Source organism: Novosphingobium resinovorum, assembly GCF_036352595.1.
Classification (GTDB): Bacteria; Pseudomonadota; Alphaproteobacteria; order Sphingomonadales; family Sphingomonadaceae; genus Novosphingobium; species Novosphingobium resinovorum_B.
Genome location: NZ_JAZFAX010000027.1, coordinates 1 through 53,967, shown reverse-complemented (window position 1 = coordinate 53,967; position 53,967 = coordinate 1). Strand labels below are relative to the sequence as shown.

At 66.3% G+C, this 53,967-nt stretch carries 60 protein-coding genes and 1 tRNA gene (1 of these 61 only partly in view); 38 read left to right on the top strand and 23 right to left on the bottom strand.

Annotated features, from left to right (window positions below; genetic code table 11):
• Together V2S85_RS20705 and V2S85_RS20700 are read left to right on the top strand one after the other, a co-directional pair.
• Nucleotides 1-401, top strand: the 3' portion of a protein-coding gene (locus tag V2S85_RS20705; protein ID WP_330704710.1) for a CDP-alcohol phosphatidyltransferase family protein. It extends 277 nt beyond the left edge of the window; only the last 401 of its 678 coding nucleotides appear in the window; its start codon lies off the left edge, out of view; the stop codon is at nt 399-401.
• 164 nt (nt 402-565) lie between these two features.
• Nucleotides 566-787 (top strand): hypothetical protein, encoded by a 222-nt coding sequence (locus V2S85_RS20700; protein ID WP_330704709.1) that lies wholly within the window; start codon nt 566-568, stop codon nt 785-787.
• A 431-nt stretch (nt 788-1,218) separates the two neighbouring features.
• Here V2S85_RS20700 and V2S85_RS20695 read toward each other — a convergent pair whose 3' ends face one another.
• From V2S85_RS20695 to V2S85_RS20680, 4 genes are all read right to left on the bottom strand, one after another.
• Nucleotides 1,219-1,755, bottom strand: coding sequence for a CHAP domain-containing protein (locus V2S85_RS20695; RefSeq protein ID WP_330704708.1), 537 nt, complete (start codon nt 1,753-1,755; stop codon nt 1,219-1,221).
• A 407-nt stretch (nt 1,756-2,162) separates the two neighbouring features.
• Nucleotides 2,163-3,491: a UDP-N-acetyl-D-mannosamine dehydrogenase gene (gene wecC, locus V2S85_RS20690; RefSeq protein WP_330704707.1), complete on the bottom strand. Its 1,329-nt coding sequence runs from the start codon at nt 3,489-3,491 to the stop codon at nt 2,163-2,165.
• Nucleotides 3,481-4,608: a non-hydrolyzing UDP-N-acetylglucosamine 2-epimerase gene (gene wecB / locus V2S85_RS20685; protein ID WP_330704706.1), complete on the bottom strand. Its 1,128-nt coding sequence runs from the start codon at nt 4,606-4,608 to the stop codon at nt 3,481-3,483. The genes wecC and wecB overlap by 11 nt, the downstream gene beginning before the upstream one ends.
• A 46-nt stretch (nt 4,609-4,654) precedes the next feature.
• Entirely contained in the window at nt 4,655-5,368 is a 714-nt protein-coding gene (locus V2S85_RS20680) for a tetratricopeptide repeat protein (protein WP_330704705.1), read from the bottom strand.
• A 163-nt stretch (nt 5,369-5,531) separates the two neighbouring features.
• On the opposite strand from V2S85_RS20680, the gene dcd reads away from it, so the two are divergent.
• The 3 genes from dcd (at nt 5,532) to V2S85_RS20665 (ending at nt 6,912) form a co-directional block, all read left to right on the top strand.
• Nucleotides 5,532-6,086, top strand: a complete 555-nt coding sequence (gene dcd / locus V2S85_RS20675; protein WP_008831254.1) for a dCTP deaminase — start codon at nt 5,532-5,534, stop codon at nt 6,084-6,086.
• A gap of 74 nt (nt 6,087-6,160) precedes the next feature.
• Complete coding sequence (locus V2S85_RS20670; RefSeq protein ID WP_330704704.1) at nt 6,161-6,769, top strand: DoxX family protein; 609 nt, start codon at nt 6,161-6,163, stop codon at nt 6,767-6,769.
• Nucleotides 6,770-6,836: 67 nt separating this feature from the next.
• Nucleotides 6,837-6,912 (top strand) — tRNA-Val (locus V2S85_RS20665).
• Between the two features lie 10 nt (nt 6,913-6,922).
• Here V2S85_RS20665 and V2S85_RS20660 read toward each other — a convergent pair.
• The 6 genes from V2S85_RS20660 to V2S85_RS20635 all read right to left on the bottom strand — a co-directional run bounded on the left by V2S85_RS20660 (nt 6,923) and on the right by V2S85_RS20635 (nt 15,948).
• Nucleotides 6,923-8,302: a PepSY domain-containing protein gene (locus V2S85_RS20660; protein WP_330704703.1), complete on the bottom strand. Its 1,380-nt coding sequence runs from the start codon at nt 8,300-8,302 to the stop codon at nt 6,923-6,925.
• A complete protein-coding gene (locus V2S85_RS20655) occupies nt 8,299-10,581 on the bottom strand; it encodes a TonB-dependent receptor (RefSeq protein ID WP_330704702.1) in 2,283 nt (760 codons plus the stop codon). The genes V2S85_RS20660 and V2S85_RS20655 overlap by 4 nt, the downstream gene beginning before the upstream one ends.
• A gap of 77 nt (nt 10,582-10,658) precedes the next feature.
• On the bottom strand, nt 10,659-11,048 hold the full coding sequence (locus V2S85_RS20650; protein ID WP_330704701.1) for a hypothetical protein: 390 nt from the start codon (nt 11,046-11,048) through the stop codon (nt 10,659-10,661).
• A 225-nt stretch (nt 11,049-11,273) separates the two neighbouring features.
• Complete coding sequence (locus V2S85_RS20645; RefSeq protein ID WP_330704700.1) at nt 11,274-12,695, bottom strand: aldehyde dehydrogenase family protein; 1,422 nt, start codon at nt 12,693-12,695, stop codon at nt 11,274-11,276.
• Nucleotides 12,696-12,853: 158 nt separating this feature from the next.
• Nucleotides 12,854-14,650: a thiamine pyrophosphate-binding protein gene (locus tag V2S85_RS20640; RefSeq protein WP_330704699.1), complete on the bottom strand. Its 1,797-nt coding sequence runs from the start codon at nt 14,648-14,650 to the stop codon at nt 12,854-12,856.
• 104 nt (nt 14,651-14,754) lie between these two features.
• The gene (locus V2S85_RS20635; RefSeq protein ID WP_330704698.1) at nt 14,755-15,948 is read right to left on the bottom strand and encodes a CoA transferase; all 1,194 of its coding nucleotides are present in this window, start codon (nt 15,946-15,948) and stop codon (nt 14,755-14,757) included.
• Nucleotides 15,949-16,100: 152 nt separating this feature from the next.
• On the opposite strand from V2S85_RS20635, the gene V2S85_RS20630 reads away from it, so the two are divergent.
• The 4 genes from V2S85_RS20630 (at nt 16,101) to V2S85_RS20615 (ending at nt 20,523) form a co-directional block, all read left to right on the top strand.
• Entirely contained in the window at nt 16,101-17,267 is a 1,167-nt protein-coding gene (locus V2S85_RS20630; protein WP_330704697.1) for an acyl-CoA dehydrogenase family protein, read from the top strand.
• Between the two features lie 166 nt (nt 17,268-17,433).
• Nucleotides 17,434-18,324, top strand: coding sequence for a CoA ester lyase (locus V2S85_RS20625; RefSeq protein ID WP_330704696.1), 891 nt, complete (start codon nt 17,434-17,436; stop codon nt 18,322-18,324).
• Nucleotides 18,325-18,505: 181 nt separating this feature from the next.
• A complete protein-coding gene (locus V2S85_RS20620) occupies nt 18,506-19,753 on the top strand; it encodes an acetyl-CoA hydrolase/transferase family protein (RefSeq protein WP_330704695.1) in 1,248 nt (415 codons plus the stop codon).
• A 2-nt stretch (nt 19,754-19,755) separates the two neighbouring features.
• Nucleotides 19,756-20,523: an enoyl-CoA hydratase/isomerase family protein gene (locus V2S85_RS20615; RefSeq protein ID WP_330704694.1), complete on the top strand. Its 768-nt coding sequence runs from the start codon at nt 19,756-19,758 to the stop codon at nt 20,521-20,523.
• Nucleotides 20,524-20,651: 128 nt separating this feature from the next.
• Here the strand turns inward: V2S85_RS20615 and V2S85_RS20610 are convergent, their stop codons facing one another.
• Both V2S85_RS20610 and V2S85_RS20605 read right to left on the bottom strand, forming a co-directional pair.
• Nucleotides 20,652-22,496 carry an NAD(P)/FAD-dependent oxidoreductase gene (locus tag V2S85_RS20610; protein WP_330704693.1) on the bottom strand — a complete coding sequence of 615 codons (1,845 nt, stop codon included), beginning with the start codon at nt 22,494-22,496 and terminating at the stop codon, nt 20,652-20,654.
• 81 nt (nt 22,497-22,577) lie between these two features.
• Nucleotides 22,578-23,504 carry an SDR family NAD(P)-dependent oxidoreductase gene (locus V2S85_RS20605; RefSeq protein WP_330704692.1) on the bottom strand — a complete coding sequence of 309 codons (927 nt, stop codon included), beginning with the start codon at nt 23,502-23,504 and terminating at the stop codon, nt 22,578-22,580.
• A 260-nt stretch (nt 23,505-23,764) separates the two neighbouring features.
• Between V2S85_RS20605 and V2S85_RS20600 the strand changes: the two genes are divergently transcribed.
• From V2S85_RS20600 to V2S85_RS20575, 6 genes are all read left to right on the top strand, one after another.
• Nucleotides 23,765-25,369, top strand: a complete 1,605-nt coding sequence (locus V2S85_RS20600; protein ID WP_330704691.1) for a gluconolaconase — start codon at nt 23,765-23,767, stop codon at nt 25,367-25,369.
• 12 nt (nt 25,370-25,381) lie between these two features.
• Entirely contained in the window at nt 25,382-25,795 is a 414-nt protein-coding gene (locus tag V2S85_RS20595) for an EthD domain-containing protein (RefSeq protein WP_330704690.1), read from the top strand.
• Nucleotides 25,796-25,930: 135 nt separating this feature from the next.
• Nucleotides 25,931-27,178 carry an MFS transporter gene (locus V2S85_RS20590; RefSeq protein WP_330704726.1) on the top strand — a complete coding sequence of 416 codons (1,248 nt, stop codon included), beginning with the start codon at nt 25,931-25,933 and terminating at the stop codon, nt 27,176-27,178.
• A gap of 82 nt (nt 27,179-27,260) precedes the next feature.
• Nucleotides 27,261-28,619, top strand: coding sequence for an aromatic ring-hydroxylating dioxygenase subunit alpha (locus tag V2S85_RS20585; RefSeq protein ID WP_330704689.1), 1,359 nt, complete (start codon nt 27,261-27,263; stop codon nt 28,617-28,619).
• 123 nt (nt 28,620-28,742) lie between these two features.
• Nucleotides 28,743-29,657, top strand: coding sequence for a VOC family protein (locus V2S85_RS20580; RefSeq protein ID WP_330704688.1), 915 nt, complete (start codon nt 28,743-28,745; stop codon nt 29,655-29,657).
• Nucleotides 29,658-29,714: 57 nt separating this feature from the next.
• Entirely contained in the window at nt 29,715-30,140 is a 426-nt protein-coding gene (locus V2S85_RS20575; RefSeq protein WP_330704687.1) for a Rap1a/Tai family immunity protein, read from the top strand.
• A 27-nt stretch (nt 30,141-30,167) separates the two neighbouring features.
• Here V2S85_RS20575 and V2S85_RS20570 read toward each other — a convergent pair whose 3' ends face one another.
• Nucleotides 30,168-30,770: a TlpA family protein disulfide reductase gene (locus V2S85_RS20570; protein WP_285016754.1), complete on the bottom strand. Its 603-nt coding sequence runs from the start codon at nt 30,768-30,770 to the stop codon at nt 30,168-30,170.
• A gap of 19 nt (nt 30,771-30,789) precedes the next feature.
• Here V2S85_RS20570 and argH point away from each other — a divergent pair, with 19 nt between their 5' ends.
• From argH to V2S85_RS20550, 4 genes are read left to right on the top strand one after another with little or no spacing between them, the layout of a single operon-like run.
• Nucleotides 30,790-32,163 carry an argininosuccinate lyase gene (argH, locus tag V2S85_RS20565; protein ID WP_330704725.1) on the top strand — a complete coding sequence of 458 codons (1,374 nt, stop codon included), beginning with the start codon at nt 30,790-30,792 and terminating at the stop codon, nt 32,161-32,163.
• Between the two features lie 4 nt (nt 32,164-32,167).
• Nucleotides 32,168-32,446 carry a hypothetical protein gene (locus V2S85_RS20560; protein WP_330704686.1) on the top strand — a complete coding sequence of 93 codons (279 nt, stop codon included), beginning with the start codon at nt 32,168-32,170 and terminating at the stop codon, nt 32,444-32,446.
• 16 nt (nt 32,447-32,462) lie between these two features.
• Nucleotides 32,463-33,722 carry a diaminopimelate decarboxylase gene (gene lysA / locus V2S85_RS20555; protein ID WP_330704685.1) on the top strand — a complete coding sequence of 420 codons (1,260 nt, stop codon included), beginning with the start codon at nt 32,463-32,465 and terminating at the stop codon, nt 33,720-33,722.
• 10 nt (nt 33,723-33,732) lie between these two features.
• Entirely contained in the window at nt 33,733-34,509 is a 777-nt protein-coding gene (locus V2S85_RS20550) for a siroheme synthase (protein ID WP_330704684.1), read from the top strand.
• Between the two features lie 201 nt (nt 34,510-34,710).
• Here V2S85_RS20550 and ruvX read toward each other — a convergent pair whose 3' ends face one another.
• From ruvX to pyrE, 6 genes are all read right to left on the bottom strand, one after another.
• Entirely contained in the window at nt 34,711-35,202 is a 492-nt protein-coding gene (gene ruvX, locus V2S85_RS20545; protein ID WP_330704683.1) for a Holliday junction resolvase RuvX, read from the bottom strand.
• Nucleotides 35,178-36,299, bottom strand: coding sequence for a DUF3089 domain-containing protein (locus V2S85_RS20540; protein ID WP_330704682.1), 1,122 nt, complete (start codon nt 36,297-36,299; stop codon nt 35,178-35,180). Before V2S85_RS20540 ends, ruvX begins: the two co-directional genes overlap by 25 nt.
• A gap of 7 nt (nt 36,300-36,306) precedes the next feature.
• Nucleotides 36,307-37,257: a signal peptidase I gene (lepB, locus tag V2S85_RS20535; RefSeq protein ID WP_330704681.1), complete on the bottom strand. Its 951-nt coding sequence runs from the start codon at nt 37,255-37,257 to the stop codon at nt 36,307-36,309.
• Between the two features lie 33 nt (nt 37,258-37,290).
• Nucleotides 37,291-37,692: a holo-ACP synthase gene (gene acpS / locus V2S85_RS20530; RefSeq protein ID WP_330704680.1), complete on the bottom strand. Its 402-nt coding sequence runs from the start codon at nt 37,690-37,692 to the stop codon at nt 37,291-37,293.
• Nucleotides 37,693-37,717: 25 nt separating this feature from the next.
• Entirely contained in the window at nt 37,718-38,458 is a 741-nt protein-coding gene (locus V2S85_RS20525) for a pyridoxine 5'-phosphate synthase (RefSeq protein WP_008831549.1), read from the bottom strand.
• A gap of 69 nt (nt 38,459-38,527) precedes the next feature.
• Nucleotides 38,528-39,109, bottom strand: a complete 582-nt coding sequence (gene pyrE / locus V2S85_RS20520) for an orotate phosphoribosyltransferase (RefSeq protein ID WP_330704679.1) — start codon at nt 39,107-39,109, stop codon at nt 38,528-38,530.
• Nucleotides 39,110-39,319: 210 nt separating this feature from the next.
• On the opposite strand from pyrE, the gene coxB reads away from it, so the two are divergent.
• The 11 genes from coxB to V2S85_RS20465 all read left to right on the top strand — a co-directional run bounded on the left by coxB (nt 39,320) and on the right by V2S85_RS20465 (nt 47,402).
• Nucleotides 39,320-40,420, top strand: a complete 1,101-nt coding sequence (coxB, locus tag V2S85_RS20515; protein ID WP_330704678.1) for a cytochrome c oxidase subunit II — start codon at nt 39,320-39,322, stop codon at nt 40,418-40,420.
• A gap of 29 nt (nt 40,421-40,449) precedes the next feature.
• Entirely contained in the window at nt 40,450-42,135 is a 1,686-nt protein-coding gene (gene ctaD / locus V2S85_RS20510) for a cytochrome c oxidase subunit I (RefSeq protein ID WP_330704677.1), read from the top strand.
• 91 nt (nt 42,136-42,226) lie between these two features.
• Nucleotides 42,227-43,153, top strand: a complete 927-nt coding sequence (locus V2S85_RS20505; protein WP_330704676.1) for a heme o synthase — start codon at nt 42,227-42,229, stop codon at nt 43,151-43,153.
• A gap of 10 nt (nt 43,154-43,163) precedes the next feature.
• Complete coding sequence (locus tag V2S85_RS20500; protein ID WP_330704675.1) at nt 43,164-43,289, top strand: hypothetical protein; 126 nt, start codon at nt 43,164-43,166, stop codon at nt 43,287-43,289.
• Nucleotides 43,289-43,870, top strand: coding sequence for a cytochrome c oxidase assembly protein (locus V2S85_RS20495; protein ID WP_330704674.1), 582 nt, complete (start codon nt 43,289-43,291; stop codon nt 43,868-43,870). Before V2S85_RS20500 ends, V2S85_RS20495 begins: the two co-directional genes overlap by 1 nt.
• Before the next feature lie 83 nt (nt 43,871-43,953).
• Nucleotides 43,954-44,775, top strand: coding sequence for a cytochrome c oxidase subunit 3 (locus tag V2S85_RS20490; RefSeq protein WP_330704724.1), 822 nt, complete (start codon nt 43,954-43,956; stop codon nt 44,773-44,775).
• Between the two features lie 88 nt (nt 44,776-44,863).
• On the top strand, nt 44,864-45,418 hold the full coding sequence (locus V2S85_RS20485; RefSeq protein WP_330704673.1) for an SURF1 family cytochrome oxidase biogenesis protein: 555 nt from the start codon (nt 44,864-44,866) through the stop codon (nt 45,416-45,418).
• Nucleotides 45,419-45,457: 39 nt separating this feature from the next.
• Nucleotides 45,458-46,063: a hypothetical protein gene (locus V2S85_RS20480; protein ID WP_330704672.1), complete on the top strand. Its 606-nt coding sequence runs from the start codon at nt 45,458-45,460 to the stop codon at nt 46,061-46,063.
• Nucleotides 46,064-46,258: 195 nt separating this feature from the next.
• A complete protein-coding gene (locus V2S85_RS20475; RefSeq protein ID WP_330704671.1) occupies nt 46,259-46,561 on the top strand; it encodes a YciI-like protein in 303 nt (100 codons plus the stop codon).
• Nucleotides 46,558-46,950, top strand: a complete 393-nt coding sequence (locus V2S85_RS20470; RefSeq protein WP_330704670.1) for a nuclear transport factor 2 family protein — start codon at nt 46,558-46,560, stop codon at nt 46,948-46,950. The genes V2S85_RS20475 and V2S85_RS20470 overlap by 4 nt, the downstream gene beginning before the upstream one ends.
• A gap of 161 nt (nt 46,951-47,111) precedes the next feature.
• Nucleotides 47,112-47,402: a hypothetical protein gene (locus V2S85_RS20465; RefSeq protein WP_330704669.1), complete on the top strand. Its 291-nt coding sequence runs from the start codon at nt 47,112-47,114 to the stop codon at nt 47,400-47,402.
• An 11-nt stretch (nt 47,403-47,413) separates the two neighbouring features.
• Here the strand turns inward: V2S85_RS20465 and V2S85_RS20460 are convergent, their stop codons facing one another.
• Both V2S85_RS20460 and V2S85_RS20455 read right to left on the bottom strand, forming a co-directional pair.
• Nucleotides 47,414-47,881: a hypothetical protein gene (locus tag V2S85_RS20460; RefSeq protein WP_330704668.1), complete on the bottom strand. Its 468-nt coding sequence runs from the start codon at nt 47,879-47,881 to the stop codon at nt 47,414-47,416.
• A 203-nt stretch (nt 47,882-48,084) separates the two neighbouring features.
• Complete coding sequence (locus tag V2S85_RS20455; RefSeq protein WP_330704667.1) at nt 48,085-48,357, bottom strand: hypothetical protein; 273 nt, start codon at nt 48,355-48,357, stop codon at nt 48,085-48,087.
• Between the two features lie 392 nt (nt 48,358-48,749).
• Here V2S85_RS20455 and V2S85_RS20450 point away from each other — a divergent pair, with 392 nt between their 5' ends.
• Nucleotides 48,750-49,115, top strand: a complete 366-nt coding sequence (locus tag V2S85_RS20450) for a hypothetical protein (RefSeq protein ID WP_330704666.1) — start codon at nt 48,750-48,752, stop codon at nt 49,113-49,115.
• A 499-nt stretch (nt 49,116-49,614) separates the two neighbouring features.
• Nucleotides 49,615-50,286: a spermidine synthase gene (locus V2S85_RS20445; RefSeq protein WP_330704665.1), complete on the top strand. Its 672-nt coding sequence runs from the start codon at nt 49,615-49,617 to the stop codon at nt 50,284-50,286.
• 226 nt (nt 50,287-50,512) lie between these two features.
• On the opposite strand, the gene infA is transcribed toward V2S85_RS20445, so the two are convergent.
• Nucleotides 50,513-50,782, bottom strand: a complete 270-nt coding sequence (gene infA / locus V2S85_RS20440) for a translation initiation factor IF-1 (protein ID WP_330704664.1) — start codon at nt 50,780-50,782, stop codon at nt 50,513-50,515.
• 311 nt (nt 50,783-51,093) lie between these two features.
• On the opposite strand from infA, the gene V2S85_RS20435 reads away from it, so the two are divergent.
• The 4 genes from V2S85_RS20435 (at nt 51,094) to V2S85_RS20420 (ending at nt 52,667) form a co-directional block, all read left to right on the top strand.
• The gene (locus V2S85_RS20435; protein WP_330704663.1) at nt 51,094-51,267 is read left to right on the top strand and encodes a hypothetical protein; all 174 of its coding nucleotides are present in this window, start codon (nt 51,094-51,096) and stop codon (nt 51,265-51,267) included.
• Nucleotides 51,268-51,353: 86 nt separating this feature from the next.
• Nucleotides 51,354-51,572 (top strand): hypothetical protein, encoded by a 219-nt coding sequence (locus tag V2S85_RS20430; protein WP_330704662.1) that lies wholly within the window; start codon nt 51,354-51,356, stop codon nt 51,570-51,572.
• 10 nt (nt 51,573-51,582) lie between these two features.
• A complete protein-coding gene (locus V2S85_RS20425; RefSeq protein WP_330704661.1) occupies nt 51,583-51,849 on the top strand; it encodes a hypothetical protein in 267 nt (88 codons plus the stop codon).
• The gene (locus V2S85_RS20420) at nt 51,843-52,667 is read left to right on the top strand and encodes a transglutaminase family protein (protein ID WP_330704660.1); all 825 of its coding nucleotides are present in this window, start codon (nt 51,843-51,845) and stop codon (nt 52,665-52,667) included. The genes V2S85_RS20425 and V2S85_RS20420 overlap by 7 nt, the downstream gene beginning before the upstream one ends.
• On the opposite strand, the gene V2S85_RS20415 is transcribed toward V2S85_RS20420, so the two are convergent.
• Nucleotides 52,659-53,090: a thioesterase family protein gene (locus V2S85_RS20415; protein WP_330704659.1), complete on the bottom strand. Its 432-nt coding sequence runs from the start codon at nt 53,088-53,090 to the stop codon at nt 52,659-52,661. The two genes, V2S85_RS20420 and V2S85_RS20415, sit on opposite strands and share 9 nt — an antisense overlap.
• A gap of 228 nt (nt 53,091-53,318) precedes the next feature.
• On the opposite strand from V2S85_RS20415, the gene V2S85_RS20410 reads away from it, so the two are divergent.
• Together V2S85_RS20410 and V2S85_RS20405 are read left to right on the top strand one after the other, a co-directional pair.
• On the top strand, nt 53,319-53,525 hold the full coding sequence (locus V2S85_RS20410; protein ID WP_036526131.1) for a cold-shock protein: 207 nt from the start codon (nt 53,319-53,321) through the stop codon (nt 53,523-53,525).
• Nucleotides 53,526-53,593: 68 nt separating this feature from the next.
• Nucleotides 53,594-53,878: a hypothetical protein gene (locus V2S85_RS20405; protein ID WP_330704658.1), complete on the top strand. Its 285-nt coding sequence runs from the start codon at nt 53,594-53,596 to the stop codon at nt 53,876-53,878.
• Nucleotides 53,879-53,967 lie beyond the last annotated feature (89 nt).

Here is a 53,967-nt window from a genome sequence, read left to right as displayed (position 1 = left end):
AGCGGCCCCGCTACGGCTATTTCCTCGATCATAGCTGCGATGGCATCGCCACGTTCCTGATCCTGCTGGGCATCGGGGTGAGCCCCTATGTCCGGCTCGAAGTGGCGCTGATCGCCATGGTCGGTTACCTGCTGCTGTGCATCCACGCCTTCCTGGCGGTGCGCGTGCTGGGCGAGATGCGCTTGTCCTACCTCAACGCCGGTCCCACCGAACTACGGCTGATCCTGATCTCGCTGACGTTCGCGATGCTGGTGCTGGGCGACAAGCAGCGCGACATGGAGGCGATGACCGGGTTCGACTGGTTCGTCGGCAGTGTCGGCGTGGTGCTGATCGGCCTGTTCCTGATGCAGACCGCCCGTTCGGTGCGCAAGCTGGCGCGGATCGAGCCGGCGGTGCAGTGAATCCGGGCCAGTGAAGCCGCCTTCGCGGCCTATGTAATACTTTGTAAACTCCCGAGGTTTCGGCGCACGTTCACCCCATCTTCAGGCGCGCAGGTGTCTTTGCGGTGGCAAGGCGGGTGCGACGCCTGCGGTCCTTGCGGCCGCTTTGGAAACAGGGATTACTCGTGAACAAGACTAGCATTACCATCCTCGCCGCCCTTGCCCTGGGCGCTTTCGCCCCGTCGATGGCGAGCGCGCAGCAGGCGGCACATCCCACCGCTCAGAAGACGACCGTGAAGAAGGCCGCCGTGGTGAAGAAGACCACCGTGGTGAAGAAGACCCCGGCCAAGAAGGTCACCTGCCGCTACCAGGTCCAGCATGGCAAGAAGGTGAAGGTCTGCAAGTAATCGAAAGCGGGAAGCGGCTGGCCACCGAGTAACTCCTGCAATCGGCAGGAGGGCGTCCGCTTCCCGCGCTTCGTACCGTCCCGGATTCGACCGGGGATCGGGAGCGCGCATGCGCGAACGGTCCCGGGTCAGATCCGGGACGGTAATTCCGTCGATGCGGTGCTAGGGCGTAAACTCATAGATGGCACCATCGAGGCGCCCGAATGGCGAACAACTCGGGCCGAAGTGGCCGCCGGACGGGCTGGTTGCCCGTCCAAGGTCGCTTCGGTGCGAGATGGAAGCCATTCGGGCGTCCGGAGGATTTGACCAAAATGGCCCAGCGCTACGTCGGCAGGCCTTGAGATATCGACATATCCCTTCGCCCTGCCTCCTTGCGTTGAGCCATTTTGGCTCAAACCTCGATGGTGCCATTTATGAGTTTACGCCCTAGATCAGTGCGAGGGCAGCTGCGCGAAGGCGGCCTGGAAGGCATCGCTCGGCACGGCGGGCTTCTGTTCGGCCACGGCGGTTTCGCTGCCCGGGGCGTAGATGAAGCCGAAGGCGGGGCTGGCGCGCAGGCCCAGCGACTGGGTCGGCGCGTACCACACGCGCACGCTGCTCCAGTCGCCGTTGGCGGAGACGTCTTCGGCCATGGCCGAAGTCTCGATCATGCCGGGGCGCGACCAGTTGGCGTGGTTGAGGACGACGTGACGGTCATCCACGATCTTCTTGACCACCGCGACATGGCCCACCGGCATCGCGCCGGTCGCCTTGAACACCAGCACCGAGCCGGCGAGCGGGGTCTTGCCGCGCGCATAGGAGCCTTCGGCCTGGCCCCACCAGGTGGCGGCGTTGCCATGCAGGTCGATGGCCGAGTGTTCCCGCGCATAAGGTGCGCACTGGAGCGGACGGGCCATGGCCGCCTGAGTGATCACCGGCTGGGTGAACAGAGCAACAGCGGCCAGAGCGAGTGCGGGAACGAATTTCATGGACAGGAGTTATAACGCGCAACTCTTGCTGCGATAGCGAAGGGGCTGGGCGGTCACCGTCCCTCTCGCACGGTTCGTCGCACTGTCCACAAGCGACGGAATGCGATGAAGTGTTTGGTCGCAAGATTCTGGAACCGCTGGGCAAATCTTGCCGGGTTGGGACCGAATCGTCCCCCTGCACCGTCATTCCCGCGAAGGCGGGAACCCATCTCCTGAAGTGGCCGACCGCACCGTCATCAGCTGGATCCCCGCCTTCGCGGGGATGACCGTCAGTTTTTTTGATCAAGCTAAGGTGACGGGGCAAATGGCCCCCACTCCGTCATTGCGAGCGCAGCGAAGCAATCCAGGGCGGCCTCATACTGCCCTGGATTGCTTCGCTGCGCTCGCAATGACGAACGAGGTGAGGCTCAGCTCGCCAGAGCCAGCTTCGCCGCTTCTTCGCGCACGACGCGGGGCTGGTCGGCCCAGATGCCGCGCGTGTCGTAGACCAGCTTGGTTGCGCGTTCTGCCAGCGGCACGACGCGGAACACGTCGTGGTCCACCAGCACGATCAGTATCTCGCAAGTCTCCAGCGCTTCGTCGATGTCGATCTGGGTGACGCCGGTGTCGGTGAACTCGATCGGCAGTTCGGTGGCATAGGGCTCGACGATCGAGACGCGCTCCCCGAACTTGCGCGCGATGCGGCTGGCGACGAAGCGGGCCGGACTCTCGCGGAAGTCGTCGATGTTGGCCTTGAAGGCGAGGCCGAGGCAGGCGATGCGCGCGTCCGGATGGGCTTCGATCAGCGCTTCGGCCTTGGCGATGACGTGATGCATCTTGCCGTCGTTGACGCCGCGCGCGGTGCGGATCAGCGGGGTTTCCTCGGGCGCGCCGTGGACGATGAACCAGGGGTCCACCGCGATGCAGTGGCCGCCGACGCCTGGGCCGGGCGAGAGAATGTTGACGCGCGGGTGGCGGTTGGCGAGGCGGATCACCTCCCACACGTCCAGCCCCATGCGGTCCGAGACGATCGACAGTTCGTTGGCGAAGGCGATGTTGACGTCGCGGTAGGCGTTCTCGACCAGCTTGGTCATCTCGGCCGCGCGGGCGTCGGTGGTGACGCATTCGCCACGCACGAAGCGCTTGTAGAACGCCAGCGCCTTGCGCGCGCAGCGCGGGGTGATGCCGCCGATCGACCGGTCGTTGTTGGTCAGTTCCTCGAGGATGCGGCCGGGCAGGACGCGCTCGGGGCAGTAGGCGATCGAGATGTCCGGGGTCTCGCGCGTCAGGCCCCCCTGATCCGCATAGGGTATCTTCAGGTCCGGGCGCATCTGCGCGATCATGTCGCGCATCTTCTCGGTGGTGCCGACCGGCGAGGTCGATTCGAGGATCACCACGTCGCCCGCCTTGAGCACCGGCGCGATCTTGCGGCCTGCCGCGAGGACATACGAGATGTCAGGGGCGTGGTCGCCCTTCTCGTCCTTCTCGAAGGGCGTGGGCACCGCGATCACGAAGACGTCGGCGGGCGCCACCTCCAGCGAGGCCGAGAGCAGCCCGCGCGAAACGACGCCCTGCACGAGACCGTCGAGATCGACTTCCTCGATGTGGATCTCGCCGCGATTGATGGTGTCCACCACCTTCTGCGACACGTCGAGGCCCAGCACCTTGCTGCCCGAACGGGCGATCACGGCGGCGGTGGGAAGTCCGATGTAGCCGAGGCCGACGACGCAGACGGCGGGCTTGTTGTCAGATTTCATTCGCAAGCAGCTCCAGGATGCGGCGCGAGGTCTGCCCGTCTCCGAATGGATTGTGGGCGCGCGCCATGGCCTCGTAGGCGGTCTTATCGTCGAGCAGGGTTGATAATTCGGTAACGATCCGGCGCGCATCGGTGCCGACGAGTTTCGCGGTGCCCGCCTCGACGCCTTCGGGCCGCTCGGTGGTCTCGCGCATCACCAGCACCGGCTTGCCGAGGGCCGGGGCTTCCTCCTGCACGCCGCCCGAATCGGTGAGCATGATCTCGCTGATCGCCAGCAACCGGGCGAAGTGCGGGTAGTCGAGCGGCTCGATCAGCGCGACATTGTCGAGGCCGGAAAGACGCTCGTTCATCACCTTGCGCACGTTGGGGTTGAGGTGGACGGGGAAGATCACCGCCGTATCGGGGCGCGATGCGACTTCGCGGATGGCCTGTGCGATCTGCTCCATGCCCTCGCCGAAGTTCTCGCGGCGGTGGCTGGTGACGCCGATGATGCGCTTGCCTGCGAAGCGGGTTTCTAGGTCGGCGAGGCCCGATGCGAGAGCGGGATTGCGCTCAATCTCGGCGGTGACCCAGTGCAGCGCGTCGATCACGGTATTGCCGGTGACGTGGACGCGGTCCGCCGCCACGTTCTCGCGCAGCAGCGCGGCTTCGCTGGTGGTCGTCGGCGCGAAGTGCAGGCTGGCGATGGCGCCGATGATCTTGCGGTTCACCTCCTCGGGCCAGGGATGGTAGATGTTGTAGCTGCGCAGCCCTGCCTCGACGTGATCGACCGGCAGCTTGCGGTAATAGGCTGCGAGAGCGCCCGACATGGCGGTGGCGGTGTCGCCCTGCACGATCACGCGATCAGGCTTCACTGCGTCCATCACCTTGCCCAGGCCGGTCAGCAGGTTCGCCGTCAGTGCATCGAGCGTCTGGTCGGGCTGCATCACGTCGAGGTCGTGGTCAGGCACGATCCCGGCGATCTCCAGCACCTGATCGAGCATCTGGCGATGCTGCGCCGAGACGCAGACCACGCACTCGAACCGGGGATCGGCCTTGAGCGCGTGGACGACGGGGAACAGCTTGATGGCCTCGGGCCGGGTGCCGAAGACGACGAGGATGCGGGCGGGCTTGGTCATGCGCGGGGCCTACCGGAGATTCCTTAAACTTCGCATAAGCCCCGCTTCATTTCGCCGTCTTGCGCTGCTGGGCGATGAAGTCGAGTTCGTTGCGGGCGACGGGACTGTCCGGGTCGTCCTTGAGCGACTGCCTGTACGCCTTTTCGGCGCCGTTCAGATCGCCCTTCTCGATCAGCATGTAGCCGATGCCGCGCCGCGCGGCGGCGCGGGTGTGCTTCTTGGTCTTGTCGTCTTCCGCGAAGTCCGCGTGTTCGAGCGCGGAGCGATAGGCTTCCTCCGCCTTGTCGTTCTGGCCGTTGATCCGGTAGGCGTAGCCCAGTTCGATGAAGTATTGCCCGTGCATCGGCGCCAGCGCGGTCAGTCTCTGCAGTGCCGCCAGCGCTTCCGGCCTGCGGCCGAGTTCGATGAGCGCGTAGGACTTGGCATAGAGCGCATCGCAGACCTGCGGCCCCAGCACCACGCCGTTCTTCTTCTGCGTGCCGGGCAGCGTCGCGTAGATGATCGCCTCCATCATGTTGGGGCCGCAGAACACCATGCCCTGCGTCTCTGCCTGCACGATCTGCGCGTCGAACCGCGTCAGCAGCGGGGCCACCAGATCGAGCGCCTGCGCCGCCTGCTTCTGGCCGATCAGCCCGAACGCCCGGGTGATCGTGGCCTGGTCCGCCTCGTCGCCGCCGGTGTCGATGGTGGCCTCGGTGGCCCCGGCGGTTCCCGCGATCATCGCCGCACAGCCCAGCGCGGCCAGTAGATGCCTCTTCATGCCCTCAACCCCCGTTTGCTTCGCATCGATGCGTAACCGCAACCGGGGCACGGGGAAATCCCCCAAGTTCCCGCCGCCGCGCCGCGCCGGAAGATCGGGCCGGCGGTGGACAAGACGGGCGCCGCCCTTGTCGCTCCCGGCGGGTTTGGGCAACACCCGCGCCATGTCTATTCTCAGCGACAAGTGGATTCGCCAGCAGGCTCAGGAACACGGCATGATCGAGCCGTTCGTGGAGGCGCAGCGCCGCGACGGCTGCATTTCCTACGGCCTCTCGTCCTATGGCTACGACGCCCGCGTCGCGCCCGAGTTCAAGATCTTCACCAACGTCGATTCGGCGGTGGTCGATCCCAAGGACTTCGCGGCCAATTCCTTCGTCGATCGCACCACCGACGTCTGCGTGATCCCGCCCAATTCCTTCGCGCTGGCGCGCACGGTCGAATACTTCCGCGTGCCCCGCGATGTCCTGGTGATCTGCCTGGGCAAGAGCACTTATGCCCGCTGCGGCATCATCGTGAACGTGACGCCGCTGGAGCCGGGCTGGGAAGGGCACGTCACGCTGGAATTCTCCAACACCACGCCGCTGCCCGCGAAGATCTACGCCAACGAGGGCGCCTGCCAGTTCCTGTTCCTCAAGGGCAACGAACCGTGCGAGACCAGCTATGCCGACCGCGCGGGCAAGTACATGGGCCAGCGCGGGGTGACGCTGCCCCGCCTCTGACCCGCCTCTGATCGGGAACAAAGCCCGCGCATGTCCGCTTCTCCCGGCACCATAACAAGGCCGGGAGACATGCCGTGTCGAAGATCGCCGCCATTATCGGGCGCATCCTGATCGCGCTCATCTTCATATTCTCGGGTGCCGGCAAGCTTGCCGACATCTCCGCCACCGAGACGATGATCGTCGCTTCGGGATTGCCTTCGGGCCTTGCCATCCCTGTCGGCCTGTTCGAGCTGCTGGCCGGGCTGTGCCTTGCCGCCGGCTTCATGGTGCGGCTGGTGGCGGTGCTGCTGGCCGGGTTCACCGCGCTGACGATACTGTCCTTCCACGCCCAGATCGGCGATCCGATGCAGCGGGTCATGGCGCTCAAGAACCTCGCGATCATCGGCGGCCTCGCGCTCGCCTTCGCGCATAGCCAGATGTGGAGCCACTACTACGCCATCACCCGCGAGCGCCGGGGAGAACGCGCCGCGCGCGATGCCCAGGCGCGAGAGCGCGATACGGATGCTCGCCTCCACGAAGCCGAACTGCGCGCCGCACGGGCGGAAGCGCGCGCCGATGCGCTCGCGCAGGGGCGGCCGGTGCCCGCTTACGAGCCGCAGCCGGTGGTCACCGAGGTCGATCGCGGCGGGGTGGTGCAGGCCAGCCGCCCCGGCTGGCGGCAGCGCCGCTGGTTCGACTGGTAACAGATCGCCTGGCAGGCATTGACGGCGCGCGCGCAACACGGCAATAGCGCGCCGTCGCGCAAGACGCGGGCGGTTAGCTCAGTTGGTAGAGCATCTCGTTTACACCGAGAGGGTCGGGGGTTCGAGCCCCTCACCGCCCACCATTTTCCTCCATCATGGCCCTGCGGCAGCCGGCGCGGCCTCGCGCCAGCCCATCCAGCGGCGCAGTGCGGGGGATGTCCGCCCGAGCGCGGCTTCCACCATTACGGCAAGACCCAGCGAGAGGCCGAACAGCGGCATCGCCGCCGCCAGCACGAGCACCAGCGCGACGAGCGCCCAGGAATGCCGCAGCGGCGCCAGCGTGCGCGGCGCGCCGAGGCCGCCGGTCGGGCGGCGGCGCCACCACAGCACCACGCTCGACAGGCACAGCAGCACGAGGCCCAGCAGCACCGCCAGATTGACAAGCTGGTTGGCGAGGCCCGCCCAGGCGCCCTCGTGGATGGCCACGCCGTAGCCGACCGCGCGGTCCATCCAGTGGCGATCGGCGAAGCGCTGGACGCCGATCAGGGCGCCGTCCGGGGCGATCTCGGCGCTGTCGCGGCGGGGGCGGTTCTCGGCCTGGCTGCGGACCTGCCAGGGCGCGCCGGGCGCCGTCGGCGGGCTGACGTCCACCGGGGCGGCGAAGTGCAGGCGGCGCGCGCTGGCGATCACCGAGTCGAGGCTGGCAGGCGGCGGCGCCATGTGCGCCATGACCATCCCGTGGTGATCCGCATGTTCGGACATCATCGCGCGCATCGCGGCGTCTTCGCGGGCGCGGCGGGCGGCTTCGGTGGCGGATCCGGCGGACCAGTCCTGCCGTCCCGCCGCCGTGCCGGTCACCGCGCGGACCTGGCTGAAGTAGTCGCCCCAGGCATTCGCCCAGGGCAGGCCCGAGGCGATCAGGAACAGCGCGCCCAGCGAGATCCACAGCCCGGTCACCGCATGAAAGTCACGCCAGAACAGCGCGCGGCCCCGGCGCAGGCGCGGATAGAGCACGCCCGCCAGCCGCGCGGCGCCGCGCGGCCACCACAGGAACAGGCCGGTCAGCAGCATCACGATCGTCCAGCACGCCGCCGTCTCGACCAGAGCCGAGCCCCAGGCGCCTGCCAGCAGTTCGCCGTGGAGGCGGAACACCACGCGCATCAGGCGGTCTTCCTCGGGCACCTGATGGAGCACCGCGCCGGTCACCGGGTGGACCCAGACGCGCACGTCCTCGCTGCCCCGGCCGACGAGCACCTCGACCGCATCGCGCGGGCTTTCGGGCAGGACGTACTTGTGCAGTACCGAACCCGGCACCGCCGCGACGGCGCTGGCGGCGATGACTTCGGGCGCCAGTGACGGCCCGGTCGCGACACCGCGATAGGGCGCGTAGAGCGCCGCCTCGATCTGCGGCTTGAACAGGTAGAGCCCGCCCGTCACCGACAGCCACAGTACGAAGGGCACGCACAGCAGCCCGGCATAGAAGTGCCAGCGCCAGACCGCGCGATACCACCTCTCGGTGCGGGGCACACTCACAGCTTCCACCCCGCTTCGACGAGGAAGCTGCGCTGCGGGTAGGGGTGGTAGACCCAGGCGCGGTCGTTGGTCAGGTTGTCCACGCCGGCGCTCAGGCGCAGTTGCGACGTCACCTCCCAACTCACCCGCATGTCGAGCGCGAAGAGTTCGGAGGTGTAGCCGTACGTGTCGCCGCGCTGCAGGCCGAAGAGGTCGGTGTTGGGGCGGCTGGCATAGCGCACGCCGATGGAGACGAGCACCGGCTCGGCCACCCGGTAGCGCACATTGCCGTTGAGCCGCCAACGCGGGATGCGGGGGAACTGCACGCCCTCGGCCGCCGGGGCGGCGTCGTTGCGCACGGTGATCGAATCGATCCAGGCGGCGTTGGCGTCGATGTCGAGGCCGGGGATGAGGACGTCATGGGCCTCGGCGATCAGTTCGAAGCCGTACTGGCGGGTGACGTCGATGTTCTTGAAGTTCGAGGTGCTCACCCCGTTCTGGTTGAAGCCGTAGAACGAGAATATCGTGTCCTTCACCCGCTGCCAGAACGCCGAGCCGGTAAGCTTCACGCCGCCGAAGTCGTGGGCGACCAAGAGGTTGGCGTCGGTGGAGCGCTCGGGTTTGAGGTTCGGGTCGAAGCTATCCTCGTTGAAGGTGCCGTCGCCGTTCAGGCTGCCCTGGAACAGCTCGCCCACAGTGGGGAAGCGTACCGCTTTCGCCAGACTGAGCTGAACGCGGGTGTCGGGATCGACGGCCCATTCCAGCGATGCCTTGGGCTGGAAGCCGGTGGCATGGCGGCTGTCGTAGCGGTTGGTGACCACCGCGCCAGCCGTGCTTACGCGGGCGAGGCCGCCGTCGAAGGCGCGCCAGTCTTCGTAGCGGGCGCCCAGCGTCAGGGTTACCGGATCAAGCGGCACGCGCACTTCGCCCCACGCGGCAAGGGTGCGGGTCTTGCCGAAGGTGCGGGTGGAGAACGCCTTGCCCGCATCGCTGCGCCAGTTCGCCAAAGTGTAGTTGGTGAGATCGGTCCTGTAGAGATTCGCGCTGCCGCCGCCCGCCAGTTCGACGCCGCCGAGGCGGGCGGTCGCGGAAAGCTCGCCGGTCCACCAGTAAGTCGGTCCCTGCCGGGCGAGGCGGCCCGCGCCGCCGTTGGCGCCGTCGCTCCAGGTGCTGGAGGTGAAGCCGTCCGAGCGCAGGATCTGGTAGGTCGAGACGTTCGCCTGCACCTCCACCGCATCGGACAGCGGCGCGGCGAGCTTCAGGCCCGCCAGCACTTCGTCCCGCACGGTGCGCGACCAGTTGGCGCCGCTGGCGGTGTAGGTCTTGCCGCCTGTCGAGACGAGGCCGTCGCATACCGCGTTGCCGCTGGCGTCGCGAAGGTAGCAGTCGGGAGCGGTCTGGCTGTCGAGGTTGTGCCAGTAGGCCAGCAGGAACTCGCCGGTAACGCCCGATGCGCCGTCGTAGCCGAGGCGCAGCTTGGCCTGGTCCTGCGTGGTTTCGGCCGGGCTCTGGGCGGCGAAGATCGGGTTGGTGCTGGTGCCGGGGGAACCGGCGACCGCCTGCTTCGGGTCGAGGATCGCGCCGGTCACTGCGGTCGCGGCGGCGGTGCTGTCCGAGGGCGTCAGGCCGTAGAACATCTGCGGATGGCCGGTGTTGCGGAAGTGGCGGCCGGAGAGGCGCACCGACCATGGGCCGTCCTTCTGGCGAAAGCCGAACCCGCCTTCCGCCGAGTAGCCGTAGTAGGTATCGTGCGTGCCGTACTGGTCGTAGGGCTGGGCCATGGCCTGCACGGTGGCGAAGGCCTCGGTCTTCTCTGGCGAGCGGGTGGTGATGTTGACCACGCCGCCCATCGAATTGCCCGCATAGCGCGCCGAATAGGGGCCGTAGACGACGTCGAACTGCTCCACCTCGCCGGGGCCGACGACGCCCCATTTGGGCGCATAGGCGAAGGAGTTGCCGAGGAAGTTGGACACCGTGAAGCCGTCGACCATCACCACCGTCCGGGCGCTCTGGGTGGAATGGGTGCCGCGAAAGCCCGGCACGCCGTTGGAGTCTCCGGCATAGCGGGTGCGCACGAAGAAGTCGGGCGCGTACTTCATGAGGTCTTCGACGTTGCGGGCGTTGACCCCCTCGAACTGTTCGTCGCCGAGGCTGACCGACAACCCGCGCGCGTCGAGGCTGATGTCGCGGTCGCGCTGGCCGACGACGAGGATGGTGGATTCGTCCGCCTCTTCGGCGAAAGCATGGACGGGAAACAGGGCAAGCGGAGCCGCGCCGAGCGCGAGCAATCTACGGAGCATGGAAAATTCACCTGAACGGCCCGCACTGGAGGCGGACGAGTAGCTGTAGGCCTCGAAACGGCCGGGCTTTTACGGGGTCAGATGAAGAGAGGCGGGGCCTGACTGGGCGGCCTGCTCCGGGCGCCGGTCGCGGGCAGGGCGAGGTCGCGGCGCAGGATCGCTGCGCCGAAGACGAAAGCCAGCGCCGCCAGCACCAGCGGCGCGAAGTCGGCGCCGGTCAGCGCTGCGCTCAGCGGGGCGAAGGCGCACGGGTGGTCGGCGGTGGCGGCGCCATTGTCCGGATGGGCGCCCTTGGCGGGGATGTTCACCGTCATCGTGGTGCCCGAACAGAGCATGACGACCGTGCCGGTCTCCGACGCGGTGGGCATGTAGCCGGTGGGGACCAGCGCCTTGAGGCACAGCGCCGCCGCCAGCAGCAATGCCGCAAGCGCCGGACGATGCCGGAAGAAGTGCCTTATGGTGCCCACGGGCGGGTTCTTAGCGGGTCGGAAGGAGGAAGGGAAGAAGTCCTGGGGCCATTGCCCCAGACCCCTTTACCGTCGAGGTCACGCGCGCAGCCTCGTTTCGCGCTCACTTCGAGCATAGCCTGCGGCGCTCCAACCCCTCGTCATTGCGAGCGAAGCGAAGCAACCCAGGGCAGTCTTGAGCCGCCCTGGGTTGCTTCGCTGCGCTCGCAATGACGAAGGGAAGGGTCAGGCCGCACCCCAACCGATGACCGACTTCACTTCCAGATACTCGTGGAAGCCGAACTCGCCCCACTCGCGCCCGTTGCCTGAGCGCTTGTAGCCGCCGAACGGGGCGTGGAAGTCGAACCCGCCGTTGACCCAGATCGCCCCCGTGCGCATCCGGCGCGAGACGGCGCGGCAGGTGTCCAGATCCTCGCCCGAGACGTAGCCGCCGAGGCCGAAGTTCGAATCGTTGGCGATCCGCACCGCGTCGTCGATGTCGTCGTAGGGGATCACGACCAGCACCGGGCCGAAGATCTCCTCGCGCGCGATCACCATGTCGTTGGTGCCGACGAACACGGTCGGTTTCACGTACCAGCCCTTGTCCAGACCCTCGGGTCTGCCGAGACCCCCGGCGATCAGTTCGGCGCCTTCTTCGAGGCCCTTCTCGATGTACTGCTGGATGATGTTGTACTGCGATTTGGACACGACCGGTCCCATCGCGACGTCGCTCTGCGGGTCGCCCACGGTGACGCCGCTTGCGGCTTCGGCGGCGGCGCGTTTCACGTCGTCGAGGCGGGAGGCGGGGACCAGCAGGCGCGAACCGGCCGAACAGGTCTGGCCGGAATTGCCCATCATGCCCGCCGTCGCGCCCGCGACGTTCGCCGCGAGAGAGGCATCGTCGAGCACGATCCACGCGCTCTTGCCGCCGAGTTCGAGGCCCACGCGCTTGACGGTGTCGGCGGCATCCTTCTGGATCTGCACGCCCACGGGTTCGGAGCCGGTGAAGGAGATCATGTCGACGTCCTCGTGGCGGGAGAGCGCTGCGCCGATCACCGAGCCCTGGCCCTGGATCATGTTGAACACGCCTGCCGGGACGCCCGCCTTGTCGAGGATCTCGGCGAGGATCTGCGCGGAATAGGGCGCGAGTTGCGGGGGCTTGAGGATCATCGTGCAGCCTGCCGCCAGCGCCGGGAAGATTTTCACGCAGGTCTGGTTCATCGGCCAGTTCCACGGCGTGATCAGGCCGCAGACGCCGATCGGTTCCTTGCGGATCAGGGTAACGCCGCGCTGTTCCTCGAACTTGAACTCCTTCAGCACTTCGATCGCGGTGCCGAGATGGCCTTTGCCGAGCAGGGTGTGAAAGCCGTTGGCGAGGCCCTTGGGCGCGCCCATCTCGACCATGATCGCCTCGCCGAGTTCGGCTTCGCGGCGCTCGTATTCGGCCTGGATGGCTTCGAGAAGGTCGAGGCGATCCTTCACGCTGCTTTCGCCATACGTGGCGAAGGCGCGGCGGGCGGCGGCGACGGCAAGGTCCACGTCGGCGGGGGAGCCCAGCGAAATTTCGCCGGAGACTTCCTCGGTGGCGGGGTTGATGACTTCGGCGGTCTTCGGGGTGACGGGGCTGGTCCAGCGGCCGTCGATGTAGAACTGCGTGTAGCTGCGCATGATGCTCTCTCCCATCCTCCCCGCGGGCGGGGAGGGGGACCGCCGCGCAGCGGGGGTGGAGGGGCACCATCGGATTACGAGACGTCACGTAAGCCGCGCGTGCCCCTCCACCATGCTTCGCACGGTCCCCCTCCCCCGCAGGGGGAGGATCTTGGTTGTTACTGCGTGCCTTCGGCGTACCAGGTGCGGAATTCCGAATAGTTCGGCATTTCCTCCGAGTTCGCCGCCGGGTCGATGGGCACGTGGATCACGGTGCAGCCGCCGCGTGCATAGGCCCGCTCGATGGCGGGGCCGATGTCGGCGGCCTTCTCGACATACTCGCCCGCTGCGCCGAAGCCCTCGGCGATCTTGTCGAAACGGACCTTGTCGGACCAGTGGACGCCGGTTTCCTTGGTGCCGTGGCCGAAGGTGCGCTTGTAGACGCCCACTTCGAGCCCCCACTGGAAATCGACGCCGACGACGATCACCAGCGGCAGGTTCTTGCGCACTGCCACTTCCAGCTCACCGACGTGGAACAGGAACGAGCTGTCCGAGGTCAGCAGCATGCCCGGACGCACCTTGCCGGTGGCGGCCTGGTCGGCGAGCATGGCGCCGGTCGCGTAAGGCAGGCCGGTGCCGATGTGGCCATAGTTCTGGTTCCAGATCACGTCATGCGGCTTGGCCTGCGAGTAGGTCCACTGGAAGATCACCGTGGCGCCGCCGTCGCGGATCAGGATGCCGTCCTTGGGGAAGGCCTTGGTCGCTTCGGTGACGAACTGGCTGGTGTGCATCTTGGCGGTGGAGCCATCGGACTTGGAACCCGCGTCCTCGGCCAGTTCCTCCAGCTGCTGCGCATCGCGCTGGATATATTCGGAGAGCGAGGGCGAAGCGCTGCGCCCGCCGAGCGCCTTCAGGGCGCGCGAAAGCTGCGGCACCACGGCGCGCACGTCGCCGACCAGCGGCACGTCGATCGGGCGATTGACGCCGATCGCGGTGGGGTCTTGCTGGACATAGATCCACTTGCGGTTGGCCTCGTTGTCGACCCAGTGGCGCCAGCGGCCGTAGTGGCTCGGCTCGCCCAGTTCGGTGGCGAGCGCTACGCAGCAGTCGCTTTCGACCACCGCGTCGATCGAGGCTTCGGAGAAACCGTAAGGGAAAGTGCGGTCCTCAAGCCCTTCGATGAACGAGGTGCCGCCCGAGGTCTGGATCACCGGGCACTGCATCAGTTCGGCCAGTTCGCGCACCGCCGCGCCCGCCTTCGAGGTGTGGACACCGTGGCCGACGAGCAGCACCGGGTTCTTGGCGTTCTTGATGATCTCGGCCGCTTCGGCGATCCGGTCGCCGTCGGCGCCCTGGTCGGTCAGGCGATAGCGGTGCGGCGGCAGCACCGGCGGCAGGTCGAGTTCTTCAAGGATGATGTGCGCGGGGAACTCGATGTAGGCGGGGCCGGGGGTGCCCGACAGGGCGACGCGGATCGCCTCGCGGACGATCTCGTCGGTCTGGTCGGCATATTCGATGGAGCTGGAGAACTTCACCGAATCCTCGATCATCGGCTCCTGCCGCACGAACTGGATGCGGCCCCGGCGCACGCGGCGCTCGGTGATGCGGGCGCGCTGGCCGCCCATGATGATGATCGGATCGTTCTCGACCTTGGCGCACTGGATCGCCGGCATCAGGTTGGCCATGCCCGGCCCGAGCGTGCCGATGCACAGCGCCGGCTTGCCGGTGATGCGCGCGGCGGCAGCGGCCATGTGGCCGGCGGACGCTTCGTGGTGCGGCGACACGACGGTCCAGCCGCGCGTTTCCGCTTCGAGGAAGAGGTGCACGAAGTTGGGATCGGGAATGCCGAACAGGGTGCGGATACCCTCGGCCTCGAACAGGTCGAGGATGCGCTTGAAGACGGGCGTGCCCTTCTTCTTCGCACCGGCCGGAGCCTCGGGGGCGAGCGTGTCAGCCGCAGGCTGGTCGTCGTACATCGTGAGTGCCTTTCTTCTCGATCCGCAGGTCGCGCTCTGAGGCGCTTTGAACAGGTGGTTAGCGTAAGGTTCCTAATGCTGTCAGGTGAAATCAACAGGGGTGTTCACTGCGACTCGCCTGCTATCGCCGGGGCGACGCTCGAAGCGATTTCTGTGAGGACTTCGGTGTTGTCCTGACCCAGCGTGGGGGCGGGGCCGCGCACCTTGCCGGGGGTCCTGGAGAACCACGTCGGCACGCCGGGGAAGCGGACGGGGCCTTGCTCGGTCTCGACGTCCTCGAAGAAGCCGATGGCATTGAGGTGTTCGTTGTCGAACAGCTCATCGGTCGATTGCAGGCGGGCGCAGGGGATGTGCAGCGCCTGCAGGGTATCGAGCCATTCCTGCGTGGTCCGGGTAAGGAACGTCTCGCCGAGCAGGCCGTAGACGCGGCCGATCTGCTTCGCGCGCTGGGCGAGGGTGGCGAATTCCTCGCTGGCCCAGGGCGGTTTCACGGCGGCGACGAAGGCGTTCCAGTGCTTGTCGTTGTAGACCAGCGCGGCGACGTGACCGTCCTTCGTTTTATACGGCCGCCGGTTGGGCTCGACTGCGCGGTGATAGTGCGCAGGCGTCGTCGGCGGGGCAAACATCGCGCCGTTGGCATGCTCGACCAGCATGAACGAGGACATCGCCTCGAACATCGTGACCTCGACTTCCTGGCCTTCGCCGGTCCGCTCGCGGTGGAACAGCGCCATCATCGTCGCGTAGAGCGCGTGGAGGCCAGCGACCTTGTCGGCCATGATCGTGGCGACATAGCCGGGCTCGCCGTTCATCAGCCCCTGCACATGGGGAATGCCGCATTCGGCCTGGATGGTGTCGTCGTAGGCGGGCTTGTCGGCCTCGGGCCCCCGGCGCGAGTAGCCGTAGCAGTTGGTGTAGATGATGTCGGGCCGGATCGCGCGGACCGACTCGTAATCGAAGCCGAGCCTGGCGATCGCCTTGCCGCGCATCGAGTGGATGAAGACGTCGGCGGTGGCGATCAGGGCGCGCAGCGATTCGCGGTCGGCCTCCTGCCGCAGGTCGAGCATGACCCCGCGCTTGCCCCGGTTCACGTTGACATAGATGCCGCCCATGCCGGGTACGGGGCCGGTTGAAATCCAGCGGGTGTTGTCGCCTTCGGGCGGCTCCACCTTGATAACGTCCGCGCCCATGTCGGCCATGATCTGCGTGGCGTAGGGTCCGAACACCACGCTGGTGAGGTCGATCACCCTGATGCCCTTCAGGGGGCCGTCAGGTGCCGTTGTGGTGTCGTTAGGTGCCATTGGGTGCCATCATCTCGTTGTCCATCCGGGCGGTGTATCTGTATTCGCATTTCGGTTCAATGATCCGATATCGGAACAACGGGATTGTCGGCGACGCGCGGCGCTGCTAGTCGTGGAAGCGACGACAGAAACCGGGAAGAGGGCCGAAAACCGTGGATTTCTCACTGACACAGGACCAGCAGGACATCCGCGAGGCGGTCCTGAAGCACTGCGCGCAGTTCCCGGACGAGTACTGGCTGGAGAAGGATCGCTCGGGCGAATTTCCCTTCGAGTTCCACAAGGCGATGGCCGAGGCGGGGTGGCTCGGTGTCGCCATGCCCGAGGCGGTCGGCGGCGCGGGTCTCGGCATCACCGAGGCGGCGGTGATGATGCAGGCGGTGGCCGAAAGCGGCGGCGGCATGACGGCGGCCTCGGCGATTCACGGCCCGGTGTTCGGGCTCGAACCGGTCCATCTGTTCGGCACGCAGGAGCAGCAAAGCCGCATGATTCCGCCGATCCTGTCGGGCGAAGAGAAGATGTGCTTCGCGGTGACCGAGCCCAACACCGGCCTCGACACCACCAGCCTCAAGACCCGCGCCGAGAAGGTGCCGGGCGGCTACAAGGTCAATGGCGAGAAGATCTGGATCACCAACGCCCACGTCGCCGACCGCATGCTCCTCATTGCCCGCACCACGCCGCTGGAAGAAGTGAAAAAGAAGACCGAGGGCCTGACGCTATTCTATTGCAAGATAGACAGAAAATCGGTCGAGCACCGCCTGATCCCGAAGATGGGACGCCACGCGGTAGGTTCGAACATGCTGTTCATCACCGACCTCTTCATCCCCGAGGAAGACCGCATCGGGGCGGAAGGGCAGGGCTTCAAGATCCTCCTGCAGGGACTCAATCCCGAGCGCGTATTGCTGGGTGCAGAGGCCACCGGGCTGGGGCGCGTGGCGATCAGGAAGGCGTCCAAATATGCGCAGGAACGCGTGGTTTTCGGCCGTCCGATCGGCCAGAATCAGGGCATCCAGCACCCGCTCGCCAAGGCCTGGATGCAGGTGGAAGCCGCCAGCCTCATGGTGTTCAAGGCCGCGACCCTGTTCGACAAGGGCCTCGAATGCGGGACCGAGGCGAACGCCGCCAAATACCTCGCCGCCGAGGCCGGGTTCGAGGCGTGCCAGACGGCGGTGATGTCGATGGGCGGCATGGGCTATGCGCAGGAATACCACGTCGAGCGCTACCTGCGGGAGGTCATGATTCCGCGCATCGCCCCGGTCAGCCCGCACCAGATCATGAACTACATCGCCGAGAGGGTATTGGAGTTGCCGCGCAGCTATTGAGAAGACTTCCGGATTTGGGTGGGTTTTCTCGGGCGGGGGCTTCGACAAGCTCAGCCTGAGCGGATTTGATAGTTTTACTCTAAATCCCGCTCAGGCTGAGCTTGTCGAAGCCCCCTGCAGCATAAAGATAGCCTGGCCGGCCACGGCTGACGAATTTGGAGAGACGATGCCTGTAATCCATACCCCCGCCACCGCCCGTTCTTGGCTCTTCGTGCCGGGCGACAGCGAGCGCAAGATGACCAAGGCCATGGAAGGCGAGGCCGACATCGTCCTCATCGACCTGGAAGATGCCGTCGCCCCTGACGCCAAGGCCGCCGCGCGTCCGCTGGTGCATGACTTCATCAAGGCGAACCCGGAGCAGCGCGCGCGCCTGTGGGTGCGGATCAACCCCTTCGACGGGCCGCACACGCTGGCGGACCTCGCGGCGGTGATGCCCGCGCATCCCGGCGGCATCATGCTGCCCAAGGTCTACGGCCGGGCGGATGTGGAGAAGCTCGACCACTGCCTTTCCGCGCTGGAAGTGGCGAACGGGATCGAGGAAGGCTCCACCCCCGTCATCGTCCTCATCACCGAGACGGCCGAGGCGATGTTCCACACCGGCAGCTACAAGGGCGCCCCGCGCGTGGTGGCGCTGACCTGGGGGGCGGAGGATCTGGCCGATTCCATCGGCGCCTCGTCCAACCGCAACGAGGATGGCTCCTACTCCTTCACGTACGAACTGGCGCGCAGCCTGACGGTCCTGGGCGCGGCGACGGCCGGGGTCACCGCGATCGAGACGATCAGCGCCGATTTCCGCGACTTGGAAGCCCTGAAGGCGCGCGCCGAGAAGGTTCGCCGCGACGGCTTCCGGGGCATGATGGCGATCCACCCGGCGCAAGTGCCCGTCATCAACGAGGCCTTCACCCCCACCGAGGCCGAGATCGCCGAGGCACAGGAAATCGTCGATATCTTCGCCGCCAATCCCGGCGTGGGCGCGATCGGCTGGAAGGGCGGCATGCTCGACCGGCCCTATCTGGCGCGCGCGGAGCGGCTGCTGCGGCAGGCGGGGAAGGCGTGAGCCACGACCTTCGCCTGCCCCCACACCGTCATCCTGAACTTGTTTCAGGATCCATCGGGCAGTTGGTGCCGGAGGCTTGCGCCATTGTGCTGCGGGGGCGGTTCGTTTCTGCCAGTGCAGAGTTGGCGGCGCGATGGACCCTGAAACGAGTTCAGGGTGACGCAGCAGAGAGGGCCAGGGCGTGATCGACCTCACCCCATACTTGCGGCCCGGCGACCACATCGTCTTCGGCCAGGCCTGCGGCGAGCCGACCACGCTGGTCGAGGCGCTGGCCGAGCAGGGCGCGCGCATCGGCAACCTCAACGCCTTCATCGCGACCAGCTTCTCCGGCCTGTTCACCCCCGAGACCGCTGCCGCCTTCCGCCTTTCGTCGATGGGCGCGATCGGGGCGCTGCGCTCGATGGCCAAGGCCCATGCGCTCGACGTCATCCCCGTCCACGTCAGCCAGGTTGCGCCGCTCATCACGGCGGGCGTGATGCGCTGCGACGTGGCGATGATCCAGGTCAGCCCGGCCAATGCGGCGGGCGAGCACTCCTGCGGCCTCATCTCCGACTACGTGCGCGCCGCCGTGGCCAAGGCCCGCGTGGTGATCGCCGAGGTCAACGATCAGGTTCCGTTCGTTCCGGGTGAGACGATCCCCGCCAGCGCGATCGACGTGGCGGTGCCGGTCTCCCGCGCGCCCGTCGAAGTCGCGCCCGCGAAGATCGGCGCGACCGACGAGGCCATCGCGCGGCTTTGCGCGGAATTCATCGGCGACGGCTCGGTGATCCAGACCGGCGTGGGCGCGGTGCCCGATGCGATCCTGCGGCTGCTGCACGACCGCCGCGACCTCGGCGTCCATTCGGGCATGCTGGGCGACGGCCTCGTCGATCTGGCCGAGGCGGGCGTGCTCACCAACGCGCGCAAGGAGATCGACCGGGGCGTCTCGATCAACGGTGCGCTGATCGGCACGCGGCGGCTCTACGACTGGGCGCACCGGAACCCGGCGATCCGCATGACGCCGACCAGCTACACCCATGACGCGGGCGTGCTGGGCCGGCTTTCGCGCCTCGTCACCATCAACTCGGCGCTGGAAGTGGACCTGACCGGACAGGTCAATGCCGAGCAGTCGGGCACCGCCTACATGGGCGGCACCGGCGGGCAGGTGGACTTCGTGCGCGCGGGCGCGCGCTCGCCCGGCGGGGCCTCGCTGATGGTGCTGGCGGCGACGGCGAAGGGCGGGACGATCAGCAAGATCGTGCCTTCGCTGTCCGGCCCGGTCACCAGCGCGCGCAGCGAAGTGGACGTGGTGGTGACCGAGTTCGGCGCGGCGCAGCTGAAAGGCCAGACGCTGGCCGAACGCGCGCGGCGGCTGGTCGCGGTGGCGCATCCGGACTTCCGCGAAGGGCTGGAGCGCGAGGCTTTCGAGATCGCCAGGAGAGGGTTCTGACAATGACCGACGCTGTCCGCTTCGACATCCGCGACGGCGCGATCGCCGTCATCACCATCGACCGGCCCGAGCAGCGCAACGCGCTCAGCCTTGAGGTGCGCGAGGGCCTGCGTGCCGCGTGGGCCCGCTTCGAGGCCGACGCGGCGCTGCGCATCGCCATCCTTACCGGCAGCGGCGACAAGGCGTTCTGCGCCGGGGGCGACCTCAAGGAGATGGTCGAGACCGGCATGGCGGTCCCCCCGCGCGACATGTACGCGCTGCCTTACGACACCATCGAACTGACCAAGCCGACGATCGCGGCGGTGAACGGGGTGGCTTTCGCAGGCGGCTGGATGATCGCGCAGGCCTGCGACTTGTGCGTCGCGTCCACGGGGGCGAAGTTCGCGATCACCGAGGTCAAGGTCGGGCGCGGCAGTCCCTGGGCGGCGCCGCTGATCCACATGATCCCGCAGCGCATCTTCATGGAGATCGTCCTGACCGGCAAGCCGATCGACGCGCAGCGCGCCTACGAGATCGGCCTCGTCAACCGCCTCGCCGAGCCGGGCGCGGTGCTGGACGCCGCGCTGGAGCTTGCGCGCGAGGTGCTGGAAGGCGCGCCGCTGTCGGTCAAGGCAGCGCGCGAGACGGTGATGCTCTCGACCGAGATGGGGCGCTCGGCGGCGCTGGCGGCGGCGCGCGGCGCGCACGAGCATGCGTACAATTCGCAGGATGCGCAGGAAGGCCCGCGCGCCTTCGCGGAGAAGCGCAAGCCGGTGTGGCGGGGTAGATAAACCCCCTTTTCGTCGTTGCGAGCGCAGCGAAGCAACCCAGAGCGGCTTACACGGCCCTGGATTGCTTCGCTGCGCTCGCAATGACGAAAAAAGGGGGCAGAGGCCGCCTCCTCCCTCGAATCAGTCCATCAGTTCACCGTTTCGCGCGTCTCGAACGCGACGCCCGGCAAGTCGGGTGATCGGCGCCAGTCGGCCAGCATGTCGCGCCAGGCGTCCCAGCCGGGGAGGTAGCCCTTGAACAGCGCCCACTTCAGTTCCTTGTCGCCCTCATTGTTGAAGTAGCTGGGGGTGCACCCCTGCTGGAATTCGGACATGTCGACCTCGTTCGCGCGGCAGTGCGCCACGTAGCCGGCGACGCCCTCGGCGGTGGCGCAGAACTTGTCGGCGCCGCGCCGCACGGTCTCACCGATCATGAAGGCGAGGTGTTCCGCCTGACGCCCGAACTGCTCGGTGGTGCTGGAGTTAGTCGCGCCCTGGATGTAGCCCATGTAGAACATGCCGGGGAACTTGTCGGTCGTCACGCCGTGCAGGGTGGCCGGGCCGTTCTCCCAGTGGTCGTAGATCGACAGGCCGTTCTCGCCCTCTACGGCGGCAATGCCCCAGCGGCGCTTCAGGTCCGACGTCACCTCGAAGCCCGAGGCGAAGATCATCAGGTCGACTTCGTATTCCACGCCGTCTGCTACGAAGCCCTTCTCGGTCATGCGCTCCACCCCTTGCGTGGCGGAAACGTCGATGAGCTTGACGTTGGGCTGGTTGAAGGTGGGGTAGTAGTCGTTGTTCGACAGCGGCCGCTTGCACATGAAGCGGAACCAAGGCTTGAGGCTTTCGGCGGTTTCCTTGTCCTCGACGATCGCATCGACGCGGCGGCGCAGACGCTCCATGACCTGATAGTCCACCACGTCGCGCCGGGCCATGATCTCGCCGATGTCGAGCTGGGGGAAGCCGTCCGCTTCCAGTTCGAGGTTCAGGTTGCGGCTGATCTCGGTCCAGATGTCGCAGATCTGGTCGGGCTCGCCGGGCAGGAAGAACGCTTGCGCGCCCCGATGGAAGTTCGCCATCCGCTCCTGCTGCCAGCCGGGCTGGAGCGAGGCTGCCCAGTCGGGATCGGTCGGCGGATTGGGCCGCTCGTCGATGTTGGAAGGCGTGCGCTGGAGCACATAGAGTTGCTTTGCGTACTTGCCCAAGTACGGCACCGCCTGAACCGAGGTCGCGCCGGTGCCGACGATGGCGACGCGCTTGTCACGCAGCTTTTCCAACTCGGGTGCGGTCCACGATCCGCCGCTGTAGTCATGCTCCCAACGGCTGGTGTGGAACATCTTGCCCTTGAAGTCGTGGATGCCGGGGATGCCGGGCAGCTTGGGCATGTTCATCACGCCGCCCGCCATGACCACGAAGCGCGCGCGGATGTCGTCGCCGCGATTGGTCCTGACGTGCCAGCGCTTGATGGATTCGTCCCAGACGATCCCTTCCACCAGCGTGTGGAACAGCGCCTTGTCGGCCAGCTCGAAATCCTCGGCCATCTTCTGGCAATAGGCCTGGATTTCCCAGCCGTCGGAGAACTTCTTCGACGGCATGTAGCCCGTCTCTTCGAGCAGCGGCAGGTAGCAGTAGGCGTCGTTGTCGCACTGCACGCCGGGGTAGCGGTTCCAGTACCACACGCCGCCGAAACCGCCCGCGTGGTCGATGTTGCGCACGTTGGTCACGCCCTGCTTGCGCAAGTGATAGCCCGCAAGGATGCCGGAGAACCCGGCGCCCAGGATCGCCACGTCGATGTCCTCGATCAGCGGCGCGCGCTCGGCGACGGGCGTGAAGGGATCATGGGCATAGTTGTCCGAGAAGTCTCCGGTCGGACGCACGTACTGCTCGCCGCCCTCGCGGCGCAGGCGCTTGTCGCGCTCGGCGAGGTACTTCGCCTTCAGCGCCGGAATGTCGAGTTCGTCCGGCGCGGGCACGTCGGTCTTAAGGCAGGTCATGTCGGGTCCCACTTCGTTCGAGGGCGCTGATCTGTGAGTGGCGGTGGCTCGCACGGCAATATAAGTCAACAGTGGTGTTGATTATCGCGCCTCGGCGATTTCGGAACGCGCCATGGCGAAGCTGTAGCCGAGGTGTTCGATGTATCCGTGCAGGCCGAGATCGAGCAGGCCGTCCTTGTCGTGCCATGCCTCGGCCGCGCTGCCGACGTCCTCGATCGTCCAGTGCGGGCGGTAAGTGCCGACGGTCTCGGCGATGAACATACGCGAGATACGACCCGCCATCGACGAGACGAGTTCCCCCGAGACCGAGCAGCTTTCATGGCACAGCCAGCCCACCACAGGCGCGACCAGCTCCGGACCCATCGGCGGATACTGCGAGATGTCGAGGCCGTCGGCCATGCGGGTGACGGCGCCGGGGGCGATGATGTTGCACTTTACCCCGTGCGCCTCGCCCTCCAGCGCGGCGATGTTGTTGAGGCCGATCATGCCCGACTTCGACACGCCGTAGTTGACGCAGTTGACGTTGCCGTAGGCGCCGCCGATCGAGCTGGTCAGGACGATGCGCCCGTAGCCCGCGTCGCACATCGGTCCGAACGCCGCCTGCACGACGTGGAAGGCGCCGAGCAGGTGGACGTCCACCACCGCGCGGAAGTCCTCGTAGGGGATGTCGCGGATCGATCCGTAGCGGACGTTGCCTGCGTTATGGATCAGCACGTCGATGCGGCCCCACGTATCAAGCGCGGCCTGCACGATGGCACGGCCGCCTTCGGGCGTGGCGACGGTGTCGGCGTTGGCGATTGCCTCGCCGCCCGCCGCGACGATCTCGTCCACCACGCTCTGCGCTACGCTTGTATCCGGTCCGTCGCCCCGGATCGCGCCGCCCAGATCGTTGACGACGACCTTGCAGCCGCGCTCGGCCAGTAACAGGGCGTAGGAGCGGCCGAGGCCACGGCCGCCGCCGGTGACCACCGCGACGCGGCCGTCGAAACGCAGTTCAGGGGTAGGCATGGGGACTGTCCTCTCTCGGGGCGAGCGCGTCCGCCGGGAAAAACGGCGGCGTTCGGGGCTCGGCGTTCCGGTCGGGGCGCGTCTCAATGGGTTATTCGGTCTGGTGGACGAATATCTGCACGCAGCCGCGCTTGGCAACGGCGGGCACGTCGCTCAGGCGATGCTGTAAGCCTGCGGGCACATCGCGTTGCGCCCGTTCGCGCCCGCCTATACCGTCCAGCCAAAGATCCGGCCGCGCGCCGGAGGAGAGGGATGTATACATGCTGGAAGCCGCTGGCCGGAATGCCAATGCCCAGAGTTCGACAGCGCCCGCCAGGCCGGGCGAGGGCTGGGGCCTGCACCGCATGACGCCCGCCAGCCGCCTCAACGGTGCCAACGGCATCCGCACCGGAGCGGATGGGCGCATCTACGTGGCGCAAGTCGCTGGCAGCAAGGTGAGCGCGATCGACGTCGATACCGGCGCGATCGAGACGATCAGCCCCAATGGCGGCGGCATCGTCGGCCCGGACGACCTCGCTTTCGATGAGGCGGGCAACCTCTATTGCACCGAGATCACCGAGGGGCGCGTCTCGATGATGACGCCCTCGGGGCAGTACCGGGTGATCCACGGCGACATGCCGGTGGCGAACCCGATCACGTACCATCAGGGCCGCCTGATCGCGGGCGAGTTGCGCATCGGCGGGCGCATCATGGAACTCGACCGCGACGGCGGCGCACCGCGCGTGATCTTCGAGGGCGTGCCGATGGCCAACGCCTTCGAGGTCGGCCCGGACGGCAAGCTCTACTTCCCGGCGCAGGGCGCGAACGAGATCTGGCGCATCGGCCTCGACGGGGGCGAGCCGGAAGTCGTGGCGAAGGATCTCGGCGTGCCGGATTCGGTAAAGTTCCACCCCGACGGCTCGATCATCTCCACGCAGGTCTATTCGGGGCAAGTGCTCAAGATCGACCCGCGCACCGGCGCCAAGACGGTGCTGGCCGACATCGGGCCAGGGCTCGACAACGTCGCCTTCGTGAACGGACGCACGTTCGTGAGCCACATCAACGGCTCGATCACCGAGATCACCGCGCCGGGGCAGACCCGGCCGCTGGTGGAGAAGGGGCTGCAGTGGCCGCTCGGCCTCGCGGTCGATGCCAACGGGCACGTTCTGGTGGCGGACGGCGGTTTCACCTACCTGCTGCGCCCCGGCGAGCCGCTGCAACTGGCGGGCATGCTGTTCTCGCCCGGCTTCCCCGGTTGGGTGCGCGACGTCGCGGCGAGCGGGCCGGACGAATGGATCGTCACCACCGCCAACGGCGACGTCGCCCGCTGGAACCCGGCGGCAGCGACCAGCGAAGTGCTGGCGAGCGGCCACGACCGGCTGATGGGCGTTGCCGTCACCCCCGGCGGCGTCGTCTTCGCCGAGTTCGGCACTGGCAAGGTCCATGCGATCGAGGGCGGCAACGTCGCCGACCTGGCGAGCGGCCTCGACCGGCCGATGGGCGTCGCGGTGTCCGGCGACGGCACCGTCTACGTCGCCGAAAGCGGCGCGGGCCGCGTGGTGAAGCTGGTGGGCGGGCGCAAGGAAGTGGTGCTCGACGGCCTCGCCCGGCCCGAGGGGCTGGCGATCGCGGGGGGCACGCTGTTCGTCGCCGATCCGGGCGCCAATGCGCTTGTCGCCAGCGACTTGGCGGGCGGCGCGCGCGAGGTCGTCGCCAGTGACTTGCCGATGGGCGGGCCGGGCGGGCTGCAGCCGGTGCAGCTTGGCGGCGTGGGCGACATGTGCGGGCCGATGAACACCTTCACCGGCGTCGCCGTCGCGCCTGACGGCACCGTCTACCTCTCCGCCGATGCCGAGGGCAGCGTCCTCGCCCTTCGTCGTCTTTAAGGGAGCCCCTCGATGCTCAAGCAGATCTGCTTCTTCCGCAAGCGCCCCGACATGACCATGGACGAATTCATGGACTACTACGAGAACCAGCATTCGCAGCTGGCGAAGAAGTCCGGCGCCAAGCCCGCGATCCCGAACGCGGTGCGCTATGTGCGGCGCTATCTGGTGCCGGAGAAGAACCCCATCACCGGCCAGATCCACGATCCGGGCTACGACTGCATCATGGAGATCTGGTGGAACAGCCGCGAGGATTTCGAGCGCTCGCAGGCGATCATCGCCTCGCCCGAACGGCTGCCGATGACTCGGGCCGACGAGGAGAGGCTGTTCGCCGGGCATGATAATCCGGTCGTGACCTGCATCGAGTACGATTCGCCGATGGGCCCGAACGGCGAGGCCACGCATGTGGATTTGCGCTATGAGGGCTGACCCCGTCCGTCATCCCGGACTTGATCCGGGACCGTGGGCTGTCTTTAGCCGTGCCCTATCGGCAAGGCGCCCTGACGTAAGGTCCCGCCTCAAGACTTGCCCGCGGTCCCGGGTCGAGCCCGGGATGACGTGAGCATGCACGCCTCCGCACCTCCCTCCGCCCGCGACGAGTGGCGCGCGCATCCACTGCTGCCGGCGGCGGCGGGGCTGGGTTATGCCACCAGCGTCATCCACATCTACGGCATCGGCCCGTTCTATGGACCTGTCGCCACCGAGTTCGGCTGGAGCCGCACCGAAGTCACCTTCGGCCTGACTCTGGCGACGCTGGTGCAGGCGGTGGGCGGCGTGTTCATCGGCCTCGCCGTGGACCGCTTCGGCCCGCGCCGCTTCGGCGTGATCGGGCTGGTGCTGCTGGGCCTCGCCTTCGCTCTGCTCGGCACCGCCGACGGATCGCTGCTGAACTGGTATCTGCTCTGGGGCCTCGTTGCGCTGGCGGCCCTGCCGGTGCAGGCGTCAGTGTGGACGAGCGCGGTCGCCTCGCGCTTCACGGTGTCGCGGGGCATGGCCTTCGCGGTGACCTTGTGCGGGGCTTCGATCGCGGCGGGGGTGTTCCCGCCGATGGCGACATGGCTGATCGGCGCGCTGGGCTGGCGCGGAGCGTTTCCGGTGCAAGCGGCGATCTGGCTGGGGATCGCGTTTCCGGTCATCTTCGTGTTCTTCCATGGCCGCTACGACAAGGGCCGCAGGCAAACCGCCGAGGACGCCGTATCGCGCCCCGCCGATCTTCCCGGCGCCAGCTTGCGCGAAGGGCTGACCTCCAGCGTTTACCACCGCCTGTTCGTCGCCAGCCTGCTGTTCACCTTCACCGTGATCGCGCTGGTGGTCCACTTCACCGCGATCCTCGGCGACGCCGGGGCGAGCCCGATGACGGCCGCCGCCATCGCCTCATTCGTCGGCTGGTTCTCGCTGGCGGGCAGGCTGGGGACGGGAGCGCTGCTCGACCGTCTGCCCGCCTCGCTGGTCGGCGCGGCGGTGTTCCTGCTGCCGGTAGCAGGGTGCCTGCTGCTCCTGCTCGGCGGCGGACCGCTGTGGGCGATGGGCGCGGCCTCGGCGCTGATCGGGCTGACGCTGGGGGCGGAGATCGACGTCGTCGTCTATCTGCTTACCCGCCACTTCGGGTTGCGGAACTTCGGCGGGCTCTATGGCGGACTGCTGGCGGCACTGTCGATCGGCACTGCGACCGGGCCGCTCGCCGCCGCGCAGTTCTATGACCGGACCGGTAGTTACGCAGGCTTTCTGTGGCTGGCGCTGGCCTTCATGGCCGCCAGCAGCGTGGCGATCGGCACGCTGCCAAGGGGCAAGGCGGCCTATGCCGCACATTGAAGGAACGCCCCGGCGGTTTGCCCCGCCATGCCGATAATGAGATAACGGCCGCAAACCCGAACAAGCAGGAACGAGGATATCCATGGGCGAAATCGGCAAGATCGTTCAGGCGCCCGAGGAACTGGTCGCCCCGGTCAACGTGCCCGCCGAGGCTTACGTCTCCCCCGAATACGCGCGCGCCGAAGTGGACAAGCTGTGGCGCAAGGTCTGGCTGCAGGCGGGCCGGGTGGAGGACATTCCCGAAGTGGGCGACTTCATCACCTTCGACATCGTCCACGATTCGGTGATCGTGGTGCGCGCATCGGCGGATGAGATTCACGCATTCCACAACGTCTGCCCGCACCGGGGCCGCAAGCTGGTCGATGTTCCGCCGGGCCAGCGCAACGCGCGGGGCAACCGGCGCACGCTGATCTGCGGCTACCACGGCTGGACCTTCGGCCTCGACGGCGCGAATACTTATGTCGAGCACGAGGCGGACTGGCAGGGGCACTTGTGCGCCGGCCGTGCCGATCTCGGCAAGGTGCGGGTGGAGACGTGGGGCGGCTGGCTCTGGATCACCCTCGATCCCGAGGCGATGCCGCTGGCGGACTATCTCAATCCGGCCGCGACGATGCTCGATCCCTACGGCCTTCAGAACATGCGCCCGCGCTGGCGCAAGTGGGTGGTGTTCGAGTGCAACTGGAAGGTTGCGATGGAGGCCTTCTGCGAGACCTACCACGTTTCCACCACGCACCCGGAATTCATGGAATTCGGCCAGTTCCGAGGCTGGGCGCGCAACCAGGGCCTGCATTCCAACATCGGCTACGAGGCACCCAAGGGGCAGGAGGAAGACTCCGGCAAACTGCGCCTCGGTGCCGGTGAAGACCCGCGCCTGACCACGGCGGACATGCAGAACTTCACCTGGGCCAACGCCAACACCAACACCACGATGACGCTGGTGGGCGTGGCGAACCGCCTCAAGGACGAACTGCCCGAGGGCACCCCGGCGGCGGAAGTCTCCAAGTACTGGATCCAGACCGCCAAGGCCGAGGACGAGGCGCGCGGCGTCGTCTGGGCGCAGGTCGATCCGCTCCATACCGCACAGGCGGGCACGGCCTGGCAGATCTTCCCGAACTTCCAGATCGGTCACGCGGTCAACAACATGCTGTGTTATCAGGCGCGGCCCTATGGCACCGACCCCGACAAGTGCATCTTCGAGGCCGCGGTCTACGAACTCTGGCCGGAAGGGGAGGCGCCGCAGACCGACTGGGAATACACCGAGCCCGCTGACTGGCCGCCGGTGCTTCAGCAGGACTTCGCCAACATGGCGGCGGTGCAGCAGGGGATGAAGAACGTCGGTTTCCGGGGCGCGCAGCCCAATCCCTACATGGAGCGCTCGGTCGCCTCGCTGCACATGAACCTCGCGAAATTCATGGGGACGGGAGCGCCGAAAACGTACTGAGGGGGCCTAGACAGGCTCAGCCGTGACCCTTCGACAAGCTCAGGGTGAGCGGGGGTAGTGCAAACCTCCCAATCCCGCTCAGGCTGAGCTTGTCGAAGCCCCCCGGTATAGCGGAAAGACCTCATGCAGTTCCCCCTCGTCCATGTGAGCTGGGCGCTGGCCGACAACGCACAGCGCCCCGCCTGCGATGCCTTCTTCCGGGAGGTGTTCGGCGCGCAGACCGCTTACGAGATACTCGTCACGCCGGAGACGGAAAAGCTCGGCCTTGACCGTGAGGAATCGCTGCTGATGATAGGCGACACCATGGTCATCCCGATCGCGCCCGCTGGTCCCGGCACGGTGGAAGGCAACCCGCTGGGCGACATGCTGCGCCGTTCGGCGGCGCCGGGGCGCTGGATCGGGCTGGCGCTCAAGGTGGCCGATCTCGGCAAGGCGGATGCGTGGTTCGCCGCGCGCGGTTTCAAGCGGTTCCACGATCCCGGAATGGAAGCGCACTATTTCCTCGTGCCGAAGGGCCAGATGCTGGGAATGCGGCTGGAGATCGTGAAGCAGGACATGCCGAACGATCCGCGCCGCGATCCGGCATGGCGGCCTTCCGGTGATCATCCGCTCGGTATCGAGGGGCTGCAGGCGGTCGGTGTCAGCACCCCCTCGCTGGCCGAGGCGCGGGCGTTGTTCGGGAACGGGCTCGAATGGTCCGCGATCGGCGAACGCGACCTGCCCGAAGGGCGCTGCGCTGCCTTTGCCGTGGGCGACACCGTGATCGAGGCGCTGGAAGGCGGACCCGGTTCATCCGCCGCGCGTCATGCTGCCGAGGTGAAGGGCATCTGCCATCTCGTCTTCAAGGTTCGCGATGCGGCAGCGGCGGCGGCCCGGCTGCGGAGCCGCGGCCTGCCGCTGATCGGCGAGGTGGAGGACCGTTTCGCCATCCACCCCGATGCGGCGCACGGGCGGCTGATCTGGCTTACCGGCCAAATCCCGCCTGGCTATCCTCCGGTCGGATCGAAGCTGGGCACATTCTCCCTGCCGCCGAGTTGATTGACGGGCGCGGCATTCGGACCGAATGTCCCGCGTGCCTGTTGGAGACACGTGAGAATGCCATCTGCACATCTGGTGACCAGGCTGGCCTGCCTTGCCGTGGCGGCGCCGCTGGGGCTGCTTCCCGTCGCCGCCGACGCCAGCTTCTATACCGGCAACGAACTCTACAAGGTCTGCACCGCTGATCGCGGCAGCAACACGTACGTCGAGAACACTTACGAATGCATCGCCTATATCACCGGCGCCGTCGATGCGTTCAACACGGTTCGCCGGACCGACACGACGAGGACCTGCATCCCCGGGGATGTGACGATCGCCGAGTTGCGCCGTGCGACGGTGGCCTATCTGTCTGATAACCCGGACAAGCGCAGCGAATCCGCGTCGGACCTCGTCTTCGCGGCAACGCGCACGCAATGGCCCTGTGCCAGCAAGCCCGCAACGCCGGCCAAGACCAAGAAGAAGGTGACGAAGAAGAAAAGGTAGCAGCGGGCCGGCGCTGCGGTCCCGGTTTTACTTCGCTTCGGCGATCAGCTTGAGCGCCTCGGGCGAGGTCCAGTCATTGCCGCCGGTATAGCGCCACACTTCCTTGCCTTGCCTGTCGAACATGATGGTGACCGGCAGGTTGCCCCCGTACTGGAAGCCGAGGTCGCCCTGCTCGTCCACCCAGGGCTGGATCTGCTCCAGTTCGCGGCGACGCAGGATCTCGACGACCTTGTCGGTCTGGCCCATGTCCTGTGAGATCGGCAGGATCGTCACGCCCAGTTCGCCCTCGCGGTCGATCAGCTTGTTCAGCGTGGGCATTTCCGCGATGCACGGTGCGCACCACGTGGCCCACAGGTTGACCAGCAGCGGCTTGCCCTTGAACGAGGATAGGTCGAGGCTTTCGCCGGTGTTGTCGACCAGGCTGACGGTCGGCATCGGCTCGCCCTTGTGCGAGCGATCGAGCTTGCCGCCTGCTTCGGGCGCCTGCGCCGGGCCAGCCTGTTTCGCTTCTTCGGAAGGCGCCGGTTGCGCGTCCTTGTTCCCTTTACTATCGCAACCCGCGATCACGAGGGCCGAGGCCCCGGCCAGCGAACACAGGACGAGCGACTTGAGCGAACGGGAAGACAGCAAGGCGACAGGCTCCAATGCAATGTGGGGCGGACGGTTCGCACAGGGACCGTCGGCAATCATGCGCGAGATAAACGCCTCGATTCCCTTCGACAAGGCATTGTGGCGTCAGGACATCGCCGCCAGCAAGGCCCACGTCGCGATGTTGGGCGCCTGCGGCATCGTTTCGGACGCCGACGCGGTGACCATCCGCGATGGCCTCGATGCCGTCGCCGCCGAGTACGAAGCCAATGGCGTGCCCGAGGACTGGGACCTCGAGGACATCCACATGACCACCGAGTCGCGCCTCGCGCAACTCATCGGTCCGGCCGCAGGGCGCCTCCACACCGCGCGCTCGCGCAACGACCAGGTCGCCACCGACTTCCGCCTCTGGGTGCGCGATGCGATGGACCAGGCCGATGCGGGCCTGCAGGCGCTACAGGTCGCGCTGGTGACCCGTGCCGGTGAACATGCCGACAGCATCATGCCCGGCTTTACCCACCTGCAGACCGCGCAGCCGGTGACGCTGGGCCACCACCTGATGGCCTATTACGAGATGATTGGCCGCGACCGTTCGCGCTTCGCCGATGCGAGGAAGCGCATGAACCGCAGCCCGCTGGGCGCCGCCGCGCTGGCCGGAACCGGCTTCCCGATCGACCGCACGATGACCGCGCAGGCGCTTGGCTTCGACGGGCCGACCGACAACAGCCTCGATTCGGTGTCCGACCGCGACTTCGCGCTCGATTACCTGATGGCCGCCAGCCAGTGCTCCTTGCACCTCTCGCGTCTGGCCGAGGAGTTCATCATCTGGGCCAGCCAGCCCTTCGGCTTCGTGGCGCTGCCCGATGCGCTGTCCACCGGCAGCTCGATCATGCCGCAGAAGAAGAACCCGGACGCGGCCGAACTGGTGCGCGGGCACTCGGGCCGCATCTCCGGCTGCCTGATGTCGCTGATGATGACGATGAAGGGCCTGCCGCTCGCCTATTCGAAGGACATGCAGGACGACAAGCCACCGGTGTTCGAGGCCGCGAGCCTGCTGGCGCTGTCGATCGCGGCGATGACCGGCATGGTCGCCGACACCCGCTTCAAGACCGATCGCATGCGCGCCGCCGCCGAACTCGGCTTCGCCACCGCCACAGATCTGGCCGACTGGCTGGTACGTCAGGCCGACATTCCCTTCCGCGAGGCGCACCACATCACCGGCGCTGCAGTCAAGCTGGCAGAGCAGCGCGGGGTGCCGCTCGATCAATTGCCGCTCGAAGACCTCAAGGCCATCGACAGCCGCATAGACGAGCGCGTATTCAAGGCGCTCTCGGTCGAGGCTTCGGTCGCCGCGCGCAGTTCGCATGGCGGCACCGCGCCCGAGCAGGTGCGCCTGCGCGTGGCCGATGCCCGCGTTTCGCTGGGTCTGGAGTAAGTTGATGAAGAAGGTCGCGGTCGTTTTGATGCTTCTGGCGCTCGCTGCCTGCGGGGAGCGGACGGCGCTGGCGCTCAAACCCGGCCAGAAGCTCCCGCCGGCTCCTTATGGCCGCGCCGACCAGCCAGGGCCGGACGAACTGCTCAAACGCCCGACGATCGCCGTGCCCGAGCGCAGCGTCGAACTGCGTACCCGTTCCGAGGAGCGTGAGGACGATCCCTTCGATCTGCCCCCGCCCGAAGCCGCCGAAACGCCCGCGCCCAGTGCTAGCGGCACACCCTGATACGCGACAGGACACCATGGATCATTTTGCACTCATCGACGGCGAACTGAACGCCGAACGTACCCCTCTGGCCGCCATCGCCCGCGAAGTGGGCACGCCCGTCTACGTCTATTCGCGCGCAACGCTGTCGCGCCATGCCAAGGTTTTCCGCGAGGCGCTGTCGGCGCTGCCGAAGGTGCACATCGCCTTCGCCGTGAAGTCGAACCCCAACCTCGCGGTGCTGCGCCTGCTGGCCAAGGAAGGCTACGGCGCCGACGTCGTCTCCGAGGGCGAGATGAACCGCGCGCTGGCCGCCGGGATGAAGCCGGCGGACGTGGTCTTCTCCGGCGTCGGCAAGACCCGCGCCGAACTGATCGCCGCCGTCCGTGCCGGGATCGGCCAGTTCAACCTCGAAAGCGAGGAGGAGGGCGTCGAACTTTCCGAGATCGCCGTCGCGCTCAAGGCGAAGGCGACCTGCACGCTGCGCGTCAACCCGGACGTCGATGCGCGCACCCACGCCAAGATCTCGACCGGCAAGGCGGAGAACAAGTTCGGCGTCGCCTACGATCGCGCGGCCGGCATCTACACGCGCCTTTCGGAGCTGCCCGGCCTCGACATGCGTGGCCTCGCCGTCCACATCGGCAGCCAGATCAGCGACCTGGAGCCGTCGCGCCAGGCTTTCCTCAAGATGGGCGCGCTGATGAATGCCCTGCGCGCGCAGGGGCAGACCGTCACTCACATGGACCTCGGCGGCGGGCTGGGCGTGCCGTACAAGGCGGACGACGAACTGCCGACGCCGGCCGACTATGGCCGGATGGTCAGCGACGTGGCGCAGAACTGGGACGTCACCCTGATGTTCGAGCCGGGCCGGGTCATTACCGGCAACTCGGGCGTGCTGGTGACCGAGGTGGTGCGGGTGAAGCAGGGCACGACAAACCCGTGGGTGGTCGTCGATGCGGCGATGAACGATCTCGCCCGCCCGGCGATGTACGACGCCTGGCACGATTTCGCGGCGGTGAAGCCCTCGGGCGAGACGGTCACCGCGAACATCGTCGGCCCCATCTGCGAAAGCTCCGACACGTTCGCGATGGCGCGCAGGATCGACGCGGTGAAGGCCGGTGACCTCGCGATCTTCCGCACCGCCGGGGCTTACGGTGCGACGATGGCGAATACCTACAACAGCCGCGCGCTGGTACCCGAGGTGATGGTCGACGGCGACAAGTGGGCGATCGTCGCCAACCGCATCGAGCCGGCCGCGATCCTCGCCGCCGAGCAGGTGCCGGACTGGCTGGACTGACGAAACCGCGATGATCGAGGCGCTTCCCCTGTTCCATCGCATCGCCGGCCGGCCGGTCGTGGTCGTGGGCGAAGGGGAAGCGGCCGAGGCCAAGCGGCGGCTGGTCGAGCGGGCCGGCGGGGTGGTCTTCACCGACATTTCCGAAGGCGCGGCGGCAGGTGCCAGGCTGGCCTTCGTGGTGCGGGAGGACGATGCTCGGGCCGAGGCGGACGTCGGCCTCGCGCATCAGGCCGGGATGCTGGTCAACGCCACCGATCGCCCGGCGCTTTGCGACTTCACCGTCCCGTCGATCCTCGACCGATCGCCGGTGCTGGTGGCGGTGGGGACGGGCGGCGCCTCGGCGGGCTTGGCCAAGCAGCTGCGGTTGCGGCTGGAGGCGCTCTTGCCGGCTTCACTGGGGGCGCTGGCCGGCGCGCTGCAACGGGCGCGGGGCGCGTTGCGCGCGCGTTTTCCCGATACTGGCGAGCGCCGCCGCGCGCTGGATGCGGCGCTGACCGCGGGCGGCGTGCTCGATCCCTTCGACGGAGCCAGTGCCGACCGCGTCGATTCATGGCTGGCCGGCGCCACGGCCGAGACGGGGAGGCAGGTGGAAATCGTCCTGCGCAGCGACGATCCCGACGACCTGACCCTGCGCGAGGCGCGCCTGCTGGGAGCGGCCGACGTGATCGTGCATGACCCGCGCGTCGCCGAAGCGATCCTCGACCGCGCCCGCGCCGACGCGGAGCGCCATGTCGCGCCGCCTTCCGGCGCGCACGCCGGACTGACTGTGGTGCTCAAAGTCGGCTAAGGCAGGGGTTCCTCCGCGAAACGAGGCGGGAACCCGCCCGCCTCCTTAGAGACCGTTTGAGAAATCGCGGAAGAGCGATTTCCAAGGCGGCACCGGCCCGCTCCCCCACCCGGCCACCCATAGAATACTGCCGTTGGGTGGCCGGGTGGGGGAGCGGGCCGGTGCCGCGATGCGCCGATAGGCGCAATCTCAAACGGCCTCTTAGAACATTCCCCCCACCAGCGCGTCGATCGCGCCTTGCAGGATCACCGCCGCCGCTGCCGAATCGATCCGCGTGGCGCGCTTGGCACGGCTCATGTCCTGTTCGATCAGGCCGCGTTCGGCGCCGGTGGTCGACCAGCGCTCATCCCACAGCAGGATCGGCAGGCCCAGAACCGCAAGGTTGCGGGCGTAGGCGCGGCTCGACTGCGCGCGCGGGCCTTCGCTGCCGTCCATGTTGAGCGGCAGGCCGATGACGATGCCCCGGATCGAGCGTCCGCGGATCAGTTCTTCCATCAGTGCCTTGTCGGCCCCGAACTTGCCGCGCTTGATCGTTTTGCCGGGGGAAGCGATGCGCCAGCCGGCGTCGCAGAAGGCGGTGCCGATGGTCTGCGTGCCAAGGTCGAGCCCCAGCAGCGCGCCGGCCTGGGGCAGGGCGTCGCGGAATTCCAGCGAACTGGTGGTGGGGGTCACTTTTGCTGCGTCGCCAGCCACGCTTGGGTGCGCCTTTCGAAATCGGCTCTGAGGTTCGCCCAGAACAAAGTCACGTCATAGAGGTGATAGTTGTTGCCCGGAAGCACGTAGGCACCGAGGTCCAGCTTGGGCGGTGGGCCGATGTGCAGGAAATGGTCGGGGCCGCAGGCGGCGGGCACGGTCTTCTCGACGATCGTGCCGCTGCGTGCCTTGAAGTCGGGGACGAGGGTGCCGAGGTTCGCCTCCGCCTCGGCGGTGCTGTCCGGCACGCCGGTGAGGGGGTTGGTGCACAGGAACGCGCTTCCTGCGACCGACTTGGCATCGAGCCCGGTGCGGCGGGCATAGGCCTTGAGCGGCATGGCGACGTCGGCCGGGTCGGCGACCGAGAGCCAGCTGACCACGCAGCCCGGCTGGTCGGCGCGGGTGCAGGCGGGAATGCCCATCTTCGGCAGGTCGTGCTCCAGCGAGACCGGCCAGCCGATCACCCACGCGCCGACCAGTCGCTTGGTCAGCGGCGTCCCGGCGATCCGATCGCGCATCAGGCGGCGCAGCAGGAAAGCACCCTGGCTGTGCCCCGCCAGCGCGATCGGCTGGCCGGGTCGCAAGTGCCGGGTGAAGATCTCGAAAGAGGCCAGGACGTCGCCATAGGCAAGGTCGATGGCCTGCGCTGCCTCGGGCTTGGCGGTCAGGAACGCGCCGATCGCCGCCTGGCGGTAGCGCGGCGCCCAGATCTCAGCTTCGTTGAAAGGGCTGGCCATGCCCTGCACGAACAGGTTCGCGCGGTCCCGGCTGACGGCATCGTCCAGCCCGGCGTTCCACGAGGCGCGCGCGATGTAGCTGGTCGGATGGACGAAGAAGACCGCGACCGGCAGTTTTGCCGCAGGCGCCTCCATCCCCGGCGGCAGCCAAGCCGAAGGATCGTCCTTCACGCCGGGCCTGGCCACCCACATCGCCGGGTTCTCCCACGATTCGGGCGGCAGTGCCTGTGCTTTTGCGAAGGAGACGTCGGGCACGAAGGCCATCTCGGTCAGGTCTTCCGACCAGTACCATAGCGCCAGCATCAGCGCGAGCACCGCTACCGTCAGCCCCGCGACGATGTAGAGGAACTTGCGCGCCATGCCCGGATCAGTAGGCCTTGGCGGGATCGACGCGCGGGCGCAGGCTGGTGAAGGCACGCCCGTCGCGCAGGGCATGCCACCATGTCAGCGGGTTCCAGCTCTGCGCGCCGTCGAGCGAGAAGGTGATGAACTCCGCCCGGCCGCCGATGTCGGACAGGGGCACCGGGCCGCCGAGGCCGCCGTCGGGCTGGCCCTGCCAGTTGGCGGTGAAGGGCGCGCGGCTGTCGGCCGAGCGGTCGCGGTCATCGCCCATCAGGAAGACGTGGCCTTCGGGCACCTTGACCTCGGGGTAATTGTCGAGGCTCTGGTCGATATAGTCGATGATCTGGTAGCTGGCGCCGTTGGGCAGCGTTTCGCGGTAGGTCGGCAGTTCATAGACCTCGCGGCCGGAGGGGAGGCGCACGCGGTACTGCTCGAATCCATCGTAGCAGTGGCCGGGCTCCTGGCCCTCGCAGGTCAGCTTGTCATCGGCGGGGATCTGGACCGAAGGCTCGATCTCGCGCGGGATGAACCGCCCGTTGAGGCGGATGCGGCCGTCGATCACGGCGATGCGGTCTCCCGGACGGGCGACGACGCGCTTGATAAGATCGGCCTTGCGATTGCCGGGCACGACGATGACGATGTCGCCGTATGCGGGCGTGGAGCCGAGGATGCGCGTGGTCGAGCGCGGCAGCAGGTGGAAGCTCAGCGACGACCAGTTCCAGCCGTAGGGATACTTCGACACCACCAGCCGGTCCCCCACCAGCAGCCCCGGCATCATCGAGATCGAGGGGATGTAGAACGGCTTGGCCACCAGCGAGTGGAACGCCAGCACGCCCAGCAGCATGACGAGGAGGCCGCGCAGTTCGTGCCACCAGGTGGTCGTCTGGCTGTTGGTCGTCTGGCGCTGCTTTTCCGGCCCGGCCTGTTCCAGTGGAGCCGCTTCAAGGGTATCGGGCCGGGCGGTCTGTTCGGTCATGTCTGTGGGGAACTCTGTTCGGAGCGGGAGCGGTCAGAGGGGGCGGGCTTCGATGATGACGAAGGCCTGCGCCCATGGGTGGTCATCGGTGAGCGTGAGGTGAACCACGGCTTCATGGCCGGCAGGGATCATCGAATCGAGCCGCGCCCTGGCACCGCCGGTCAGCGCCAGCGTCGGCGCGCCGGAGGGGGCGTTGACGACGCCGATGTCCTTCATGAACACCCCCGCCTTGAACCCGGTTCCGACCGCCTTGGAAAACGCCTCCTTGGCGGCGAAGCGCTTGGCCAGCGTGCCGGCGATCGTGTGCGGGCGGCGGGCGGCCTTGGCGCGCTCCACCTCGGTGAAGACGCGATTGAGAAAACGGTCGCCATAGCGCTCGAGCGAATTGGCGATTCGCTCGATGTTGCACAGGTCCGAGCCGAGGCCGATGATCATGGCCGGGCTCCCGCTTGCTTCGTCATCACCGCACCTCGTCCATCAGCGCGCGCATCTTCTTCACGCTGGCTTCCAGCCCGATGAAGATCGCCTCGCCGATGAGGTAGTGACCGATGTTGAGTTCCGCCAGTTGCGGAATCGCCGCGATGGGCTGGACGTTCTCGTACGTCAGGCCGTGGCCAGCGTGCGGCTCGATGCCGTTCTTGGCCGCGAGCGCCGACATGTCGACGATGCGGCGCAGTTCGTGCGCGACCTGTTCGCCCTCGGCATGGGCATATTCGCCGGTGTGGAATTCCACCACCGGCGCGCCGAGCTTCATGGCCGCTTCGATCTGGCGCGGCTCGGGGGCGATGAACAGGCTGACGCGAATCCCTGCGTCCGACAGGCGCGAGACGATCGGCGCGAGGCGGTTATGCTGTCCCGCCGCGTCGAGGCCGCCCTCGGTCGTGCGCTCCTCGCGCCGCTCGGGCACGATGCAGGCGGCGTGAGGACGGTGGCGCAGGGCGATCTCGAGCATCTCGTCGGTTGCCGCCATCTCCAGGTTGATCGGCAGGCCGGTCGCCTCGGCGACGCGGAAGAGGTCGTCGTCGCGGATATGGCGGCGATCCTCGCGCAAGTGGACGGTAATGCCGTCGCCGCCCGCGCGCGCCACGATCTGGGCGGCGCGGGCCGGGTCCGGATGCTCGCCGCCGCGCGCGTTGCGGATCGTCGCGACATGGTCGATGTTGACGCCGAGACGCAGGCGGGCGGGCTTGAGCACGTTCATTCTATCATCCTGAGCTTGTCGAAGGATTATCCGATCAGGGACTGACTTTCCGAAAGTTACTTCCGAAAGTTACTGGGCGCGGCTGCCGGGCTTCACCGCCTGCGAAGAGGCCAGTTCGGGCGGCAGTTCGTCCGGCGCGTACGTCGGGAAGTTGAGCGCCACGAGCGGGAAGAACGGCACGCCCAGATCCACCGATCCGGCCGAGCGATCGACCAGCGAGGCCGCGGCGATCACGGTGCCGCCGGCTTCCTCGATGGCCTTGATAGCCTCGCGGCTGGACAGGCCGGTGGTGACCACGTCCTCCACCATCAGCACCTTGTCGCCCGGTTCCAGCGCGAAGCCGCGGCGCAGTTCGAAAGTGCCGGTGGGGCGCTCGACGAACATCGCGTCGACCTGCAGGGCGCGGCCCATCTCCTGGCCGATGATGACGCCGCCCATCGCGGGCGAGACGACCTTGGTGATCTGCTTGCGGATGTCGTGCGGCAGCTTGGATGCGATGGCGACGGCAAGACGCGCGGCGCGGTCGGGGTTCATCAGGACGCGGGCGCACTGAAGATAGTACGCGCTGTGGCGGCCGGACGAGAGCAGGAAGTGTCCTTCCAGCAGCGCCTTGCAGGCGCGGAATTCGGCGAGGACCTCTTCTTCGAGCATTTGTGACTATACCTTGGTTGCGTTTTTCGAACGATCTCGCGCAGTTCGCCCGCGCGTTACGGGAAAAATTCCCCTAGAGGCGCTTGAGACGGGCGGCAAGGCCGCGTATAGCCCAGCCCAAAGGGGGGCGAACAACGCCGCCATGACAGGGGTGCGCCTGATGCCGGTAAGACGGCGCGGGCGTTCGAAGGAAGTGGAAGCGCAAAAACCATGACATTTGGCAAGATTTCGTTCGGCATTGGAAGGGCAGCCATCGGGCTGGGCCTTTCGCTTGCCGGTGTTCTGACCAATGCGGTCCCGGCCTTCGCGCAGGAAGCGCCCGCTGCCTCGGCCGCCGCTCCTTCCGCCATCGCGACCGGTGCGGCGGGCGGTGCTGCCCAGGCGTCCAGCGCGGGCAGCTATACCCCGATGGCGCCGACCCCCGGCGTCGGCATGCCGGTGGACGGCGGAATCGGCCTGCAGGACCAGTATTCCAAGCTGGGCGAATATGGCTACGCGATCCATCACGGCCTGCTGTGGGTGATCGGGCTCATCACCCTGTTCGTGCTGATCCTGCTGGTGATCGTCGCGGTGCGCTTCAACCGCCGCGCCAACCCGGTCGCCTCGAAGACCAGTCATAACACCATCCTCGAAGTGGTGTGGACACTGGCGCCGGTGCTGATCCTGATCGGCATCGCGGTCCCCTCGATCGACCTGATCGCCAAGCAGTACAAGCCCGCGCCCAAGAGCGCGCTAACCATCAAGGTCACCGGCAACCAGTGGTTCTGGACGTACGGCTACCCGGACAACGGCGATTTCGAGGTGATCTCGAACATGCTGAACATCCCGGGCGAGCCGACCATCAACAACGGCGTGCGCGAAGTCGGTTCCAAGCCCTGGGACGGCCCCTCCCACCTCGAGGTGGACAACCGCATGGTCGTGCCGGTGGGCGAACCGATCCGCCTGCAGATCACCGCCGCCGACGTGATCCACTCGTTCGCGATCCCCTCGCTGTGGTTCAAGCTGGACGCGGTGCCGGGCCGCATCAACGAGAAGGTTCTCGTGGTCGAGAAGCCGGGCGTCTACTACGGCCAGTGCTCGGAACTGTGCGGTGCCAAGCACGGCTACATGCCGATCGCCGTCGAAGCGCTCCCGCGTGACAAGTACAATGCCTGGGTGCTGACCCATGCCGGTGGCGAGATCGACGGGAAGAAGCCCGCCGCTGAAGCTGCCCCTGCCGCTGCGGCTCCTGCCGCCGCTCCCGCCCCGGGTTCTTCTGAGGCCGCAGCCTCCGACGCACCCGCCGGCGAAGCGACCGCCGAAGCCGAATAATAGCGATACGAGAGGACAGGGTCCCCACCATGGCAACCACCGCTGACCACTTCCAGGCACACTCGGAAGACCACGGCCACCACGATTCCGATCACAAGCCCGCGTTCTTCGCGCGCTGGTTCATGTCCACCAACCACAAGGACATCGGCACGATGTACCTGATCTTCGCGATCATCGCGGGGATCGTTGGCGGCGCCTTCTCGGGCATGATGCGTGTCGAACTGGCCGAACCCGGCATCCAGTATCTCGATACTTTCGCGCGCTGGTTCGGCGCGGTGAACCCGGACTTCAACACCACGCTGCACACCTGGAACGTGCTCATCACCGCGCACGGCCTCATCATGGTATTCTTCATGGTGATGCCGGCGATGATCGGGGGCTTCGGCAACTGGTTCGTGCCGCTGATGATCGGCGCGCCGGACATGGCGTTCCCGCGCATGAACAACATCTCGTTCTGGCTGACTGTGGCGGGCTTCTGCTCGCTGCTGTGCTCCGCCTTCGTGCCGGGCGGCACGGGCAACGGCGCTGGCACCGGCTGGACGGTCTACGCACCGCTTTCCACCAGCGGTTCGCCCGGACCGGCGGTCGATTTCGGCATCTTCTCGCTGCACCTCGCGGGCGCCGGCTCGATCATGGGCGCGATCAACTTCATCACCACCATCCTCAACATGCGTGCGCCGGGCATGACCCTGCACAAGATGCCGCTGTTCGTGTGGTCGATGCTGGTCACCGCGTTCCTGCTGCTGCTGTCGCTGCCGGTCCTTGCCGCCGCGATCACCATGCTGCTGACCGACCGCAACTTCGGCACCACCTTCTTCGACGCTTCGGGCGGCGGTGACCCGATCCTGTACCAGCACCTGTTCTGGTTCTTCGGCCACCCCGAAGTCTACATCATGATCCTGCCGGGCTTCGGCATCATCTCGCAGATCGTCTCGACCTTCTCGAAGAAGCCGGTGTTCGGCTACCTCGGCATGGCCTACGCGATGGTCGCGATCGGCGTTGTCGGCTTCATCGTGTGGGCGCACCACATGTATGCCACCGGGCTTTCGGTGAACACCAAGATGTACTTCACCGCCGCCACCATGGTCATCGCGGTGCCCACCGGCGTGAAGATCTTCTCGTGGATCGCGACGATGTGGGGCGGCTCGATCGAGTTCAAGTCGCCGATGGTCTGGGCGATCGGCTTCATCTTCCTGTTCACCGTGGGCGGCGTCACCGGCGTGGTCCTCGCCAACGGCGGCGTCGACGACGTGCTGCACGACACCTACTATGTCGTGGCGCATTTCCACTACGTGCTCTCGCTGGGCGCGGTGACGGCGCTGTTCGCCGGGTTCTATTACTGGTTCCCGAAGATGAGCGGCCGGATGCACTCGGAATTTCTCGCTCACGTCCACTTCTGGATCTTCTTCGTGGGCGTGAACATGATCTTCTTCCCGATGCATTTCCTGGGTCTGCAGGGCATGCCGCGCCGTTACCCGGACTATGCGGAGGCCTATGCCCACTGGAACCACGTCGCCACGATCGGCTACATGGTGATGGCGGCCAGCCTCGTGGTGTGGTTCGTGAACATCGTCTACGCCTACGTCGCCGGCAAGCGCGCCGAGGACAATTACTGGGGTGAAGGCGCGACCACGCTTGAGTGGACGCTCACCAGCCCGCCGCCGTTCCACCAGTTCGAGACCCTTCCGGTCATCGGCGAGACGGCGCACCATTGATCGCCCGCAGCCATCCCGGAACGGTTCCGGGATGGCTGCGACGTTCTGGCCACTCGCTTGAAGCGGCCCTCAGGTGTATGGGCGGGCGATTATGACCCCCACTAATCCGATTCCTGTAGCTACGCCGGCACCTGCCGATTGGCGCGATCTCATCGCGCTGACCAAGCCGCGCGTGATGAGCCTGGTGATCTTCACCGGCCTGTGCGGCCTGCTCGCCGCGCCCGAGAGCATTCATCCCGTGCTCGGCTTCACCGCCATCCTGTGCATCGCGATGGGCGCCGGCGGCGCCGCCGCGCTCAACCAGTGGTGGGAGGCCGACCTCGACGCCGGGATGAAGCGCACCGCCCAACGGCCGCTGCCGCAAGGGAGACTGGACCGCACCACCGCGCGCGATTTCGCGGGCGTGCTGTGCGCGGCCTCGGTGTTCCTGATGGGCTTTGCGATCAGTTGGCTGGCCGCCGCGATCCTGGCGATCTCCATCGTCTACTACGCGGTGGTCTATACGATCTGGCTTAAGCCGCGCACACCGCAGAACATCGTCATCGGAGGCGGCGCCGGCGCGTTTCCGCCGCTGATCGGCTGGATTGCCGCGACCGGGCATATCTCGCCGATGCCGGTGGTGCTGTTCGCGATCATCTTCTTCTGGACCCCGCCACATTTCTGGGCGCTCGCGCTCTTCGTGAAAACCGACTACGCCAAGGTCGGCATCCCGATGATGCCGGTGGTCGCCGGTGAGCGCGCCACCCGCCGCCAGATCCTCGCCTATGCCGTGCTGCTGCTGCCGCTGAGCGCGCTGCCCTGGTGGCTGCCGGGCGGCGAACATGCCGGCGCGATCTACGGCGTCTCGGCGCTGGCGCTGTCCAGCGTGTTCCTCGCTCTCTCGGCCAGGGTCGGTCTGCGCACGCGCAGCGGCGACGATGACACGATGAAGCCGGAAAAGCAGCTTTTCGCCTATTCGGTGCTCTATCTTTTCGCCCTGTTCGCCGCGCTCGTCGTCGATCGCTACATTCCCTTGTGAGGACCGCCCGATGACCGAGCCGCAGAAGCAGAAGACCTTCGAGCAGATCCGCCGCAGCCGCAACCGCGTGCTGGCGCTCAGCCTTGCGGCTTTCGTGATCCTCGTGTTCTTCATCTCGATCGCGAAGATGGGCTGATGGTGCAGGGGCGTGCCGCCAACCGCAAGGTCGCGCTGACCGCCGCCGGTGCGGCGCTGGGGATGCTGGGCCTCGGTTTCGCGTCGGTGCCGCTCTACCGCATCTTCTGCCAGGTCACCGGCTACGGCGGCACCACCCAGCGCGCCGATGAGGCCAAGGCGGCCACGATCAGGGACAGCGGGCATACTATGTCGATCCGCTTCGACGCCAATGTGGAGCGGAACATGCCCTGGCAGTTCAAGCCGCTGCAGCGCACCGACACGGTCTCGATCGGCGCGCGGGACATGGCGCTGTTCTGGGCGAAGAACACCTCGGACAAGACCATAACCGGCACCGCCAGTTTCAATGTCGAGCCGGAGCAGGCGGCGCGCTACTTCAACAAGATCCAGTGCTTCTGCTTCACGGCGCAGACCCTGAAGCCGGGCGAGGAAGTGCGCATGCCGGTGCTCTATTACGTCGATCCGGCGATCCTCGACGATCCGGACAACAAGGATGTCCAGCAGATCACCTTGAGCTATACATTCCACGTCACCGCGATCGGCGACGCAAAGACACTGGACCAAGCCCCGACCGGCGGTTAATGCCAAGGCGGGAACCGTCTGCGCAACAAGACCTTTCGAGGCAGCAGGCGTACACAGATTGGATGAACGGGGACGAAGGCACCATGGCAGGCACGAAGAACCACGATTACCATATCCTTCCGCCCGACATCGCGCCGCTGGCGACGACGATCGGCGCCTTCGTGTTCACGTCCGGCATGGTGCTGTTCATGCACAAGATGCCCGGCGGCGCCTTCGTGCCCTGGGCCGGTCTGGCGATTCTGCTCGCATCGATGTTCATGTGGTTTTCCAAGATCATCAAGGAAGCGCACGCCGGCGATCATACCCCGGTGGTGCAACTGCACCAGCGCTACGGCATGATCCTGTTCATCGCTTCGGAAGTGATGTTCTTCGTCGGCTGGTTCTGGGCGTTCTTCGACTTTTCGCTGTTTCCATCCGAACTGGCGGACGTGGTCGGCGGGCAGTGGCCGCCCAAGGCGATCGAGGCGGTCATGGACCCCTTCGCGCTGCCGCTGCTCAACACGCTGATCCTGCTGTGTTCGGGCACCACCGTCACCTGGGCGCACCATTCGCTGATCCACGGCGACCGTGAGGGCCTGAAGAAGGGCCTGTGGGCGACGATCCTGCTGGGCGTGCTGTTCTCGTTCATCCAGGGCTACGAGTACATGCATGCGCCGTTCGGCTTCGGCGGCAACACTTATGGCTCCGCCTTCTACATGGCCACCGGCTTCCACGGTTTCCATGTGATTGTCGGCACGATCATGCTGATCGTCTGCCTCAAGCGCGCCTACAACGGCGACTTCACGCCGCGCCAGCACTTCGGCTTCGAGGCTGCGGCGTGGTACTGGCACTTCGTCGACGTGGTGTGGCTGTTCCTGTTCGTGGCCGTCTACATCTGGGGCGGCTGGGGCTATCCGACTCACTGATCCGCTTGATCGACCATCTCGAAAGGGCAGCCGAAGACCGCTTCGGCTGCCCTTTTCGCATCAGGCCCATTCGTATCAGGAGCACCGCATGCGCCGCATACCCGTCTTCCCCACGCTGGTCGTCCTTGCGGCCGTGGCACTGATGATGGCGCTCGGATTCTGGCAATTGCGCCGCCTTCACGAGAAGGAAGCGCTGCTGGCCCACTATGCGGCGGCCCAGGTCAACCCGGCGCTGGTAGAATGGACCTCGCGAGGGGTGGGCGAGGATTTGCTCTACCGCCGCGCGCATCTGGACTGCGCGGCAGTGGGCGAGCGGAGCAGCATGGCCGGACATAATGCCGCCGGGGTCGCCGGCATGGCCCAGACGGCCCGTTGCGCGCTGCCGGGCGGCGGCAGTGCGCTGGTCGTGCTGGGCTGGTCGCGGCAACCCAATGCCGGGGTATGGCGGGGCGGAGCGGTGACCGGCGTGATCGCACCGGGGCCGCGCCTCGTGGCGATGCCGGCGCTGGCCGGGCTGGAGCCGAACGCTATGCCCGACCCATCGGAGCTGCCGAACAACCACTTCTCTTACGCCGTGCAGTGGTTCCTGTTCGCCGCGACCGCCTTGGTCATCTACGTTCTGGCGTTGCGCAAGCGGACGTAGCGGCGCGGAACCGGCGGCGCTGCGGAAGGTTTGGGATACATGAAACGGATTGCCGCGCTTGCCGCTTTCGCCCTGCTGCCGCTGGCCGCATGCTCCTCCGAACCGCAGGAGCCCGGCGCCGCCGCGTCCGCGACCAGCGAGCCCCTGCCTCCGGAGGAGGCGGCCTCGCAGGTGCCGCCGGGGAAGGCAGCCGCGAAGATGCCGGCCACCGCATCACAAGTCCTGGGCCTCGATGGCCTCGGCGAGTTGCGCATCGGGCAGGGGGTGCCGCCGGGCAGTCTCTGGGCCGAGCGCGGCGCGCAGGAGAGCGATGCCTGCCGCACGATCACGTCGCCGGACTATCCAGGCGTCTATGCCATCGTCGAGAAGGGCAAGGTGCGCCGCATCACGCTGGGCAGCAATTCCACCGTGAAGCTTGCGGAAGGCATCGGCGTCGGCGCCAGCGAGGCGGACGTGAACAAGTGGTTCGCCGGCTTCCGCGAGGAGCCGCACAAATACGAGGAGGCGCCCGCCAAATACCTGACGGCGCCCAATGCCCGCCCCGGAGAATCGGCGCTGCGCTTCGAAATCGGTCACGATGGCCGCGTCAGCCTGATCCATGTCGGCGAGATGCCGGTGCTGGCCTATGTGGAAGGCTGTGGCTGAGAGACCGTTTGAGAATGCGCCTTTCGGCGCATTGTGGCACCGGCCCGCTCCCCCACCCGGCCACCCATAGAATACTGCCGTTGGGTGGCCGGGTGGGGGAGCGGGCCGGTGCCGCCTTGGAAATCGCTCTTCCGCGATTTCTCAAACGGTCTCTAAGGGCTTCCGCCAAGGGCCGCTGGCGGGCAGGATCGGGCGATGAACCACTATCTTCTGATCTATCACCTTGGCCCCGGCTATCTGGAGCGCAGGCCCGAATTCCGCGCCGAGCATCTCGCGCTGGCATGGGCGGCTGCGGAGCGCGGCGAACTGCTGCTCGGCGGCGCGGTGGAAGACCCCGTCGATACCGCCATGCTGCTCTTCGCCGGTGAAGGGCCCGATGTCGCCGAGACTTTCGCGCAGGCGGATCCCTACGTCACCGCAGGCCTGGTCGAGCGCTGGAACGTGCGCCGCTGGACCACGGTCGTGGGTGCGCATGCGGCCGCGCCGGTGCGTCCGTGAACGCGGCGCAGGAGGAAATCGCGATCCGCGCTCGCCGTGCGGATTTCAACAGGGCCATAGAGCAGGGCGATGCTTCCGCGATCGGCCCGCTCCTGGCCCGGGATTGCATCATGGTCACCGGGACTGACAGCGCGGTGATCGCCGGTCGCATGGCGCAGGTGAAAGTCTGGCGGCGCGAGTTCGCGCACGCCGGACGATGGGTTTACGTGCGCAGACCCGAGACCGTCCTGCTCTCACGGGTCGAGCCGATCGCGATGGAGCATGGAACCTGGCATGGCATGGCACCGGATGATGCGGCGCCGTCTGCATCGGGCAGCTATTTCGCCAAATGGCGCAAACTGGCGCAGGAATGGGTGATCGAGGCGGAGGTCTTCGTGACCCTCGCATGAAATGCTTTCCCACGGCGCGCGAGTTCGGCTATCGGCCCGGCTGCAACCCGGCGCGCCGGTCGCGCGTACCGGACGATTCTGTGAGGATGCACGATACTGGCAACCGGCCTGTCGGAAGGCGCGCAACTTCTGCGTGCGGACGGGAACGCGAGGACGTGTCGATGATGCAGGATACCGCCGCTGAAGCTCTGCTGCGCGATACGGGCAAGCTGTGGGTAGAGGCGGGATCGGTGATCGCGCTGCGCACGGCTCGCATCAGCCTTGGCGATCCGCAGGCAGGCGACGAAATGCTGCGCATGGTCACGGAGAAGGTCTGGGCCGGCTGGGAACTCGGCGTGGCCCTCGCGATGGGACAACTGGGCCATGACCCGGAGACGGTCTGCCGCCGCACGGTCACGCACTACCGTCGCGCGGTCCGCAAGAACTTGCGGCGGCTTTCGGCGAACGACTGAGCTGAAGTGCCTTATTGACCGCCTTCGGCGGCCATGACGTCCTGCGCCGCATCGGCCGCGCGGGCGGCTGCGGCGGAGGCCGCATCGTCCTGCCGGCGGGTGATCGGCGAAGGCTCGGAAACAGCGTCTGGCGCCGGAGACTGGACGTCGGTGACAGGCTGTCCATACTGGATGTCGCGCCGCCGTTCCCATGCTTCGTCGGCATAGCGTTCCGATAGTCCGTAGCCGTCCGCTGCATAGTCGTCCGGCGGGCCCTCCGCGAGTTCGCCGCGATCGTCGCCGACCTCGGGTCCGAAGGGCCAGGCGGGCGTGTCCAGGGCCGAGAGGCCTTCATCCAGCCAGGAACGCGGCGCGGGTCGGTCGGTCGGCAGGTGTTCGAACGAGGCATGAGAGGATAGCGACCGGGTCGTCACGGCCGCGAAGGTGGCGCCGGCCAAGCCGCCGACGACGAGCAGCAACGCCAGCTTTCCCAGGCTCATGATACGTTACCGAAGTCGTTTGGCATGAGCCGTTTGTGGCGCATTTCGGCTTTCCACGGGCTGAACACAAAGAAAAAGGCGCCGTCCCGCACGGTGGGGGACGGCGCCTGGTTCGGCGCTCAGCGGCTATCCGGGCGTTGGGAGAGGAGGATGCCCGGGGAAAGCGCGAGCGCGCGATCAGTATGCCCGATCGTGGTTTGCGATCACTCGCCGAGGTTCAGCTTGGCAGCTTCCGCGGTGGTGAACGAGACGTAGCGGCTGTTGTAGGTGCCGGTCACGCGGCCGCCCTTGACGTAGAGACGGAAGGGAACGCCGGCCGAAGTGGCGCCGTCGATCACGGTAACCTTGCCCTTCTGCGCGGTGCTGTAGGTGTAGTTGACGCCTTCATGCGAGAACGCGCGGCTGTCGTCGGCCTGGGCGACGGCGGGAACGGCGAGGAGAGCAACGGCGGCAGAGGCGAGAACAGTCTTGAACATGGCAAAATCCTTAGATTCTGAAGAGGCTGACGATCGCCTCGGGCAACGTTTATCTTGTGCGTTGCAGCAAAAGCGGATCATGCGGTGCCGGGCAATTTCAATGACTGAAAACAGTCTTGCGTATTTTGCAATTATTGTAAAATGTGCTCGATTTCTAGGCAATTAGACGGAGTAAGGACGGCGAGAAAAACATGCATGACGGCCAATTTTTCGTCAAAGTGCGCTTAAAATCAGCGAATCGGTGTTGCCGCGTCGCGAATCAGGAGGACGAGCCCTTGTATCCCCAGGTTGTGCCGCTTGGCGCGAAATGCATGTCACCGACCGATCTCGCCCGCACTTGCATACTGCCCTGCCTTTTCGCACTTGCAGCATGTCATTCGGGCTCGCACGAAATGCCCGGCGATCCGGCTGATCACCGCCCCTGGAACGGCATCACCGCGGCAGAGACGGTGCATTTTGTCGGAACGGAGCCGTTCTGGAGTGGTGAGGTCGGGCCTTCCGGTCTCGTCTACCGGACGCCGGAAAACGAAGGCGGCCAGCCGGTGCCGGCGTCTCGCTTCGCTGGCCGCGGCGGAGTCTCGTTCAGCGGCGAACTCGCCGGAAGACCGGCGACGCTGGTGGTTACGCCCGCAGGTTGCAGCGACGGGATGTCCGATGCACGGTATCCCTACACGGTAACCCTGGAGATCGGCGACGACATGCGGCGGGGTTGCGGCTGGACCGCTCGCAAACCGCGCGAGGGGGCGGAAGGCCAATAGGCGGCTTGGGCAAATTCCGCGTCTATCATCGGTCCCATAGTTCTCCGGCCTGATGCCCCGATCACTCGATATCTTCCGGCGACGTTATCAATGCTCTTTTTGATCGCTGCCGCTGCTTGGGTTTGGAACTTTGGCGGGTTCGCGCTATCAGGCCGCCTGGGCTCGAACGGAGCCTGAGAGCCTCGGCCCTGACATTCGGGACGGCGAGCCAGGCTTTATCGCGCGCCCCGCAGAAAGCCGTCAGCCCCATGTCTTCGCGGTACCCCGTTCTCGTCGTCGAGGACGAGCCTTTGGTGATGCAGGTCGCTTGCGATCTGGCCGGGACCGCTGGGTTCACGGCCGGGGCTTCTGGCTTCCATGTTCCCGGACAGGCCTGGCGTCGAACACTGTATCGCGGACGCATCGACGGGAATGCCCGCCTGAACCGCTCAAGGCGGGCGGCTTGAGCTTGTCCCGCCGGCAACATCAAGCCCGGTGACGGGCCATTCAAGGAAATGCGATGATAGATGATGTCGTGCTCGGTCAGGCCTTCGTGCCGGATGGAGTGGAACTGAGACTGGTCCAGCATGGCGCTGATTTCACCATCCTGCTCGAAGACAATGAACTGATGAGCACACAGGCCAACGCCTCCGAGGAGGCTTTGGCGGTGATGACATGCGAGAAGCTCAGCAACCGCGACACCCCTCAGTTGCTGATCGGCGGGTATGGCATGGGCTTTACGCTCCGCGCGGCGCTGGCGGTGCTGGGTGACGAGGCCAGCATCATGGTGGCCGAAATCGTCCCGGAAATCCTGGCCTGGGCAAGAGGGCCGATGAAGACGATCACCGACGGATGCCTCGATGATCCGCGTGTCCGTGTCATCGGCGAGGATGTCGCATTGCTCATCGATTCAGCCTGGGAGGCTTATGACGCCATTCTGCTGGACGTCGATAACGGGCCGGAAGGCCTCACGCGTCAGCTCAACGATGGGCTTTACTCGGTGCAAGGGCTGCAACGCGCCATGCTTGCGCTTCGACCAGGCGGAATTCTCGCCATCTGGTCCGCCTTTCCCGAACCCCTGTTCACCCAGCGGCTACACGATGTCGGCTACGACGTGACCGAGACGGTGGTTCGGGCGCGGGCGAACAACAAGGGCTTTCGCCATCTCATCTGGTTCGCCCGCAAGCCTTAGTCGGTGTGGACATGCCCCTCCCTGGCCTCGGCCGGGAGGGGGCCAGATCAATCGACCATGGCAGCGACGATACGCCGCAGATGATCCCGGCTCAGAAGTCCCGATGGGCTCTGAAGCAGGACATTGCGCTCGACGAGGGGATGGTACGTGGCATTTTCGAGGCGCCTGTGTGCGCCTGGGGTATTGATGTGCATGATATCCTATGGTGCGGAATTCTTCCCGCGTTCTATCGTTTGAAACCGCTGCGGCGCCTCGGCGGCCCTCCGGCTTGTCCCGGCGTTCTTTCGCGAAACACGATCCGCCCCTTCGAAAGGTCGTAAGGGGTCATCTCGACATGCACGCGATCACCGACCACCGAGCGAATGCGGAACTTGCGCATCTTGCCTGCGGTGTAAGCGATGATCTTGTGCTCGTTATCAAGCAGGACCGCGAAACGTCCATCGGGGAGAATCTCCTCGATGTAACCTTCCATCGTCAGCAATTCTTCCTTGGCCAATCCATGATGTCCCGAATACGAGGGCGCCCGCCGTCATGCATGCGCAAAACGGCGGTCATGAAAGCCAGGCTGATGCTTGAGAAAACGCCGGCATAGCGCAGGCGAGCATTCGCCGAAAACGACGCAGCGATGCCCATATACACGCTAAAATCGATTTTTCAATGAAATCCCGGATTTTTAAATATTATTCCGAATTTCCTGAATGCCCTCGCCGGATGGTGGAAAATCGTGTATAACAATTTCATTGTCGATCATTTCCGCACATCGGCGACTGAGAGACCTAATGCGCTCCCGCCAAAAGGAGAGCTCGCATGGATCTCAATCAGCTACTTTTTCATCATCAGATTGCGCTCATCGAATACACCGTGCGTGATCGGAACGATCATGAGCATCGATCGCGGTTCGATCTGGTGCGCCATTATGAAACCCGGATCGCCCGCCTCCGCCACGACATGGGCGTCCAGGCCTATCCGCAGTGGTCATGACGACTTCGCAGTTGCCGAACCCCAGTCCCGGCCCTCGCTTTCGCACGATGGGAATTCCGGCATGTGGACGGCAATGGAATCGGACCTTGCGAGACGATCGTTCCTTCCAGCGGCGCAGTGAAATAACCGACCTTGCTTTCGGGCTGCTGGGCGGCCGCGTAGCGGCACGGAATTTCCTTTCCAGTCCCGGACCCGACCATCATCGGTCCATGCTTGAGACTGCTACCGGCTCCACGATCGGCCAGATCCAGATCGCGCATCTGGTCCGGAAGATCGCCGCGCACCGGATGCGCCCCTATCAATAGGACGTCGAAAATGGACAGCGAAGACAAACCCGCCCGCCCGTTTCGCCCCAAAGTACGCTGGTCGGATCGCCCCAAGCTCGCGCCCGACGCGGCAAGCCGTCAGGGCCAGGTGACGAAACTGGCGCTGGATGCACTGGGGGGGCGCGACGAAGCCATCGCCTATCTCAACACGGCTTGCGGCAAATTGGGCGGGCGTCCGCTGGACCTCGCCATCGAGTCCGCCGAAGGTCTGGGCCGGGTGAAGCGCGCCCTTGCCGACCTGAAGCCGGCATGCTGATCCGGGCAGGATACGATATAGGCTTCACCTGCGATCAGCCGGTGCCGATGCTCGCGCATCTGAGCGTCCACGCCTCGCGCAACAGGGATCTGCGCACGCCGCAGCGCCTGTTCACCACCCGAGACGTACCGATCTATGACTACGTGGACAGCTTCGGCAATACCTGTACCCGCCTCACCATTCCAGCGGGCGGCGTGACCCTCTCGTGCGGCTTCGTCATCGATGACGTGTTCGAGCCCGACCCTGTCGCGCCGGAAGCCTCGCAGGCCGCGATCGAGGAACTGCCCGACGAGGTCATGCTCTATCTTCTCGCCAGTCGCTATTGCGAAACGGATCGCCTGACCGAAGTGGCATGGGATATGTTCGGAAACGCCGCTCGGGGCTGGGCCTTGGTCCAGGCCATCGTGGAGTATGTGCACGGCCACATTCGCTTTGATTACATGAAGGCGCGACCGACCAAGACCGCATGGGACGCGTTCCAGGAGCGCGAAGGCGTCTGCCGCGATTTCGCGCATCTGGCGATCACGCTATGCCGCTGCATGAACGTGCCCGCACGCTACTGCACCGGATACCTCGGCGACATGGACGTGCCGAGGCCGCTGGGCGAGATGGATTTCTCGGCGTGGTTCGAGGTCTGGCTGGGCGGTCGCTGGTATGTCTTCGACGCAAGGCACAACCGCCCCCGCCGTGGGCGCATCCTGATGGCCCGGGGGCGCGACGCGGCCGACGCGGCGCTGACGATGACTTTCGGCCCAGTCACCCTGTCGCGGTTCGATATCTACACCGATGAGGACAGGCTGGGACTGGTTTCACCCTGACGTCGGACTGAATTGCCTGTCTGCGGCTTCGGGAAAGAAGCACGCCATGACGGGTTCGGTTACCCGGACCGGGCGCCGCGATACCGCATCGATGCAGCACCATCGCGATTTCACCTCGGCGATCGTCTCGCCGCCGCGGCGGATCGTGGTCTCGTAGAACGCGCTTTCCCGGCGTACGTGTTCCAGCACGACATTGGCGGTCAGCTCGTCATGCAGGAAAGCGGGCTTGCGATAGGTAATCTCGTGCTTGAGCGCGATCCACATATAGGCTGCGACTGCCGTAGGCGATGCGACGCGCTGCCAGTGTTCGATGACTGCCGCCTGCACCCACTTGAGATAGGTCGAGTTGTTCACATGTCCCATGAAGTCGATGTCATCGATTTCGATCGTCAGTGGGCAGTCGTGGGTTTGTGCGGAATTCATGGTCTCATGTATCACCTCGACATGACAGTCCGGATTCAATCCGCGACGAAGCCCCGAATCCACCTATCTATTTTTCACGGACGGGCGTAGAAGAGCCGGGCTGACACGTCGCCTGCGACGGATATTGGGCCGCCAAGGCTCCCCTTTGTCCCTTACTAGCCTCACGAAGCCGGGATGTGCCGCTGTTGGTGCATGCCCGTCATACTGCATTGGGCAAAGGATACCCATATGATCACCGGCACCGTAAAGTTCTTCAACGCCGACAAGGGCTTTGGTTTCATCGCTCCCGAAACCGGCGGCGACGATGCCTTCGTGCACATCAGCGCCGTTGAGCGCGCGGGCATGCGCACCCTGAACAAGGACCAGCGCGTGTCCTATGAACTGGAAACCGACCGTCGCGGCAAGACCTCGGCAGTCAACCTCCAGTCGGCCTGATCGAACCGAACCGGCGGGCCTTCGCGAAGGTCCGCCGGATCACGCTATCGGCTTCCGGAGTGATAATGATGTCATCGCTGACGTTCTACCGTGAGCAAGCCGAAATGCAGGAAGTCGCGGCCAATGCGACCAGCTTGCCTCAGGTGCGCGACCGTTGCTTGAGGGCGGCGTCGGCATGGACCGAACTTGCCGACCGGGCTCAGAAAACCGAAGAGGCTCGCAAGGTGAAAGCCGAAGGAACCGCAGCCGATGAGGCCAGTGCACGAGAGTACGAGCACGCAACGAGCCGCGCTGATCTACCGACGGCGATAAGGTCTGACCTGCCCCCCGAAAGGTCCCTCATTCTGATGTAGAGTCTGCCCACGAGAAGGAGCAGACGCATGAGGAAGAGCCGTTTTACCGAGGCGCAGATCATCGGGATGATCAAGGAGCAGGAGTCCGG

Excerpts from the sequence above, each read along its gene's own strand:
- V2S85_RS20695 (WP_330704708.1), bottom strand. The coding sequence starts at position 1,755 with ATGAAATTCGTTCCCGCACTCGCTCTGGCCGCTGTTGCTCTGTTCACC.
- wecC (WP_330704707.1), bottom strand. The coding sequence starts at position 3,491 with ATGAAATCTGACAACAAGCCCGCCGTCTGCGTCGTCGGCCTCGGCTAC.
- wecB (WP_330704706.1), bottom strand. The coding sequence starts at position 4,608 with ATGACCAAGCCCGCCCGCATCCTCGTCGTCTTCGGCACCCGGCCCGAG.
- V2S85_RS20680 (WP_330704705.1), bottom strand. The coding sequence starts at position 5,368 with ATGAAGAGGCATCTACTGGCCGCGCTGGGCTGTGCGGCGATGATCGCG.
- dcd (WP_008831254.1), top strand. The coding sequence starts at position 5,532 with ATGTCTATTCTCAGCGACAAGTGGATTCGCCAGCAGGCTCAGGAACAC.
- V2S85_RS20655 (WP_330704702.1), bottom strand. The coding sequence starts at position 10,581 with ATGCTCCGTAGATTGCTCGCGCTCGGCGCGGCTCCGCTTGCCCTGTTT.
- V2S85_RS20645 (WP_330704700.1), bottom strand. The coding sequence starts at position 12,695 with ATGCGCAGCTACACGCAGTTCTACATCGACGGCCGCTGGACCAGCCCC.
- V2S85_RS20640 (WP_330704699.1), bottom strand. The coding sequence starts at position 14,650 with ATGTACGACGACCAGCCTGCGGCTGACACGCTCGCCCCCGAGGCTCCG.
- V2S85_RS20635 (WP_330704698.1), bottom strand. The coding sequence starts at position 15,948 with ATGGCACCTAACGACACCACAACGGCACCTGACGGCCCCCTGAAGGGC.
- V2S85_RS20625 (WP_330704696.1), top strand. The coding sequence starts at position 17,434 with ATGCCTGTAATCCATACCCCCGCCACCGCCCGTTCTTGGCTCTTCGTG.
- V2S85_RS20615 (WP_330704694.1), top strand. The coding sequence starts at position 19,756 with ATGACCGACGCTGTCCGCTTCGACATCCGCGACGGCGCGATCGCCGTC.
- V2S85_RS20610 (WP_330704693.1), bottom strand. The coding sequence starts at position 22,496 with ATGACCTGCCTTAAGACCGACGTGCCCGCGCCGGACGAACTCGACATT.
- V2S85_RS20605 (WP_330704692.1), bottom strand. The coding sequence starts at position 23,504 with ATGCCTACCCCTGAACTGCGTTTCGACGGCCGCGTCGCGGTGGTCACC.
- V2S85_RS20600 (WP_330704691.1), top strand. The coding sequence starts at position 23,765 with ATGCTGGAAGCCGCTGGCCGGAATGCCAATGCCCAGAGTTCGACAGCG.
- V2S85_RS20595 (WP_330704690.1), top strand. The coding sequence starts at position 25,382 with ATGCTCAAGCAGATCTGCTTCTTCCGCAAGCGCCCCGACATGACCATG.
- V2S85_RS20590 (WP_330704726.1), top strand. The coding sequence starts at position 25,931 with ATGCACGCCTCCGCACCTCCCTCCGCCCGCGACGAGTGGCGCGCGCAT.
- V2S85_RS20585 (WP_330704689.1), top strand. The coding sequence starts at position 27,261 with ATGGGCGAAATCGGCAAGATCGTTCAGGCGCCCGAGGAACTGGTCGCC.
- V2S85_RS20580 (WP_330704688.1), top strand. The coding sequence starts at position 28,743 with ATGCAGTTCCCCCTCGTCCATGTGAGCTGGGCGCTGGCCGACAACGCA.
- V2S85_RS20575 (WP_330704687.1), top strand. The coding sequence starts at position 29,715 with ATGCCATCTGCACATCTGGTGACCAGGCTGGCCTGCCTTGCCGTGGCG.
- argH (WP_330704725.1), top strand. The coding sequence starts at position 30,790 with ATGTGGGGCGGACGGTTCGCACAGGGACCGTCGGCAATCATGCGCGAG.
- V2S85_RS20560 (WP_330704686.1), top strand. The coding sequence starts at position 32,168 with ATGAAGAAGGTCGCGGTCGTTTTGATGCTTCTGGCGCTCGCTGCCTGC.
- lysA (WP_330704685.1), top strand. The coding sequence starts at position 32,463 with ATGGATCATTTTGCACTCATCGACGGCGAACTGAACGCCGAACGTACC.
- V2S85_RS20550 (WP_330704684.1), top strand. The coding sequence starts at position 33,733 with ATGATCGAGGCGCTTCCCCTGTTCCATCGCATCGCCGGCCGGCCGGTC.
- V2S85_RS20540 (WP_330704682.1), bottom strand. The coding sequence starts at position 36,299 with ATGGCGCGCAAGTTCCTCTACATCGTCGCGGGGCTGACGGTAGCGGTG.
- lepB (WP_330704681.1), bottom strand. The coding sequence starts at position 37,257 with ATGACCGAACAGACCGCCCGGCCCGATACCCTTGAAGCGGCTCCACTG.
- acpS (WP_330704680.1), bottom strand. The coding sequence starts at position 37,692 with ATGATCATCGGCCTCGGCTCGGACCTGTGCAACATCGAGCGAATCGCC.
- V2S85_RS20525 (WP_008831549.1), bottom strand. The coding sequence starts at position 38,458 with ATGAACGTGCTCAAGCCCGCCCGCCTGCGTCTCGGCGTCAACATCGAC.
- pyrE (WP_330704679.1), bottom strand. The coding sequence starts at position 39,109 with ATGCTCGAAGAAGAGGTCCTCGCCGAATTCCGCGCCTGCAAGGCGCTG.
- coxB (WP_330704678.1), top strand. The coding sequence starts at position 39,320 with ATGACATTTGGCAAGATTTCGTTCGGCATTGGAAGGGCAGCCATCGGG.
- ctaD (WP_330704677.1), top strand. The coding sequence starts at position 40,450 with ATGGCAACCACCGCTGACCACTTCCAGGCACACTCGGAAGACCACGGC.
- V2S85_RS20505 (WP_330704676.1), top strand. The coding sequence starts at position 42,227 with ATGACCCCCACTAATCCGATTCCTGTAGCTACGCCGGCACCTGCCGAT.
- V2S85_RS20500 (WP_330704675.1), top strand. The coding sequence starts at position 43,164 with ATGACCGAGCCGCAGAAGCAGAAGACCTTCGAGCAGATCCGCCGCAGC.
- V2S85_RS20495 (WP_330704674.1), top strand. The coding sequence starts at position 43,289 with ATGGTGCAGGGGCGTGCCGCCAACCGCAAGGTCGCGCTGACCGCCGCC.
- V2S85_RS20490 (WP_330704724.1), top strand. The coding sequence starts at position 43,954 with ATGGCAGGCACGAAGAACCACGATTACCATATCCTTCCGCCCGACATC.
- V2S85_RS20485 (WP_330704673.1), top strand. The coding sequence starts at position 44,864 with ATGCGCCGCATACCCGTCTTCCCCACGCTGGTCGTCCTTGCGGCCGTG.
- V2S85_RS20480 (WP_330704672.1), top strand. The coding sequence starts at position 45,458 with ATGAAACGGATTGCCGCGCTTGCCGCTTTCGCCCTGCTGCCGCTGGCC.
- V2S85_RS20475 (WP_330704671.1), top strand. The coding sequence starts at position 46,259 with ATGAACCACTATCTTCTGATCTATCACCTTGGCCCCGGCTATCTGGAG.
- V2S85_RS20465 (WP_330704669.1), top strand. The coding sequence starts at position 47,112 with ATGATGCAGGATACCGCCGCTGAAGCTCTGCTGCGCGATACGGGCAAG.
- V2S85_RS20460 (WP_330704668.1), bottom strand. The coding sequence starts at position 47,881 with ATGAGCCTGGGAAAGCTGGCGTTGCTGCTCGTCGTCGGCGGCTTGGCC.
- V2S85_RS20455 (WP_330704667.1), bottom strand. The coding sequence starts at position 48,357 with ATGTTCAAGACTGTTCTCGCCTCTGCCGCCGTTGCTCTCCTCGCCGTT.
- V2S85_RS20450 (WP_330704666.1), top strand. The coding sequence starts at position 48,750 with ATGCCCGGCGATCCGGCTGATCACCGCCCCTGGAACGGCATCACCGCG.
- V2S85_RS20445 (WP_330704665.1), top strand. The coding sequence starts at position 49,615 with ATGATAGATGATGTCGTGCTCGGTCAGGCCTTCGTGCCGGATGGAGTG.
- V2S85_RS20435 (WP_330704663.1), top strand. The coding sequence starts at position 51,094 with ATGGATCTCAATCAGCTACTTTTTCATCATCAGATTGCGCTCATCGAA.
- V2S85_RS20425 (WP_330704661.1), top strand. The coding sequence starts at position 51,583 with ATGGACAGCGAAGACAAACCCGCCCGCCCGTTTCGCCCCAAAGTACGC.
- V2S85_RS20420 (WP_330704660.1), top strand. The coding sequence starts at position 51,843 with ATGCTGATCCGGGCAGGATACGATATAGGCTTCACCTGCGATCAGCCG.
- V2S85_RS20415 (WP_330704659.1), bottom strand. The coding sequence starts at position 53,090 with ATGAATTCCGCACAAACCCACGACTGCCCACTGACGATCGAAATCGAT.
- V2S85_RS20410 (WP_036526131.1), top strand. The coding sequence starts at position 53,319 with ATGATCACCGGCACCGTAAAGTTCTTCAACGCCGACAAGGGCTTTGGT.
- V2S85_RS20405 (WP_330704658.1), top strand. The coding sequence starts at position 53,594 with ATGTCATCGCTGACGTTCTACCGTGAGCAAGCCGAAATGCAGGAAGTC.